The 56,112-nt window shown below is 52.8% G+C and carries 58 protein-coding genes (2 of these 58 running past the window's edge); 27 read left to right on the forward strand and 31 right to left on the reverse strand.

Annotated elements, in window-relative coordinates; all coding sequences use genetic code 11:
* The 4 genes in view from potD to potA are tightly spaced (at most 1 nt apart) and all read right to left on the reverse strand, a layout consistent with a single transcriptional unit that may run on beyond the window.
* A protein-coding gene (potD, locus tag H7R58_RS09265; protein ID WP_182929086.1) for a spermidine/putrescine ABC transporter substrate-binding protein PotD crosses the window boundary here: on the reverse strand, positions 1–693 show its 5' portion. The gene continues 354 nt to the left of window position 1, outside the view; the window shows 693 of its 1,047 coding nt (coding positions 1–693); the start codon lies at positions 691–693; its stop codon lies off the left edge, out of view.
* Position 694: 1 nt separating this feature from the next.
* Positions 695–1,501, reverse strand: a complete 807-nt coding sequence (potC, locus tag H7R58_RS09270; protein WP_106926382.1) for a spermidine/putrescine ABC transporter permease PotC — start codon at positions 1,499–1,501, stop codon at positions 695–697.
* A complete protein-coding gene (gene potB / locus H7R58_RS09275) occupies positions 1,498–2,355 on the reverse strand; it encodes a spermidine/putrescine ABC transporter permease PotB (protein ID WP_106926384.1) in 858 nt (285 codons plus the stop codon). Before potB ends, potC begins: the two co-directional genes overlap by 4 nt.
* Positions 2,339–3,475, reverse strand: coding sequence for a spermidine/putrescine ABC transporter ATP-binding protein PotA (gene potA, locus H7R58_RS09280; protein ID WP_106926386.1), 1,137 nt, complete (start codon positions 3,473–3,475; stop codon positions 2,339–2,341). The genes potB and potA overlap by 17 nt, the downstream gene beginning before the upstream one ends.
* Before the next feature lie 294 nt (positions 3,476–3,769).
* On the opposite strand from potA, the gene pepT reads away from it, so the two are divergent.
* Complete coding sequence (gene pepT / locus H7R58_RS09285; RefSeq protein WP_181357988.1) at positions 3,770–4,996, forward strand: peptidase T; 1,227 nt, start codon at positions 3,770–3,772, stop codon at positions 4,994–4,996.
* A 102-nt stretch (positions 4,997–5,098) separates the two neighbouring features.
* On the opposite strand, the gene H7R58_RS09290 is transcribed toward pepT, so the two are convergent.
* The 4 genes from H7R58_RS09290 to H7R58_RS09305 all read right to left on the reverse strand — a co-directional run bounded on the left by H7R58_RS09290 (position 5,099) and on the right by H7R58_RS09305 (position 9,918).
* On the reverse strand, positions 5,099–6,220 hold the full coding sequence (locus H7R58_RS09290; RefSeq protein ID WP_106926390.1) for a ribosomal protein uL16 3-hydroxylase: 1,122 nt from the start codon (positions 6,218–6,220) through the stop codon (positions 5,099–5,101).
* 77 nt (positions 6,221–6,297) lie between these two features.
* Complete coding sequence (phoQ, locus tag H7R58_RS09295) at positions 6,298–7,761, reverse strand: two-component system sensor histidine kinase PhoQ (RefSeq protein ID WP_182929085.1); 1,464 nt, start codon at positions 7,759–7,761, stop codon at positions 6,298–6,300.
* Complete coding sequence (gene phoP, locus H7R58_RS09300) at positions 7,758–8,432, reverse strand: two-component system response regulator PhoP (RefSeq protein ID WP_106926394.1); 675 nt, start codon at positions 8,430–8,432, stop codon at positions 7,758–7,760. The genes phoQ and phoP overlap by 4 nt, the downstream gene beginning before the upstream one ends.
* Before the next feature lie 517 nt (positions 8,433–8,949).
* A complete protein-coding gene (locus H7R58_RS09305) occupies positions 8,950–9,918 on the reverse strand; it encodes an IS5-like element IS903B family transposase (protein ID WP_077255787.1) in 969 nt (322 codons plus the stop codon).
* A gap of 405 nt (positions 9,919–10,323) precedes the next feature.
* Between H7R58_RS09305 and H7R58_RS09310 the strand changes: the two genes are divergently transcribed.
* A complete protein-coding gene (locus H7R58_RS09310) occupies positions 10,324–10,566 on the forward strand; it encodes a DinI-like family protein (protein WP_106926421.1) in 243 nt (80 codons plus the stop codon).
* A 68-nt stretch (positions 10,567–10,634) separates the two neighbouring features.
* On the opposite strand, the gene icd is transcribed toward H7R58_RS09310, so the two are convergent.
* Positions 10,635–11,885 carry an NADP-dependent isocitrate dehydrogenase gene (gene icd / locus H7R58_RS09315; RefSeq protein WP_106926419.1) on the reverse strand — a complete coding sequence of 417 codons (1,251 nt, stop codon included), beginning with the start codon at positions 11,883–11,885 and terminating at the stop codon, positions 10,635–10,637.
* 215 nt (positions 11,886–12,100) lie between these two features.
* Here icd and rluE point away from each other — a divergent pair, with 215 nt between their 5' ends.
* On the forward strand, positions 12,101–12,763 hold the full coding sequence (rluE, locus tag H7R58_RS09320; RefSeq protein WP_106926417.1) for a 23S rRNA pseudouridine(2457) synthase RluE: 663 nt from the start codon (positions 12,101–12,103) through the stop codon (positions 12,761–12,763).
* A 20-nt stretch (positions 12,764–12,783) separates the two neighbouring features.
* Here rluE and csgG read toward each other — a convergent pair whose 3' ends face one another.
* Both csgG and csgF read right to left on the reverse strand, forming a co-directional pair.
* Positions 12,784–13,629, reverse strand: coding sequence for a curli production assembly/transport protein CsgG (gene csgG / locus H7R58_RS09325; RefSeq protein ID WP_106926415.1), 846 nt, complete (start codon positions 13,627–13,629; stop codon positions 12,784–12,786).
* Between the two features lie 19 nt (positions 13,630–13,648).
* Positions 13,649–14,062 carry a curli production assembly/transport protein CsgF gene (gene csgF / locus H7R58_RS09330; RefSeq protein WP_106926413.1) on the reverse strand — a complete coding sequence of 138 codons (414 nt, stop codon included), beginning with the start codon at positions 14,060–14,062 and terminating at the stop codon, positions 13,649–13,651.
* Between the two features lie 113 nt (positions 14,063–14,175).
* Here csgF and H7R58_RS09335 point away from each other — a divergent pair, with 113 nt between their 5' ends.
* Complete coding sequence (locus H7R58_RS09335) at positions 14,176–15,207, forward strand: IS630-like element ISEc33 family transposase (protein ID WP_001395480.1); 1,032 nt, start codon at positions 14,176–14,178, stop codon at positions 15,205–15,207.
* Positions 15,208–15,226: 19 nt separating this feature from the next.
* Here the strand turns inward: H7R58_RS09335 and csgE are convergent, their stop codons facing one another.
* A complete protein-coding gene (gene csgE / locus H7R58_RS09340) occupies positions 15,227–15,616 on the reverse strand; it encodes a curli production assembly/transport protein CsgE (protein ID WP_106926411.1) in 390 nt (129 codons plus the stop codon).
* A 2-nt stretch (positions 15,617–15,618) separates the two neighbouring features.
* Entirely contained in the window at positions 15,619–16,269 is a 651-nt protein-coding gene (gene csgD, locus H7R58_RS09345; protein WP_106926409.1) for a biofilm master transcriptional regulator CsgD, read from the reverse strand.
* Between the two features lie 719 nt (positions 16,270–16,988).
* Here csgD and H7R58_RS09350 point away from each other — a divergent pair.
* From H7R58_RS09350 to H7R58_RS09390, 9 genes are all read left to right on the forward strand, one after another.
* Positions 16,989–17,495, forward strand: coding sequence for a curlin (locus tag H7R58_RS09350; protein ID WP_182934702.1), 507 nt, complete (start codon positions 16,989–16,991; stop codon positions 17,493–17,495).
* 44 nt (positions 17,496–17,539) lie between these two features.
* On the forward strand, positions 17,540–18,331 hold the full coding sequence (locus H7R58_RS09355) for a hypothetical protein (RefSeq protein WP_106926405.1): 792 nt from the start codon (positions 17,540–17,542) through the stop codon (positions 18,329–18,331).
* Between the two features lie 59 nt (positions 18,332–18,390).
* On the forward strand, positions 18,391–18,720 hold the full coding sequence (gene csgC, locus H7R58_RS09360) for a curli assembly chaperone CsgC (RefSeq protein WP_181357989.1): 330 nt from the start codon (positions 18,391–18,393) through the stop codon (positions 18,718–18,720).
* 57 nt (positions 18,721–18,777) lie between these two features.
* The gene (locus tag H7R58_RS09365) at positions 18,778–19,239 is read left to right on the forward strand and encodes an NUDIX hydrolase (RefSeq protein ID WP_182929082.1); all 462 of its coding nucleotides are present in this window, start codon (positions 18,778–18,780) and stop codon (positions 19,237–19,239) included.
* Positions 19,240–19,292: 53 nt separating this feature from the next.
* The gene (gene mnmA, locus H7R58_RS09370; protein ID WP_146145712.1) at positions 19,293–20,402 is read left to right on the forward strand and encodes a tRNA 2-thiouridine(34) synthase MnmA; all 1,110 of its coding nucleotides are present in this window, start codon (positions 19,293–19,295) and stop codon (positions 20,400–20,402) included.
* Between the two features lie 72 nt (positions 20,403–20,474).
* Entirely contained in the window at positions 20,475–21,116 is a 642-nt protein-coding gene (gene hflD, locus H7R58_RS09375; RefSeq protein ID WP_106926398.1) for a high frequency lysogenization protein HflD, read from the forward strand.
* A gap of 3 nt (positions 21,117–21,119) precedes the next feature.
* Positions 21,120–22,490 carry an adenylosuccinate lyase gene (gene purB, locus H7R58_RS09380; RefSeq protein WP_182929083.1) on the forward strand — a complete coding sequence of 457 codons (1,371 nt, stop codon included), beginning with the start codon at positions 21,120–21,122 and terminating at the stop codon, positions 22,488–22,490.
* 1,357 nt (positions 22,491–23,847) lie between these two features.
* Entirely contained in the window at positions 23,848–24,879 is a 1,032-nt protein-coding gene (locus H7R58_RS09385) for an IS630-like element ISEc33 family transposase (RefSeq protein WP_001395480.1), read from the forward strand.
* Between the two features lie 108 nt (positions 24,880–24,987).
* Positions 24,988–25,956 carry an IS5-like element IS903B family transposase gene (locus H7R58_RS09390; RefSeq protein WP_077255787.1) on the forward strand — a complete coding sequence of 323 codons (969 nt, stop codon included), beginning with the start codon at positions 24,988–24,990 and terminating at the stop codon, positions 25,954–25,956.
* A 25-nt stretch (positions 25,957–25,981) separates the two neighbouring features.
* Here the strand turns inward: H7R58_RS09390 and H7R58_RS09395 are convergent, their stop codons facing one another.
* Complete coding sequence (locus H7R58_RS09395) at positions 25,982–26,533, reverse strand: thioredoxin fold domain-containing protein (protein ID WP_413774308.1); 552 nt, start codon at positions 26,531–26,533, stop codon at positions 25,982–25,984.
* A 199-nt stretch (positions 26,534–26,732) separates the two neighbouring features.
* On the opposite strand from H7R58_RS09395, the gene H7R58_RS09400 reads away from it, so the two are divergent.
* The gene (locus H7R58_RS09400; RefSeq protein WP_182929080.1) at positions 26,733–27,272 is read left to right on the forward strand and encodes a DUF2058 domain-containing protein; all 540 of its coding nucleotides are present in this window, start codon (positions 26,733–26,735) and stop codon (positions 27,270–27,272) included.
* 11 nt (positions 27,273–27,283) lie between these two features.
* Here H7R58_RS09400 and H7R58_RS09405 read toward each other — a convergent pair whose 3' ends face one another.
* Entirely contained in the window at positions 27,284–27,982 is a 699-nt protein-coding gene (locus tag H7R58_RS09405; RefSeq protein WP_182930649.1) for an RluA family pseudouridine synthase, read from the reverse strand.
* A gap of 189 nt (positions 27,983–28,171) precedes the next feature.
* Between H7R58_RS09405 and H7R58_RS09410 the strand changes: the two genes are divergently transcribed.
* Positions 28,172–28,648 (forward strand): cold-shock protein, encoded by a 477-nt coding sequence (locus H7R58_RS09410; RefSeq protein ID WP_106926427.1) that lies wholly within the window; start codon positions 28,172–28,174, stop codon positions 28,646–28,648.
* Between the two features lie 68 nt (positions 28,649–28,716).
* On the opposite strand, the gene H7R58_RS09415 is transcribed toward H7R58_RS09410, so the two are convergent.
* Positions 28,717–29,112 carry a DUF1398 family protein gene (locus H7R58_RS09415; RefSeq protein WP_106926429.1) on the reverse strand — a complete coding sequence of 132 codons (396 nt, stop codon included), beginning with the start codon at positions 29,110–29,112 and terminating at the stop codon, positions 28,717–28,719.
* A gap of 228 nt (positions 29,113–29,340) precedes the next feature.
* Between H7R58_RS09415 and H7R58_RS09420 the strand changes: the two genes are divergently transcribed.
* The 5 genes from H7R58_RS09420 to H7R58_RS09440 all read left to right on the forward strand — a co-directional run bounded on the left by H7R58_RS09420 (position 29,341) and on the right by H7R58_RS09440 (position 32,734).
* On the forward strand, positions 29,341–29,565 hold the full coding sequence (locus H7R58_RS09420) for a hypothetical protein (protein ID WP_106926431.1): 225 nt from the start codon (positions 29,341–29,343) through the stop codon (positions 29,563–29,565).
* Positions 29,566–29,851: 286 nt separating this feature from the next.
* Complete coding sequence (locus H7R58_RS09425; protein ID WP_182934703.1) at positions 29,852–30,004, forward strand: hypothetical protein; 153 nt, start codon at positions 29,852–29,854, stop codon at positions 30,002–30,004.
* 26 nt (positions 30,005–30,030) lie between these two features.
* Positions 30,031–30,728 (forward strand): IS1 family transposase gene (locus H7R58_RS09430; protein ID WP_182929052.1). Its coding sequence is split into 2 segments (ribosomal slippage): positions 30,031–30,280 and positions 30,280–30,728, totalling 699 coding nucleotides; the frame shifts between segments, so codons are not numbered across the junction.
* A 65-nt stretch (positions 30,729–30,793) separates the two neighbouring features.
* A complete protein-coding gene (locus tag H7R58_RS09435; RefSeq protein WP_227674978.1) occupies positions 30,794–31,993 on the forward strand; it encodes a GGDEF domain-containing protein in 1,200 nt (399 codons plus the stop codon).
* Between the two features lie 105 nt (positions 31,994–32,098).
* The gene (locus H7R58_RS09440) at positions 32,099–32,734 is read left to right on the forward strand and encodes a carbonic anhydrase (protein WP_182929078.1); all 636 of its coding nucleotides are present in this window, start codon (positions 32,099–32,101) and stop codon (positions 32,732–32,734) included.
* Between the two features lie 268 nt (positions 32,735–33,002).
* Here H7R58_RS09440 and H7R58_RS09445 read toward each other — a convergent pair whose 3' ends face one another.
* The 3 genes from H7R58_RS09445 to H7R58_RS09455 are packed head-to-tail and all read right to left on the reverse strand — an operon-like array spanning position 33,003 to position 33,902.
* Positions 33,003–33,185: a DUF1869 domain-containing protein gene (locus H7R58_RS09445; protein ID WP_106926437.1), complete on the reverse strand. Its 183-nt coding sequence runs from the start codon at positions 33,183–33,185 to the stop codon at positions 33,003–33,005.
* A 5-nt stretch (positions 33,186–33,190) separates the two neighbouring features.
* Entirely contained in the window at positions 33,191–33,544 is a 354-nt protein-coding gene (locus H7R58_RS09450; RefSeq protein ID WP_106926439.1) for a TehB family protein, read from the reverse strand.
* Between the two features lie 31 nt (positions 33,545–33,575).
* Positions 33,576–33,902: a TehB family protein gene (locus H7R58_RS09455; RefSeq protein ID WP_106926441.1), complete on the reverse strand. Its 327-nt coding sequence runs from the start codon at positions 33,900–33,902 to the stop codon at positions 33,576–33,578.
* A gap of 212 nt (positions 33,903–34,114) precedes the next feature.
* Here H7R58_RS09455 and H7R58_RS09460 point away from each other — a divergent pair, with 212 nt between their 5' ends.
* Both H7R58_RS09460 and H7R58_RS09465 read left to right on the forward strand, forming a co-directional pair.
* Positions 34,115–34,375 (forward strand): DUF2534 family protein, encoded by a 261-nt coding sequence (locus H7R58_RS09460; RefSeq protein WP_106926443.1) that lies wholly within the window; start codon positions 34,115–34,117, stop codon positions 34,373–34,375.
* 195 nt (positions 34,376–34,570) lie between these two features.
* Positions 34,571–36,046, forward strand: a complete 1,476-nt coding sequence (locus H7R58_RS09465) for a GGDEF domain-containing protein (protein WP_182929077.1) — start codon at positions 34,571–34,573, stop codon at positions 36,044–36,046.
* Between the two features lie 102 nt (positions 36,047–36,148).
* Here H7R58_RS09465 and H7R58_RS09470 read toward each other — a convergent pair whose 3' ends face one another.
* The gene (locus tag H7R58_RS09470) at positions 36,149–36,253 is read right to left on the reverse strand and encodes a YoaK family small membrane protein (protein ID WP_106926447.1); all 105 of its coding nucleotides are present in this window, start codon (positions 36,251–36,253) and stop codon (positions 36,149–36,151) included.
* A gap of 46 nt (positions 36,254–36,299) precedes the next feature.
* Entirely contained in the window at positions 36,300–37,319 is a 1,020-nt protein-coding gene (locus H7R58_RS09475; RefSeq protein ID WP_106926449.1) for a sensor domain-containing diguanylate cyclase, read from the reverse strand.
* Between the two features lie 324 nt (positions 37,320–37,643).
* Between H7R58_RS09475 and H7R58_RS09480 the strand changes: the two genes are divergently transcribed.
* Both H7R58_RS09480 and H7R58_RS09485 read left to right on the forward strand, forming a co-directional pair.
* Entirely contained in the window at positions 37,644–37,892 is a 249-nt protein-coding gene (locus H7R58_RS09480) for a putative hemolysin (RefSeq protein ID WP_182929076.1), read from the forward strand.
* Positions 37,893–37,952: 60 nt separating this feature from the next.
* Positions 37,953–38,258, forward strand: a complete 306-nt coding sequence (locus tag H7R58_RS09485; protein ID WP_182929075.1) for a hypothetical protein — start codon at positions 37,953–37,955, stop codon at positions 38,256–38,258.
* A 30-nt stretch (positions 38,259–38,288) separates the two neighbouring features.
* Here the strand turns inward: H7R58_RS09485 and H7R58_RS09490 are convergent, their stop codons facing one another.
* Positions 38,289–38,633, reverse strand: a complete 345-nt coding sequence (locus H7R58_RS09490; protein WP_106926456.1) for a DUF488 domain-containing protein — start codon at positions 38,631–38,633, stop codon at positions 38,289–38,291.
* 139 nt (positions 38,634–38,772) lie between these two features.
* Between H7R58_RS09490 and H7R58_RS09495 the strand changes: the two genes are divergently transcribed.
* Positions 38,773–39,480, forward strand: a complete 708-nt coding sequence (locus H7R58_RS09495; RefSeq protein WP_106926458.1) for a CTP synthase C-terminal region-related (seleno)protein — start codon at positions 38,773–38,775, stop codon at positions 39,478–39,480.
* A gap of 62 nt (positions 39,481–39,542) precedes the next feature.
* Here the strand turns inward: H7R58_RS09495 and H7R58_RS09500 are convergent, their stop codons facing one another.
* Complete coding sequence (locus H7R58_RS09500) at positions 39,543–40,730, reverse strand: CynX/NimT family MFS transporter (protein ID WP_182929074.1); 1,188 nt, start codon at positions 40,728–40,730, stop codon at positions 39,543–39,545.
* A 99-nt stretch (positions 40,731–40,829) separates the two neighbouring features.
* On the opposite strand from H7R58_RS09500, the gene H7R58_RS09505 reads away from it, so the two are divergent.
* A complete protein-coding gene (locus H7R58_RS09505) occupies positions 40,830–41,621 on the forward strand; it encodes an AraC family transcriptional regulator (RefSeq protein ID WP_182929073.1) in 792 nt (263 codons plus the stop codon).
* On the opposite strand, the gene H7R58_RS09510 is transcribed toward H7R58_RS09505, so the two are convergent.
* The 7 genes from H7R58_RS09510 to yeaG all read right to left on the reverse strand — a co-directional run bounded on the left by H7R58_RS09510 (position 41,605) and on the right by yeaG (position 50,829).
* Positions 41,605–42,051: a DUF441 domain-containing protein gene (locus tag H7R58_RS09510; protein WP_106926464.1), complete on the reverse strand. Its 447-nt coding sequence runs from the start codon at positions 42,049–42,051 to the stop codon at positions 41,605–41,607. The two genes, H7R58_RS09505 and H7R58_RS09510, sit on opposite strands and share 17 nt — an antisense overlap.
* Before the next feature lie 350 nt (positions 42,052–42,401).
* Positions 42,402–42,902 (reverse strand): YbaK/prolyl-tRNA synthetase associated domain-containing protein, encoded by a 501-nt coding sequence (locus H7R58_RS09515; protein ID WP_106926466.1) that lies wholly within the window; start codon positions 42,900–42,902, stop codon positions 42,402–42,404.
* A gap of 11 nt (positions 42,903–42,913) precedes the next feature.
* Positions 42,914–44,392, reverse strand: a complete 1,479-nt coding sequence (gene dgcJ, locus H7R58_RS09520) for a diguanylate cyclase DgcJ (RefSeq protein WP_182929072.1) — start codon at positions 44,390–44,392, stop codon at positions 42,914–42,916.
* A gap of 570 nt (positions 44,393–44,962) precedes the next feature.
* On the reverse strand, positions 44,963–45,808 hold the full coding sequence (locus H7R58_RS09525; protein WP_227674965.1) for an acyltransferase family protein: 846 nt from the start codon (positions 45,806–45,808) through the stop codon (positions 44,963–44,965).
* 122 nt (positions 45,809–45,930) lie between these two features.
* Positions 45,931–46,962 carry an IS630-like element ISEc33 family transposase gene (locus H7R58_RS09530; protein WP_001395480.1) on the reverse strand — a complete coding sequence of 344 codons (1,032 nt, stop codon included), beginning with the start codon at positions 46,960–46,962 and terminating at the stop codon, positions 45,931–45,933.
* Positions 46,963–47,533: 571 nt separating this feature from the next.
* Positions 47,534–48,817, reverse strand: a complete 1,284-nt coding sequence (locus H7R58_RS09535; RefSeq protein ID WP_182929070.1) for a YeaH/YhbH family protein — start codon at positions 48,815–48,817, stop codon at positions 47,534–47,536.
* A 77-nt stretch (positions 48,818–48,894) separates the two neighbouring features.
* Positions 48,895–50,829, reverse strand: a complete 1,935-nt coding sequence (yeaG, locus tag H7R58_RS09540; protein WP_106926473.1) for a protein kinase YeaG — start codon at positions 50,827–50,829, stop codon at positions 48,895–48,897.
* Positions 50,830–51,265: 436 nt separating this feature from the next.
* Between yeaG and H7R58_RS09545 the strand changes: the two genes are divergently transcribed.
* Positions 51,266–52,012, forward strand: a complete 747-nt coding sequence (locus H7R58_RS09545; protein WP_106926615.1) for a MipA/OmpV family protein — start codon at positions 51,266–51,268, stop codon at positions 52,010–52,012.
* 78 nt (positions 52,013–52,090) lie between these two features.
* Here H7R58_RS09545 and H7R58_RS25450 read toward each other — a convergent pair whose 3' ends face one another.
* Positions 52,091–56,112: the 3' portion of an autotransporter outer membrane beta-barrel domain-containing protein gene (locus H7R58_RS25450; protein ID WP_182929069.1), read on the reverse strand. It continues 7 nt past the right edge of the window; only the last 4,022 of its 4,029 coding nucleotides appear in the window; its start codon lies off the right edge, out of view; the stop codon is at positions 52,091–52,093.

Consider the following 56,112-nt stretch of genomic DNA (forward strand, 5'->3'; position numbering starts at 1 on the left):
ACCGTTCCAGACCATACCGAGGTTAACTTCGCCTTCCATATACGGGTTCGCCGGGTTGTCGGAGTTGAACGCGGCAACGTTCGGCATCAGTTTTTTCAGCTCGTTATAGGCGGCTTCAATCTCTTTCGGATCCGTCGTGTTGCCAGAGTAGCCGAGCTTGCGCAGAGCAACCTGGAACACTTCGCGCGCATCGTCGGTCAGCAGCAGGCTGCTTTTGTATTCCGGCTTCCACAGGTCGGCCCAGCTGGTGACGCTTTTCGGATCGATGGCATCGCTGTTGACGCCGATCGCCGTTGCGCCCCAGATGTACGGAATAGAGTAGTCGTTGTTCGGGTCAAACGGCTTGTTGAGCATCTCTGGGTCAAGATTGCTGAAGTTGCTCAGTTGGGTTTTATCGATCTTCTGAATCATCCCTTCTTTGCGCATTTTGTCGACAAAGTAGGTGGACGGCACCACCAGATCATAGGCACCGTCTTTATAGGTTTTAAGCTTGGCGTACATGGTTTCATTCGACTCGTAGGTCGAATAGATAACCTTGATGCCGGTCTCTTTGGTGAACTGTTCCAGCAGTCCGGGCGGAACGTATTCCGTCCAGTTATAGAAATACAGCGTTTTGCTATCGTCCGCGTGGGCTGCGCTCATGCCGAGCGCTAAAGCACCTGCCGCGAGCAGGTGGCGTGACCATTTCATCATTTTACGTCCCCTGAGTTGTGCGCCTGACCTTCAGGCCCTTGGTTTTATCACGAGCAATCAGCTGGCTGGCAATCACCATGACCAGCGACAGAACCAGCAGAATCGTTGCCAGCGCGTTCACTTCCGGCGACACGCCGACTTTCACCATTGAATAAATCTTCAGCGGCAGAATTTCGTAGCTGGGCCCGGTAACGAACGACGAGACCACGACATCATCCATCGACAGGGTGAAGCTCAGCAGCCAGCCCGCCGCCACCGCCGGCATCGCCAGCGGCAGAATAATTTTCCACAGGATAGTCAGCTCGCTGGCCCCCAGATCTTTTGCCGCCTCCAGCATGCGTACGTCAAAGCCCTTCAGACGGGAGAAGACGGTGACCACCACGAACGGCAGGCAGAAGGTGATGTGGGAGAACAGCAGCGACCAGAAGCCGAGCTGGATCCCAAGCAGCATAAACAGCACCAGCAGCGAGATAGCCATGACGATATCTGGCGACATCATCACCACGAACAGCATGCCGCTGACGAACGGTTTACCGCGGAAGCGATAGCGATACAGCGCCACGGCGGTTAACGAGCCGATGAGCGTGGCGGCGGTCGCGGAGAAAATCGCCATCGTCAGCGAGTGCTGGGCCGCCTGCAGCAGGCTATCGTTGTTCATCAACAGGCTGTACCACTGGGTGGTAAAACCCTGCCAGTTGATCCCGAAACGCGAACTGTTAAACGAGTTCACGATCAAAATGATAATCGGAATATAAAGATACGCATAAATGGCGGTCATAAAGCCGCCGCGCAGCAGTCGACCTATCATTCCAGCTCCACCTTTTTATTGAGCAGGCGCGACGCGCGCCAGTACACCAGCAGCATCAGCCCCATCACCACCGTCAGCGTTATGCTGGTGGCCGCGCCGAACGGCCAGTCGCGAATGTTGAGGAACTGGCTCTTAATGACGTTACCAATCAGCAGGTTTTTCGCCCCGCCCATGAGATCGGAGACGTAGAAGAGGCCCATCGCCGGCAGCATCACCAGCAGACAGCCCGCAATAATACCCGGCATGGTAAGCGGAATAATAATGCGAATGAAGGTTTGCAGCTTGCTGGCGCCAAGGTCTTTAGCGGCTTCCAGCAGCGGTTTATCGAGCTTTTCGATGCTGGAATAGAGCGGCATCACCATAAACGGCAGCAGGATGTACACCAGGCCGATGATCACGGCGCTGGGGGTGAACATAATCCGCATTGGCGTATCAATGATGCCAAGCCACAGCAGAAATTCGTTGAGGTAGCCTTTGGTGCTGAGGAAGATTTTCAGCCCGTAGATGCGAATCAGCGAGTTGGTCCAGAAAGGCACGATCAGCAGAAACAGCAGCAGCGGACGCACTTTCTGTGGCAGCCGGGCCAGGAACCAGGCAAACGGATAGCCCAGTACCAGGCACGCCAGCGTGGCGATGGCCGCCATGTTCAGCGAGTGCAGTAGCACCTGCGCGTAGAGCGGATCGAGCAGACGCGTATAGTTGTCCAGCGTGAACACCATCTGAACAAAGTTGGCATCGTCACGGGTCAGGAAGCTGGTGACGATGATCATCAGGTTGGGCAGGAACACGAACAGCACAAGCCAACCGACAATTGTGGCAATCACCACATTCTGGAATTTACTTGTGCTCTTCATCAGCCAGTACGACCTCCCAGCTTTCGACCCAGTTAATCGCCATTTTCTGGTCCAGCGAGTGGTCAAAGTCCGGATCGTCTTCGTTAAAGAACTCGCTGACCATCACCATCTTGCCGTTTTCCAGCTCAACGACCGACTCCAGCGTCATCCCTTTATAGTTACGTTCACGGATGTAGCCAATCAGTCCTTCCAGTTCATTGCCGTCGTGGATCTCCTCGACGCGCAGATCTTCCGGGCGCAACAGAACGTTGAGCTTTTGTCCCGGAACAACCGGGAAGTTGACGTAGATATTGCATTCACGGCCTTCGACGTTGGCGCGTACCCGCAGATCGTCAAGACGCGCGATCACGGTCGCATCGAACAGGTTGATCTCGCCAATAAAGCCGGCGACAAACAGGTTTTTCGGCTCTTCGTAGATTTCACGCGGCGTACCGTCCTGCTCGATTTTGCCGTCGCGCATGACCACGATACGGTCGGACATCGTCAGCGCTTCTTCCTGATCGTGGGTAACGAACACGAAGGTGATACCGAGCTTACGCTGCAACGCCTTCAGTTCGTTTTGCATCTGTTTGCGCAGCTTGTAGTCAAGCGCAGAGAGCGATTCGTCGAGCAGCAGCAGGCTTGGCTTATTGACTACCGCACGGGCGATGGCGACGCGCTGCTGCTGGCCGCCGGAGAGCTGGTGTGGCTTGCGCTGGGCAAACTCTTCCAGCTGTACCATCCGCAGGGCGTCGTGCACGCGTGGCGCAATTTCGCTCGCCGGCGTTTTCTGCATACGCAGGCCAAACGCGACGTTATCGAAAACGGTCATATGCGGAAACAGCGCGTAGCTCTGAAATACGGTATTAACGTGGCGATCTTCGGCCGGAACGCGGGTGATATCCTGGTTTTCCAGGTGGATCTGCCCTGCGTCAACGCTTTCAAGCCCGGCGATCAGGCGTAGTACGGTCGTTTTGCCGCAGCCAGAAGGGCCAAGCAGCGTGAGGAACTCACCGTTATTGATGGTCAAATCGAGATCCGAAATGACCGTTTTACCATCGAAGTCCTTGCGAATCCCCACCAGTTCGACCAGCGGCGACAGCGAACGCGATTTTGTGTTCAATTTATTACTCTGTCCCATGTAAACGCACCGTGGATACACATCATCTTCGATCGACGGTATCGCTTCCCGATGCGGGGTTTGTGGTTAACCACCTTTAGACGTTTAGAGGTCTGATTCGTATTAATAAGGGCTGGCATTCTACGGCAAACGTACTCAATCGCCAATCCTTGTTAAACTTCCTATAGGAATATCTGACGATTAGATGCCGTTCGGGGAAAAAAAGTCGCCTTTGACGGGCTAAAAGTGACCTGACGCAATATTTGTCTTTTATGGCTTATTGATAATGTTGTCACAAAAAGTGAGGGTGGCTACATGGATAAATTGCTTGAGCGTTTTTTGCAGTACGTTTCTCTGGACACGCAATCGAAGCCCGGCGTGCGTCAGGTGCCGAGTACCGAAGGGCAGTGGAAACTGTTACATCTGCTCAAAGAGCAATTGGAAACGATGGGGCTGGTTAACGTCACGTTGAGCGAAAAGGGCACCGTCATGGGGACTCTGCCGGCCAACGTCAGCGGCGACATTCCGGCGATTGGTTTTATCTCCCATGTGGATACCGCCCCGGACTTTAGCGGTAAAAACGTTAACCCGCAGATCGTGGAAAACTACCGCGGCGGCGATATCGCGCTGGGTATCGGCGACGAAGTGCTGTCACCGGTGATGTTCCCGGTGCTGCACCAGTTGCTGGGGCAGACGCTGATCACCACCGATGGTAAAACGCTGCTCGGCGCCGATGATAAAGCAGGGATCGCCGAAATCATGACCGCGCTGGCGGTGCTGAAAGAGAAAAATATCCCGCACGGCGACATTCGCGTGGCCTTCACGCCGGACGAAGAAGTGGGCAAAGGGGCAAAACATTTCGACGTTGAGGCTTTTAACGCTCAGTGGGCCTACACCATTGACGGCGGCGGCGTGGGCGAGCTGGAGTACGAAAACTTTAATGCCGCATCGGTGACGATCAAGATTGTCGGTAATAACGTCCACCCGGGAACCGCGAAAGGAGTGATGGTCAACGCGCTGTCGCTGGCGGCGCGCATTCATGCGGAAGTGCCCGCCGATGAAAGCCCGGAAAAAACCGAAGGCTATGAAGGTTTTTACCATCTGACCAGCATCAAAGGTTCGGTAGATCGCGCCGAGATGCACTACATTGTGCGCGACTTTGAACGTAAGCAGTTTGAAGCCCGTAAGCGCAAGATGATGGAAATCGCCAAAAAGGTCGGCAAAGGCCTGCACCCGGATTGCTATATTGAACTGATCATTGAAGACAGCTATTACAATATGCGCGAGAAGGTGGCGGAGCATCCGCATATCGTCGAGATTGCTCAGCAGGCGATGCGCGACTGCGATATTGAGCCGGATCTCAAGCCGATTCGCGGCGGCACCGACGGCGCGCAGCTCTCCTTTATGGGGCTACCGTGTCCGAACATTTTCACCGGCGGCTATAACTACCACGGCAAGCATGAATTTGTGACCCTGGAAGGGATGGAGAAAGCGGTGCAGGTGATTGTGCGTATCGCTGAGCTGACGGCCCAGCGCGGCTAACCGTCAAAGAAAACCCGGCGTAGATTCGCGCTGGGTTTTTATGTAGGCCGGATGGCGGCGTAAACGCCTTATCCGGCCTACTATCGGTATAGATTCGGTGGTTTATTCTGCAAAGAACCAGTAGCCGCTGTTGACCAGCGCAGCCAGCAGCGCCAGGAACGATGGATCGTCCAGCGCTTCACCAAAATGCTGGCTTTCCAGCATGATGCTGCCCGCCATCGCATCCAGCGCCTGATGGTGCGGAGAATCCACCTTCTCGCCGTTGACGAAGAAATCATCGCCGATACGGATCACCCGCAGCCCGCCCAGACGCTGAAGCATGTCGCCTTGCTGCAAGGCATCGTAGATTTCATCCGGCTGGTACGGCGGCTCCGGCGGCGCAATATCCAGCTCGTGGCGCGACTGGCTGATAAATTCGCCCAGCCACTGCTGGAAGTGCTCCGGCTGCTGAATTAATCCCAGCATCATCTCGCGAAGGCTGTCGACTTCCTGTGGCAGTAAGTCTGCCGGATGATCGCGCGAGGGCACGTCCGGATCGCTGTAGTGCTGGTTGCCCAAGTCGCGCTGCAGAATGTAGTCGGCAAAGCCGCTGATCAGCTCACGGCTGTTCGGCGAACGGAAGCCTACAGAGTAGTTAAGCGAGTTTTCCAGCGCGTAGCCTTCATGCGGGAATCCTGGCGGGATGTAAAGAATGTCACCCGGCTCCATCTCTTCATCAATGATGGCGTCAAACGGCTGCACCTGCAGCAGGTCAGGGTGCGGGCAGTGCTGTTTAAGGGCGGTTTTCTCGCCTACGCGCCAGCGGCGGCGGCCGGTCCCCTGGATAATAAAGACATCGTACTGATCGACATGCGGGCCAACGCCGCCGCCGGGTACCGAGAAAGAGATCATCAGATCGTCAATACGCCAATCGGGCAGGGCGCGGAATGGACGCATCAGCGCGCTGGACGGTTCGTGCCAGTGATCGACGGCCTGCACCAGCAGCGACCAGTTGCTCTCGCCGAGGTGGTCGAAGCTTTCGAACGGGCCGTGGCTCACCTGCCAGTCGCCGTCGAGATGGCTAACCAGGCGGCTATCGACCTCATTTTCCATCGCCAGACCCGCCAGTTCATCCGGTGAAATGGGGTCAATAAAGTTGGCGAAGCCGCGTTTAAGAACGACCGGGCGCTTTTGCCAGTAGCGAGCCAGAAAATCGGCCCAGTTTAACGTTAAGTGGTATTCCATATGACTATTTCCGCAGCAGAGATATGTCCTGGATTATACATCTTATTCACAAAACTACCTTGCTGCGGAAACAGAATTTACCCTTCGTGACTGTCCAGGTTCTGGTGGCCGAAGATAACCTCCATTTTCGCCCCGCCGAGCAGGCTATCGTGGGCAGCGATATGGCCGTCATACTGTTCAACAATATCGCGAGCGACGGCGAGGCCAACGCCCTGACCTGGACGCATGGTATCGGCGCGCTGACCGCGGTCGAAGACGATATCACGCTTGCTCTGTGGAATACCGGGGCCGTCATCCTCAACGATAATGTGCAGGTAATCGTCGGTCTGGCGGGCGGACACTTCCACAAACTCCAGGCAGTATTTACAGGCGTTATCCAGCAGGTTGCCCATGACTTCCATAAAGTCATTTTGTTCACCGGCAAAGGTTATCTCCGGCGAAATATCCAGCGTGATGTTCACCCCTTTACGCTGATAGACTTTATTCAGCGCCGAGGTCAGGCTGTCTAGCAGCGGCGCAACCGGGTGCAGCTCGCGGCTGACCAGGGTGCTGTCGGTACGCATGCTGGCACGGTGCAGGTAGTAGCCGATTTGCTGCGAGATACGGCTGATTTGCTCCAGCATAACCGGCTCGGCTTCACTGACGGTGATTTTCTCGCTGCGCAGCGAACGTAGCGAGCTTTGCAGCACCGCCAGCGGCGTTTTCAGACTGTGCGTCAGGTCGGTTAGGGTGGTGCGATATTTGTCATAGCGCTCGCGTTCGCTTTTCAGCAGTCGGTTCAGGTTGCGTACCAGGCTGGTGAGCTCGCGGGTGGTATCGGGATTAAGATGCTCACGGTGGTGCTCTTCCAGTTCGCGCACTTCGCGGGTGAGGTCGGCAATCGGGCGCAGGCTCCAGTGAGCGGCTATCCACAGCAGCGGAATGACCAGCAGCAGGTTGGCGGCAACCACGTAGGAGAACCAACTCCAGACCATATAGGAGCGTTTCAGCTCTATCGGAATGGTGTCGATGACCACGATCACCAGCGCGGGCATCAGGCTGGTGGCCGGGTAGCTGTTGACCGCCACCGAGTGGGTCATTTCTGAGTCGTCCCCCTGTTCACGCATCTCGGTGAGCTCTTTTTGCATCTCATGATCGTTGCGCAGCAGCGTGCTGGTAGAGTTGACGTCGGCTTCAATTTCATAAAAACCGTTGCCCCGCAGCCACTCCGGCTGAATACGTTTGGTCAACCACGGCAGGTCTTTTTGCTGCCACAGCAGCTGGCCTTTGTCGTTGTAGATCAACGCTACCGTAGGGCTTTGCATATTGATATTGTCGGGAATATCAACGCTCAGCGCATTGTTTTCCCATTTTGCCAGGGTATAGAACAGGTTGCTCTCGCCGCGCAGCAGACGAAAAGTGGTTTTATCAAAACTGACGCTGTAGCCGACCAGCGCCACCATGCCGTAGGCCAGCGACAGCACGATAACCACGGCAGCCGTCGCCAGCAGAAAACGCATCCGCAGCGACAGCGGCAGAATATGCCGACGAATATGCTTCATTCGCGTAGTTCGAACAGGTAGCCCTGACCGCGCACGGTAATAATCACGTCGTGCGGATACTGGGCCTGAATTTTCTTACGCAGACGCCCCATCAGCACATCAATCGTGTGGCTTTCGCGCAGTTCGGCGTCAGGGTAGAGCTGAAGCATGAGAGAATCTTTACTGACCACCTTGCCATTGTTGCGGATCAGCGTTTCCATAATGGTGTATTCGAAGGCGGTGAGTTTGATCACTTCTTCATTAATGGACAGCTCGCGGCGCGACAGGTCAACCTGGAACGGCGGCAGAGATATCACCTGCGACGCGTGGCCGCTATTACGGCGCATCAGCGCCTGCATGCGGGCGGCGACCTCTTCAATATGGAACGGTTTGGTCACGTAATCATCAGCACCGGCGCTCAGAACTTCCACCTTATCCTGCCAGCTCTCACGGGCCGTCAGCACCAGAATCGGCAGTGAGATATCGTGGCTGCGCCAGCGGCGAATCAGCGACAGGCCATCTTCATCCGGCAGGCCCAGATCGACAATCGCAATATCGGGGAGGTGCTCGCCTAAATAATAATCTGCTTCCTTCGCGTCTTCTGCGGCATCCACCTGATGGCCCATTTCCTGGAGCTGAACTTTCAGATGGTGACGTAACAGAGCGTTGTCCTCTACGACGAGTACGCGCATGCTGTTTCTCCATTAAATTAGTGACATGAATAGTTTAACGCTAAATATTGTTCCGAACCACATGATGCTGAAATCAAATGGTTTTTTGTTTCTAAAAACAAACGGTAGTGTCTATTGTTCCGCTTTTCCATGTTTGCGATGCTGAATGTTGCCCCGATCAGCATCTTACACGTAAAGGTGCGTTTCTCTTCGAGCCGGGGTGGGGCCTCTTTCCGAGAATGTTACTCCGGCCGCGCTTTCCTGGTGAGCATGAACTATAAGCTGACTTTGATTCGCCAGCTTAAGCATTTTTGATAAATCAGACATTTGTTTATTGGCGGTTGAGGGCGCACGGCTGGATTTTGAGCGGATTCGCGATCGCCATTGATTCTGCGTAATGTGTTGGCTATGGCTGCTATTGACAACCCGTGAAGAGCCGTAAGCCGCGAGAGCCATTGCCTGCAGAAAAACGTACCAATATTGGCTTTGTTGAATAAATCAGATTTCGGGTAAGTCTCCCCCGTAGCGGGTTGTGTTTTCAGGCAATACGCACGCTTTCAGGCATACCTGCTTTCGTCATTTTGTTCAGCGCTCGTACCAGGGCCATAGCCTCCGCAACCTGACCATCGTAGTCACGCAGCGTCAGTGAACCCCCGAACAGCTGTTTTACCCGGTACATCGCCGTTTCCGCTATCGAGCGACGGTTGTAGTCTGTTGTCCATTTCCACCGCGCATTACTCCCGGTCAGCCGCTGATTCGCAACAGCACGGTTACGGTCTGCATATTCACCGGGCCAGTAACCCGCGCCTTTTCGGGGCGGGATAAGCGCGCTGATTTTTTTGCGGCGCAGTTCATCGTGACAGAGCCGGGTGTCGTAAGCGCCGTCTGCCGATGCTGCCCTGATTTTTCTGTGAGTCTGCCGGATAAGACCCGGGAAGGCCTCTGAGTCCGTCACATTGTTCAGCGACAGGTCAGCGCAGATGATTTCATGTGTTTTACTGTCAACGGCGAGATGCAGCTTACGCCAGATACGGCGGCGTTCCTGGCCATGCTTTTTGACTTTCCACTCGCCTTCACCGAAGACCTTCAGCCCGGTGGAATCAATTACCAGGTGTGCGATTTCACCCCGGGTGGGCGTTTTGAAACTGACATTAACCGACTTTGCCCGCCTGCTGACACAGCTGTAATCCGGGCAGCGTAGCGGAACGTTCATCAGAGAAAAAATGGAATCAATAAAGCCCTGCGCAGCGCGCAGGGTCAGCCTGAATACGCGTTTAATGACCAGCACAGTCGTGATGGCAAGGTCAGAATAGCGCTGAGGTCTGCCTCGTGAAGAAGGTGTTGCTGACTCATACCAGGCCTGAATAGCTTCATCATCCAGCCAGAAAGTTATGGAGCCACGGTTGATGAGGGCTTTATTGTAGGTGGGCCAGTTGGTGATTTTGAACTTTTGCTTTGCCACGGAACGGTCTGCGTTGTCGGGAAGATGCGTGATCTGATCCTTCAACTCAGCAAAAGTTCGATTTATTCAACAAAGCCCCCGCCAAAGGTCATTCTGGGCAGCGCCAAGCCGGATGCCATTCTGGATAAAATAGCCGGCAAAGCCCTGTAACCCGCAGGCGCCTGAGATAACCCCGCACTGCGGTAATCCCGCGAGGTTAAGCATTATGGCGCCGATAGATTCATCATAATCGCGCGGTAGGCCGGCCGGATAAGGCGTTGACGCCGCCATCCGGCAATCAAGTACAGGCTGCCGGATGGCGCTTCGCTTATCCGGCCTACCACCCGCTAAAACCTGCATTGCCGTACAGCGTTTTTTGCGCAAACCCTGGCCGATACGCTCGCTGATATTGACACCACCACGCCTCCGATATATATACTGTTATTATATACAGTAAAGTGGAGTGTTAGCATGTTTGTGGAACTGGTGTATGACAAACGGAATTTTGAAGGGTTGCCCGGCGCAAAAGAGATTATCCTGTCAGAGCTCAGCAAAAGAGTTCATAACCTCTTTCCCGATGCCGACGTTCGCGTAAAGCCGATGATGACGCTGCCTGCCATTAACACTGACGCCAGCAAGCACGAAAAAGAACAAATCAGCCGGGTCGTCACGGAAATGTTTGAGGAAGCTGAATTCTGGTTGGTCAGCGAGTAAGCGCGTTATTCACCGATAAAAAAACGGGAACCATCAGGCTCCCGTTTCACACTAACCCAGAATCTGGATTACATGTTTGAGATGATCGCATCACCAAACTCTGAACATTTCAGCAGTTTAGCGCCTTCCATCAGACGTTCGAAGTCATAGGTCACGGTCTTGTTGTTGATCGCGCCTTCCATACCTTTAACAATCAGGTCAGCCGCTTCGAACCATTCCATATGACGCAGCATCATTTCTGCGGACAGGATGATAGAACCTGGGTTCACTTTGTCCTGGCCTGCGTACTTCGGTGCTGTACCGTGGGTTGCTTCGAACAGTGCGCATTCGTCACCGATGTTCGCGCCCGGTGCAATACCAATACCGCCAACCTGCGCCGCCAGGGCGTCAGAGATGTAGTCGCCGTTCAGGTTCATACAGGCGATCACGTCGTATTCTGCCGGACGCAGCAGAATCTGCTGCAGGAACGCATCGGCAATCACATCTTTAATGATGATTTCTTTACCGGTGTTCGGGTTCTTGATTTTCTGCCACGGGCCGCCGTCGATGAGTTCGCCGCCGAATTCATCGCGAATCAGCTGGTAGCCCCAGTCTTTGAACGCGCCTTCGGTGAACTTCATGATGTTGCCTTTGTGTACCAGGGTCAGGGAGTCACGGTCGTTGGTGATCGCGTATTCGATCGCCGCACGTACCAGACGCTTGGTCCCTTCTTCGGAACACGGTTTAATGCCGATACCGCAATGTTCCGGGAAACGAATTTTCTTCACGCCCATCTCTTCGCGCAGGAATTTAATCACTTTCTCAGCGTCTGCGGAGTCAGCTTTCCATTCGATACCCGCGTAGATGTCTTCGGAGTTTTCACGGAAGATAACCATATCGGTCAGTTCTGGGTGTTTCACCGGGCTAGGCGTGCCCTGGTAGTAACGCACCGGGCGCAGACACACGTACAGGTCGAGTTCCTGACGCAGCGCAACGTTCAGAGAACGGATGCCGCCGCCAACTGGCGTGGTCAGAGGGCCTTTGATAGCAACGCGGTAATCGCGGATGAGATCCAGCGTTTCTGCTGGCAGCCATACGTCCTGGCCGTAGATCTGAGTGGATTTTTCCCCGGTGTAAATTTCCATCCAGGAAATTTTACGCTCGCCTTTGTAGGCTTTCTCAACAGCGGCATCAACCACTTTCAGCATTGCCGGAGTCACGTCAACGCCGATACCGTCGCCTTCAATAAATGGGATAATCGGATTGTGTGGCACATTCAGCTTGCCGTCTTTCAGGGTGATTTTTTGACCTTCCGCCGGAACAACTACTTTGCTTTCCATTCACCTCTCCTTCGAGCGCTACTGGTGTGCTCGTCATCCTTTACGCCACAGGTTCTTGCCGCTACTACGCCCACTCCACTTAGTCTGGAGATGCACTGTCTTACCGTCTTCCTGCAACACAAAGAGTTAGAGCATTTTTGTTAATGTTTTGTAATAAGCCTGTCAATACTACCTGATTGTTTGGCGCCATGAAAGACTCTCGTTCTTAGGCTATAATGCGCGAATCTATAAAGCCTGAAAATACTATGATTAAAACTTCTTTTAGAAAACACCGGGTTGAGCGATTCAGCTCAAAACAAGCCGCTAAGCCGCGCCGGGATAACCAACCAAAACGCGTCATACTGTTCAATAAACCCTATGATGTTTTGCCGCAATTTACCGATGAAGCGGGCCGCAGCACGCTGAAAGATTTTATTCCCGTGCAGAATGTGTACGCCGCCGGACGCCTTGACCGCGACAGTGAAGGGTTGCTGGTGTTAACAAATGACGGCGCGCTGCAGGCCAGGCTCACCCAGCCGGGTAAGCGGACGGGCAAAATTTACTATGTACAGGTAGAAGGCGAGCCTGGCGAAGAGGCGATGCAGGCGCTGCGCGACGGCGTCACGCTCAACGACGGCCCGACGCTGCCGGCCGGTATCGAACGCGTTGAGGCTCCGGAGTGGCTGTGGCCGCGTAACCCGCCGATCCGCGAGCGGAAGTCTATTCCCACTGCCTGGCTCAAAGTGACGCTCTATGAAGGCCGTAATCGTCAGGTAAGGCGGATGACCGCTCACGTGGGCTACCCGACGCTGCGGTTAATTCGTTACGCGATGGGTGGCTACACGCTGGACAACCTCGGCAATGGCGAATGGCGTGATGCCAGCGGCGAGCGCGAATAGCGCTCGCCTGGCGTGAGCGGTCAGGAAATATCAGGAACGATGATACTTTTGTATTTTTCGAGTACCGGCGAATTGATATCCGAGGCGTTCTTCAACTGCCACAGGTTGCGGGTGATCCCGTCATTGACCAGATAAATGACGCCGGTTTCAATGGCCGACATCAGGCACAGCATGACCGGTTCATTCACCGTGTAGCCCACTTCCCCTTCCAGCAGACGCTGATAGTCGATATAGCGGAAGACGCCCGCCTGGAACTCGTAGGACAGAATCGTTTTACTGGTATTTACCGAGGAAAGTACTTCGCCGGTGCTCACGTTGACGACCCTCAGGTTGACGGCAATCTGATCGAGCTGGTACTGCGTGCTGGCGCCAATACCAAAGTAACGCGCCCCCGCCCCGCCCGATTTCACATTACTTTCATAACCGATGATCGAACCTTCAATCAGGATATTAGCCGCCACCAGCGACGGCAGCTGACCGCGGTTATTTTCTGCGACGGTACCGTTTTCCTGCGCGGCGCGAATAATTTTGCGCTCATTGAGCAGGTTTTGCAGCCCCTGACGTTCCAGCGGCGTAAACCAGTTGGAATCTTTCAGCGCCGAAACCAGCATCGCGGTGGCGCTCTGCGGGACAGAGGTTGAAAAGTTACTCGCCGGGTAAGGTTTAAACTGCCCGGTTTCATCCTGGATATTATAAACTGAGACAAACAGTTTACCCTGCGGTGGCGGCAGATGCGTTAAGTCCTGATAGCTCTGCGAGCGCGGCAACAGCGTTGGTTTTGCAGCCTGTTTAGGGGGAGAGGTAATGCAGCCCGTAAGCATCGACAGGCTAATTAAAATGACCACTACGCCGGTTATATTTTTCATCTCAGCATCCCGCCACTGATTAATTTGTTGAAACACTGCTCAGGCCGCTGACCTGAATAGAGGACGATTTCCCGGTAGAGCGGTCAAGGATGTTCATCATCAGCTGACCGTCGGTATTGGTGATATCAACAATAAAGTCTTTAGTGACCAGCCGCCCCGGTTTACCGGTAGAGAGGTTGCCCATCAGGCTACCGAGCAGCTGCGACTGGATAGCTGAAGTGAAATTATCAAGTGTTGAACTTGATGACGAAGTACTCCAGTCGTAAGCATTGGGATCTTTATAGGAGTTTTGCGCATTCGCCTCCGAGAGCAGAAAAGAACCATTATTGGGGTTGCCGCCAAAATTAGGGTTAACAAACTGGAAGGTCAGGTTCCCCGCCTGGGCTGTGGTAGATAAAAAACCAATACCAAGAATTAAAGAAAGCACTTTCATCGTACGCTCCTAAATAGCTGCGCGGAATAGTAGATCACTGAAAGGGAACTCAGCCCGGATTGTGCGATCTGATCAATCGCCAAACCAACCAAAATCACCAACCGGACTGAGCGATGCCGATCATAGTACCAATACCCCGTGGCGAACGACGCCTGATGCAGAAAGCTATTCATAAAACGCGTGATAAAAATCATGCCCGCAGACTCACGGCCATGCTGATGCTTCATCGGGGTGAACGGGTCAGCGATGTTGCCAGAACTCTCTGTTGTGCCCGTTCATCCGTTGGTCGCTGGATTAACTGGTTTACGCACTCAGGTATTGAAGGCCTGAAATCCTTACCCGCAGGGCGCTCCCGACGCTGGCCTTTTGAACATATCTGCACCCTGTTACGTGAGCTGATAAAGCATTCTCCCGGCGATTTTGGTTATCAACGTTCACGCTGGAGCACCGAATTACTGGCAATAAAAATCAATGAGATAACCGGTTGCCAGTTACATGCAGGAACCGTTCGCCGCTGGTTGCCATCTGCGGGGCTTGTATGGCGCAGGGCCGCGCCAACTCTGCGTATCCGTGACCCACATAAAGATGAAAAGATGGCGGTAATCCACAAAGCGCTGGATGAATGCAGCGCAGAGCATCCGGTATTTTATGAAGATGAAGTGGATATCCACCTTAATCCTAAAATCGGTGCGGACTGGCAGTTGCGCGGACAGCAGAAACGGGTAGTGACGCCGGGGCAGAACGAAAAATACTATCTGGCCGGCGCACTGCACAGTGGCACGGGTAAAGTCAGCTACGTGGGCGGCAACAGCAAAAGTTCAGCGCTGTTTATCGCTCTGCTGAAGCACCTGAAAGCCACTTACCGGCGGGCGAAAACAATCACGCTGATCGTTGATAACTACATTATCCATAAAAGCCGCGAAACACAGCGCTGGTTGAAAGCAAATCCCAAGTTCAGGGTAATTTACCAGCCGGTTTACTCGCCGTGGGTGAATCATGTGGAACGGCTATGGCAGGCACTTCATGACACGATAACCCGTAATCATCAGTGCCGCTCAATGTGGCAGTTACTGAAAAAGGTCCGCCATTTTATGGAAACCGCCAGCCCATTCCCCGGAGGAAAACATGGTCAGGCAAAAGTGTAGCGGTATTAGGCGCAGCTATTTAGAACTCATCTTTGGTTAAGTCGCCAGTATTTAATAAAGCTTTATTAATGGCGCGCTTCTGCAAAGCCTCATACACGGAAGCTAATGCGACATTAACTTGTTTATCAAAGTCATTTTTACTTGGAAATAAAAACGTCTGATACAGCAAATCTTGATCGACCTTGATCGTTATCCAGCTGCCCCAGCGGGCACTGGGGCGTTCATTAATCGTAATCGAACCCGGGTACTCTTCCTCCCAATGGTCGGTAAACTCCCGATAAAAATCGTGGCCCACACGGGTGATCGTATTATCCGTCACCAGCCCCGGCACCTCTATTTCTGCTGCAGCGGTGACGCGTACTGCCAGCAGCATTATTAATGTTACCGTTATCACTATCAGTTTTTTCATGATTAGCGTCTAAGGTTTTCGTTAGCCCAGGTAACAGCCTGCGTTCTATTTTTTACAGATATCTTGCGAAAAAGATTATATAAATGTGTCTTCACGGTATTCTCGCTAATAAATAGCAGGCGGGCAATTTCAACATTCGAGGCACCCATTCGCAGCTTATTAAGAATATCCTTTTCGCGCTGCGTCAACCCGCTGGTATCGTCATGGTACCGGTAACTGCCCGACTGATTAATAAGATAGCTGGTGAGATCGTGAGGAAAATGGCAACCACCGTTCATCACGTTGCGAATGCCACCCACTAAGGTTTGTTCATCGACGGAAAGGTGAAACACTGCGCTAATACCAAACCATGACTCTACTTCATGAAAGTGATAGTCCTCTGGCATATTAATGAGCAAAACTTTCACTTTTTCACGTAATCGTCGTAGTTCACTTTGCCAGAGTAAGGTCCTTTTTTTATCCGACTCACTAAGATCAAAAAGAACCAGAACGCGCTCGGCGTCAGTCTGCTCGAGCATTTTTTGAATATTCTGAATTCTGACATTAATTGGTAATGATGTTTTGAGTTGATGAACCAGGGCAGTGGCCTGCAATGACGGCCTGGTTATTAACAGCAAAATATCGTTATGTACCGGTTCAGTTTCTTTCGGCATTATGAAACCCCATCCCGCTTGCTGCTCGGAACGCGATCTCTTTCTGCTATGCACACAATATGCATACGCAGAAAGAGTCGCCGTTCTGTGTAGTTGCTGATTTAATAAGTATGACAATTAATAAGTATGACAATAAAGGGTATTAAGCACAGAATGTGCGCTTGTTTCCTAAGTGCTGCAATACTGTTCAATCTAGACATTGGCATTTTAATCGCAAGGGTTATTTGTGTTTCAAAATGTAACAATAACATGTCAGGTTATTACGAAGAAATACACTATTGGTTATGATTTATATAAAGAAAATAATTTTATCTTTTCCCATAGCGCCTGAGCCAACATGCGTATTTACACTTCAGTCTATTCAAGGTATGCCATCTTCTGCCGACAATGCCGCTAGCTGTAAACTTTCTATTCCATCATTTAGCTTATGGAAGAATAATTTAGCTTAGGCCGTAAAGCGCTAAATACTGTTGTGCTATCGCGGCAGCCCGCTCCGTTTGCATCCGCCTGGTGACGCCGCTGCCAGCCTGTCTCATTCCTGAATCCTCATACTATCGACTGACGCTCATTTTCAAAATACGTAATCCAGGCGAAAACAATGATTATTTCTGTCGAACATACTCAATCCATAAATCAGCGACTGCCGCACTCCGTAAGCGGACGAAGCTATCGCTGGTTTAACTCCTGACTTTAACCGTCGGTTAAATCAAGGTGCCATTATGAAACAGTGGTTCTTATTAATACCCTTATTGGGCTGTTCATATCTGGCTACTGCGGGAGGCGATCTGGCGGGCTCTGAGTTTTCAGGGTTAAGTCAATATCGTCAGAACTACGATATGGTAGCAATTACTGGCCAACATGGCAGCGGTAATAACGCGTCTATTAACCAGTCAGGCTCGCATATTTATGGTTCTATTTCTCAGGTGGGTGGGTATAACAACGCGATATTAAATCAAAATGGTTTTAATAATCGCGCTGCAATAGCGCAATACGGTAATGGTAATAACGCTACGGTAAGCCAATCAGGGACGAATAATTCTGCAGAGGTCGTGCAGGCAGGATCGGCGAACCAGGCGGATATTACGCAAACTGGTTTTGATAACTCTGCAAAAATTGTCAGCAAAGACGTTGGCAATATTACGCAGATTAATCAAACAGGCACAAGCCGCGGCGCGGCCGTTGTGCAAAATTCGGCAGGAATGGCAATTCGCATTACCCAAAATTAGCGTTTTAACTGATTGACCAATCTCTAAACCTATGGGGTATCTTAATGAAAACGTGGAAAATTGTTATTTTGTCAACACTGTTAGCATCGGGTGTCGCTGTGGCAAGTGAAGATGGCAAAGGCGGTGGTAGTTGGCCTGGTAATGGTAATGGCGGCGGCGGTGGCAGCGGCGTCACGCTTCCGGATATCCCGACAATTACGGGCAAAGCCCCTATCGTCCCGCAAAGCGGCAAATGGGATCAGGCCATTCATATTTACCAGCCGGGAAACGGTAACTTCTCCCAGGCCGATCAGGCGAGCTCATCCGGCTCCGTCATTGATGTCCATCAGTACGGCAGTTATGGCAGTTCTATCGTCAACCAGGCTGCGACCAAAAGCGCTGTCTTCGTAAACCAATATGGTTCGGGTAACCAATCTTCGGCGACGCAGAAAGGTACCACTAGTTCTATCAGCGTCACTCAAAAAGGCGCAAACAACATCTCTTCTGCGACACAGCAATCGGGTGGTCAGGGTAACGCCATTGTGGTGTCACAAGATGGCACTGGCAATAATTCCGGCGTTAAACAATCTGGCACCAGTAACTCAAGCTCTGTAGTACAGAGCGGCAACTACAACCTCTCTGATATTGTCCAGGCGGGCAGCAAAAGTATTGTTGATGTACAGCAGTCTGTCGGCAACAACAAGTCTTACGTGAATCAGAGCGCTAATGATTCGGCTATTTTAGTGTCTCAGACCAACGCGGGTAACTTCAGCAGCGTCGGTCAGACGCATAACAATGCGGTGACCTACGTTCAGCAATCCGGTTCAGGTAACATTTCGTACGTTAATCAGAACTAACCCCTACAGCCGGATGAATTTTTCATCCGGCTGTCTTTCGCTCAATGACGAGGACTTCTATGCACCTCCTGCTTATCGCCGCCGCGCTCAGCAACCAACTGTGGTTTGAAACCCAACAGCAGGATAACGCGCTGGTTGTCACACCGATGGCGACGCTGACAAACGATTGCAGCTGCCAGATGACGATTAACGTGATTCATCAGGGGCAGTCCGGGCAAAGCAACAGCAGCCAAAGCGGCAGCGTCGTGATAAAAGGTCAGCATCCGCAGCCGCTGGCCAGCATGATGCTGGATATTCCCCACGGCGAATGGACACAAATCACCGTCACCCTCAGCGACAGTAAAGGCGTTATTTTGCAGCAAAGCTGGAGTTCGCCGACGAAGGTTTGATTTTCCCCTCCCCTTCTTTATATCCTTATCCTCTTTCTTGCCCGATAAGGATGCCGCATGTTTAAACCTCACGTTACCGTCGCCTGCGTGGTTCACGCCGAAGGCAAATTTTTGCTGGTAGAAGAAACCATCAATGGCAAAGTGCTGTGGAATCAGCCTGCCGGCCATCTGGAAGCCGACGAAACCCTGATACAGGCCGCCGAGCGCGAGCTGTGGGAAGAGACCGGCATTCGCGCAACGCCGCAGCATTTTGTGCGTCTGCATCAGTGGCTGGCACCCGACCACACGCCGTTTCTGCGCTTTCTTTTCGTCATTGAACTTGCCGAAATGTGCGCCACTGAACCGCACGATAGCGATATCGATTGCTGCCTGTGGCTCAGCGCCGAAGAGATCCTCAATGCCAAAAACCTCCGGTCTGCGCTGGTTGCCGAAAGCATCCGCTGCTATCAGCAGGGCGAGCGCTATCCGCTGTCGTTGATCGGTGCATTTAACTGGCCGTTTACCGAGGGTGCCAAGTAACAGGCTGCGTGCTAGAATATGCCGCCTTGAAGTCCAATGTCGTGAGTATTCCAATGTCAGAAAGCCAGAAAAAAGTGATCGTCGGCATGTCCGGCGGTGTTGATTCCTCCGTTTCCGCCTACCTGTTGCAACAACAGGGCTATAAGGTGGAGGGCCTGTTCATGAAGAACTGGGAGGAAGACGACGGCGAGGAATACTGCACTGCCGCCGCCGACCTTGCCGATGCGCAAGCGGTATGCGATAAGCTCGGCATTGAGCTGCACACCGTTAACTTTGCCGCCGAATACTGGGACAACGTATTTGAGCTCTTCCTGGAAGAGTACAAAGCGGGCCGCACGCCCAACCCGGATATCCTGTGCAACAAAGAGATCAAATTCAAAGCCTTCCTCGAGTTTGCCGCAGAAGATCTCGGCGCCGACTACATTGCCACCGGCCACTACGTGCGCCGCGCCGATGTTAACGGCAAGAGCCAGCTGCTGCGCGGCCTCGATGGCAACAAAGACCAGAGCTACTTCCTTTATACGCTGAGCCACGAACAGATCGCGCAAAGCCTGTTCCCGGTCGGCGAACTGGAAAAGCCGCAGGTGCGTAAAATCGCCGAAGAGCTGGATCTCATCACCGCGAAGAAAAAAGACTCCACCGGTATCTGCTTTATCGGCGAGCGTAAATTCCGCGAGTTCCTCGGCCGCTACCTGCCCGCACAGCCGGGTAAAATTATCACCGTCGATGGCGAAGAGATCGGTACTCATCAGGGGCTGATGTATCACACGCTGGGCCAGCGCAAAGGTTTGGGCATCGGAGGCACCAAAGAAGGCAGCGAAGATCCGTGGTACGTGGTGGATAAAGACGTTGAGAACAACATTCTGGTTGTCGCTCAGGGTCACGATCATCCGCGCCTGATGTCCGTGGGGCTGATTGCCCAGCAGCTGCATTGGGTGGATCGCGAACCGGTCACCGGCACCTTCCGCTGCACCGTGAAGACCCGCTACCGCCAGACGGATATCCCGTGCACCGTCACCGCTCTGGATGCAGAACGTATTGAGGTTCGCTTTGATGAACCTGTTGCCGCTGTTACCCCTGGCCAGTCCGCCGTGTTCTATCGCGGTGAAGTCTGCCTCGGCGGCGGCGTGATTGAGCAGCGCCTGCCGCTGCCTGTGGAATAAAGCCCTCCCCGAGCAGGGCATAACGTAGTCTGCCTGGCGTCGCGCCGTCGGGCAGCGCAACAAGGAGTTAGCGTGGCGAAGAATTACTATGACATCACCCTGGCGCTGGCGGGAATTTGCCAGTCCGCCCGTCTGGTGCAGCAGTTGGCCCATCAGGGGCACTGCGAAGGCGACGCGTTACACGTTTCGCTCAACAGCGTCATCGACCTTAACCCAGACTCCGCGCTGGGTGTGTTTGGTGGCAGCGAAGCCAATCTTCGTCTCGGCCTTGAAACCTTACTCGGCGTGCTGAACGCCAGCAGCCGCCAGGGGCTGAACGCCGAGCTGACTCGCTATACGCTCAGCCTGATGGTGCTCGAGCGCAAGCTTGCCGCCGCCAAAGGCGCAATGGACACGCTGGGCAACCGCATCAGCGGCCTGCAGCGTCAGCTCGACCATTTTGATTTGCAGTCCGATACGCTGCTCAGCGCCATGGCAGGTATCTATGTGGACGTCATCAGCCCACTCGGCCCGCGTATTCAGGTGACTGGCTCCCCTGCAGTGCTGCAAAGCCCGCAGGTGCAGGCCAAAGTCCGTGCTTCGCTGCTGGCGGGGATCCGCTCGGCGGTGCTGTGGCACCAGGTCGGCGGCGGACGTCTGCAGCTCATGTTTTCTCGTAATCGCCTGACCACTCAGGCAAAACAAATTCTCGCTCATTTAACCCCGGAGTTGTGATCTATGGAATTATCCTCACTGACCGCCGTTTCCCCTGTCGATGGACGCTACGGCGATAAAGTCAGCGCGCTGCGCGGGATTTTCAGCGAATATGGTTTGCTGAAATTCCGTGTACAAGTCGAAGTACGCTGGCTGCAGAAGCTGGCCGCACACGCAGCCGTCAAGGAAGTTCCTGCTTTTGCTGCCGACGCAAACGGTTACCTTGATAGCATCGTGGCTAACTTCTCTGAAGAAGACGCCGCGCGCATTAAAACTATCGAGCGCACCACCAACCACGACGTCAAGGCGGTTGAGTATTTCCTGAAAGAGAAAGTCGCGTCGGTGCCTGAGCTGCACGCCGTGTCTGAGTTTATTCACTTTGCCTGCACCTCCGAAGACATCAACAACCTGTCCCACGCGCTGATGCTGAAAACCGCGCGCGAAGAAGTGGTGCTGCCGTACTGGCGTAAAATTATTGATGCCATTAAAGACCTGGCGGTGCAGTATCGTGATATCCCGCTTCTCTCCCGTACCCACGGTCAGCCCGCTACGCCGTCCACCATCGGCAAAGAAATGGCCAACGTCGCGTACCGTATGGAGCGTCAGTTCCGTCAGCTGGGCCAGGTAGAAATTCTGGGCAAAATCAACGGGGCGGTAGGTAACTACAATGCCCACATCGCCGCATACCCGGACGTTGACTGGCACCAGTTCAGCGAAGAGTTCGTGACCTCGCTGGGCATTCAGTGGAACCCGTACACCACCCAGATTGAGCCACACGACTATATTGCCGAGCTGTTTGACTGCATCGCGCGCTTCAACACCATCCTGATCGACTTCGATCGCGACGTGTGGGGCTACATTGCGCTGAACCACTTCAAGCAGAAAACCATCGCTGGCGAGATTGGTTCTTCCACCATGCCGCATAAGGTCAACCCAATCGACTTCGAAAACTCCGAAGGCAACCTGGGCCTGTCGAACGCGGTGCTGCAGCATCTGGCGAGCAAACTGCCGGTATCTCGCTGGCAGCGCGATCTGACCGACTCCACCGTGCTGCGTAACCTGGGCGTGGGTATCGGCTACGCGCTGATCGCCTACCAGTCTACGCTGAAGGGCGTGAGCAAGCTGGAAGTGAACCGCGACCGTCTGCTCGACGAGCTGGATCACAACTGGGAAGTACTGGCCGAGCCTATCCAGACCGTTATGCGTCGCTACGGCATCGAGAAGCCGTACGAGAAGCTGAAAGAACTGACCCGCGGCAAACGCGTTGACGCTGAAGGCATGAAACAGTTCATCGACGGCCTTGCGCTGCCGGAAGAAGAGAAAACCCGCCTCAAGGCGATGACACCGGCTAACTATATCGGCCGCGCCATCACCATGGTCGACGAGCTGAAATAATCCCGTCTCCTCCTCTCCTTCTTTCCGAAGGAGAGGACATCTACTGCCATTTCAGAAATATCCATTTCCATCTCGACATAATCAGCGCGAAGCAAAGTCAATACCAAAAAAATCGTTTAAAATCAAATAGATATAAATAAACTATATGCCTATTACAGCGGGCAGAATAAGGCCGGATATTTATTACCCTTTACCCTCCCCCTGAATGGCCTTTTGTCCTCGTAATGTTCAAATATATGTTTACATCGCAGATGTTTTCTGGGAAGGAGAGATACGCTGATACCAAAGGATCTGGCCCATTAATATCCTGTAACAGAAGCATCGATAGTTTCCGCATGAAAATAGCCAATAAACCTATAAATAATAAGGATATCACAATACAATCTTATTTTTACGGTGCCCATGGTGTTGTACCGAACAAACTCAGAGGACTTATCTGAATGAACCTTACTACACTAGCTACAATATATTTAATTTGTGCCATTTGCTTTTTTTTCACACTCCAATTGACCTTATCAAAAGCAACTATATTGGAGGAGCGAACGACTAATCTTGAAATGGCATGTTATGTATTGATTGCCTTACTCTGGCCAATAGAGTCTGTTATCATTTTTATTGCTTTTTTGTTACTTGGCCCGCTCATTTACCTATTCAGGCATGCGCGCCGAACTACCCGACAATACCATTAGAACACGACTGTTTCCCTGAATAACGCAGGGTGGCGGCGCTATTAGCTAGCAGTACCGTCACCCATCAAAATATTTATTCAACCATCTGATTACAATGCACTTTGTTGCACCCCATTAGACTTCACGTTATAGAAATAAATGTAAAGTGTATTGCTTTCATCAATAGCTACGGACAGTTATTGCGGACATGAAAATACGACTAAAATGCATTCCCTATCATTTGTTAATGTAGCGTAAATCATAATGATGCTGGCTATGTTTTGACAACAGAGTCGTTAGGATTTATGCCGTAATAAATAGTGTGAGAGGGACTATCGTCAGCACCTCAGATTTACCGCTCCCAGAACAGTATTGCTAATGTATCCGCCAACATAAGCAATCTCGTACGACTTGTGCCAGTTCCTGCATCAATAATTAAACCATCGACTGTCGCCATTGCATATAATGCTGCATAGCCACTCATATTTTTCCATTTTGAGACAATTCTAGAAAAAGATAAATATGTCAGCGTCGTTATTCAGGAAGCTGGAATCTATCCCCACTTGTCAGGCAAGCGCAGTCGCGCTAAATAGCTGCGCGGAATAGTAGATCACTGAAAGGGAACTCAGCCCGGATTGTGCGATCTGATCAATCGCCAAACCAACCAAAATCACCAACCGGACTGAGCGATGCCGATCATAGTACCAATACCCCGTGGCGAACGACGCCTGATGCAGAAAGCTATTCATAAAACGCGTGATAAAAATCATGCCCGCAGACTCACGGCCATGCTGATGCTTCATCGGGGTGAACGGGTCAGCGATGTTGCCAGAACTCTCTGTTGTGCCCGTTCATCCGTTGGTCGCTGGATTAACTGGTTTACGCACTCAGGTATTGAAGGCCTGAAATCCTTACCCGCAGGGCGCTCCCGACGCTGGCCTTTTGAACATATCTGCACCCTGTTACGTGAGCTGATAAAGCATTCTCCCGGCGATTTTGGTTATCAACGTTCACGCTGGAGCACCGAATTACTGGCAATAAAAATCAATGAGATAACCGGTTGCCAGTTACATGCAGGAACCGTTCGCCGCTGGTTGCCATCTGCGGGGCTTGTATGGCGCAGGGCCGCGCCAACTCTGCGTATCCGTGACCCACATAAAGATGAAAAGATGGCGGTAATCCACAAAGCGCTGGATGAATGCAGCGCAGAGCATCCGGTATTTTATGAAGATGAAGTGGATATCCACCTTAATCCTAAAATCGGTGCGGACTGGCAGTTGCGCGGACAGCAGAAACGGGTAGTGACGCCGGGGCAGAACGAAAAATACTATCTGGCCGGCGCACTGCACAGTGGCACGGGTAAAGTCAGCTACGTGGGCGGCAACAGCAAAAGTTCAGCGCTGTTTATCGCTCTGCTGAAGCACCTGAAAGCCACTTACCGGCGGGCGAAAACAATCACGCTGATCGTTGATAACTACATTATCCATAAAAGCCGCGAAACACAGCGCTGGTTGAAAGCAAATCCCAAGTTCAGGGTAATTTACCAGCCGGTTTACTCGCCGTGGGTGAATCATGTGGAACGGCTATGGCAGGCACTTCATGACACGATAACCCGTAATCATCAGTGCCGCTCAATGTGGCAGTTACTGAAAAAGGTCCGCCATTTTATGGAAACCGCCAGCCCATTCCCCGGAGGAAAACATGGTCAGGCAAAAGTGTAGCGGTATTAGGCGCAGCTATTTAGCTACGTAGCATGAACGCTACGGCGACTATGGTCGCAGCAAGATGAATATTGGTGGCTTTGTTGAATAAATCGAACTTTTGCTGAGTTGAAGGATCAGATCACGCATCTTCCCGACAACGCAGACCGTTCCGTGGCAAAGCAAAAGTTCAAAATCACCAACTGGCCCACCTACAATAAAGCCCTCATCAACCGTGGCTCCATAACTTTCTGGCTGGATGATGAAGCTATTCAGGCCTGGTATGAGTCAGCAACACCTTCTTCACGAGGCAGACCTCAGCGCTATTCTGACCTTGCCATCACGACTGTGCTGGTCATTAAACGCGTATTCAGGCTGACCCTGCGCGCTGCGCAGGGCTTTATTGATTCCATTTTTTCTCTGATGAACGTTCCGCTACGCTGCCCGGATTACAGCTGTGTCAGCAGGCGGGCAAAGTCGGTTAATGTCAGTTTCAAAACGCCCACCCGGGGTGAAATCGCACACCTGGTAATTGATTCCACCGGGCTGAAGGTCTTCGGTGAAGGCGAGTGGAAAGTCAAAAAGCATGGCCAGGAACGCCGCCGTATCTGGCGTAAGCTGCATCTCGCCGTTGACAGTAAAACACATGAAATCATCTGCGCTGACCTGTCGCTGAACAATGTGACGGACTCAGAGGCCTTCCCGGGTCTTATCCGGCAGACTCACAGAAAAATCAGGGCAGCATCGGCAGACGGCGCTTACGACACCCGGCTCTGTCACGATGAACTGCGCCGCAAAAAAATCAGCGCGCTTATCCCGCCCCGAAAAGGCGCGGGTTACTGGCCCGGTGAATATGCAGACCGTAACCGTGCTGTTGCGAATCAGCGGCTGACCGGGAGTAATGCGCGGTGGAAATGGACAACAGACTACAACCGTCGCTCGATAGCGGAAACGGCGATGTACCGGGTAAAACAGCTGTTCGGGGGTTCACTGACGCTGCGTGACTACGATGGTCAGGTTGCGGAGGCTATGGCCCTGGTACGAGCGCTGAACAAAATGACGAAAGCAGGTATGCCTGAAAGCGTGCGTATTGCCTGAAAACACAACCCGCTACGGGGGAGACTTACCCGAAATCTGATTTATTCAACAAAGCCTTTGGCGGGTTATCCAGCACGATCATCGTTGGGGTCAACTGAATCCCCAGGCGTTCGGCTAAGGCCGACTGTTGCGCCACTTCGTCCGAGCAGGAGGTACTGGTGCCATTATTGGGCAAAAAGCCCGCCATTGCGCCTTGCAGGCTTTTTTTACGGTCATCGGCACACCACACTCGTCCCATATCTTCAATCACGGAATCACGGATGGAAGGCGGTGCGACGGTCAGGAATGACATTGTCAGCCCGGCGTCGTTGTAGCTCTTGATGTTTTTTACAACCTGCGAGCAGAAAGAACACTGATTATCGATGAACACCAGAACCTTGTGTTTTTCATCAGCGGCGGTGAAGGTCACGGGGGCTAACTTAGGCAGAGTGCGGTCGAGATCCTTTAATGCTTCTGCGGTGCTCTCATCGGCGCTGGCCGGGGCATCAGCGGAAAAAACGCTAAAACTCATTGCCCAGACAACTGGCAGGGCAATCAGCGGAAATACTTTCACGGTATACCTCATTTCAACAAACATCGGATCGTCAACGGCGTCTTCGGATGATGTTATGGGCATCAACCGTAAAACGCAGTGACTTTAGCGGATCGAAGCATATTTGAGCAATGATTATTTTTTATACATCTCGCGATACGCGCTTAGCGGCTCCGCCAACTGGCTTCGCGGTGGTCATTGCGGCTATAATCGGACTAAATTTTTCAATGAGTTTAAAACAACGATGACCAAACTGACCTTACAAGAGCAGATGCTAAAAGCCGGGCTCGTCACCAGCAAGAAAATGGCCAAAGTACAAAGAACGGCTAAAAAGTCGCGCGTTCAGGCTCGTGAGGCCAGAGAAGCGGTGGAAGAGAATAAAAAGGCCCAACTGGAGCGCGATAAGCTGCTGAGCGAACAGCAAAAGCAGGCGACGCTGTCTAAAGAGTATAAAGCGCAGGTGAAGCAGCTGATTGAGATGAACCGCATCACTATTGCCAGGGGGGATATCAACTTTAACTTCACCGATAATAACGTGATCAAAAAGCTGGTAGTGGATAAACCGACGCAGACCCAGCTGATTAACGGGCGTCTGGCGATTGCACGCCTGGCGACGAATGCGGCTGGGGAAAGTGAGTACGCGATCATTCCGGCGATTGTCGCGGATAAAATTGCCCAGCGTGATACCAGCAGCATCGTACTGCACAGTGCGCTAAGTCAGGATGTACAGGATGAAGACGATCCGTACGCAGATTTTAAAATCCCTGACGATCTGATGTGGTAACACATTGCCCATCAAAACGGGCTCGCGCAGTGGGCGTTGATATGTTCCAAAGTGATGGGATGGACAAAACGCAGCTCGCTGGCGTGTAGCATCAGCCGCGGCGTCCGTTCGGTGCCCGGTAGCAGAAGGCCGCCATACAGATCGCAGCCTAGTATCGGGTGGCCCAGCAGCTGGCAGTGGATACGGAGCTGATGGGTACGCCCGGTTTCCGGCAGCAGATGTACCCGGGTGAGCGGCAGCGCGCTGCCGTTTTCCTGCTCCTGGCAGAAACGCGACAGCACGCGATAGCGCGAGCGCGCGGGCTTACCGTTGGCGGTGGAAATCGACATCAGGGGAAAACGTGCCGGGTCTTTGGCGATGGGCGCGTCAATCAGCCCCTCGTCATGGCTCAGGTGCCCGCAGAGCAGAGCGCTGTAGGCCTTGCTGACCGTCCGCTGGCTGAACTGCTGGCTGAGCGCCGCGTTGATGGCCTTATTTCGCGCCACCACCATCAGCCCGGAGGTCCCGAAATCCAGGCGATGCACCAGGGTACAGCCCGGAAAGCGCTGCGTCAGACGGTAGTGCACGGAATCAAAATTTAACGGATTCTTCCCCGACAGGCTGAGCAGCCCGCTGGGTTTATTGATAATCACCAGGTATTCGTCCTGATAGCGTATTTCAATCTGCTTATCGCAGGGTGGCGCAATAAAGGTATCGAGAATGGTAGACATCAGGCTGCACGGCTGGAGAGTGGAAGCGGATGATACCCAATTTTCCCTCGGCTGGCGAATTACACGCTCGCCCGTCAGAAAATTATCATCCACACTTAACCCAAAGACATAGTCTGCGCGCGCATTGTGCATTACACTGCGCGCTGCAAAAAATTGAGTTGATTAACGATTAACCAGGCGGTAACGGCGATGAACGGAACAATCACAACGTGGTTTAAAGATAAAGGTTTTGGATTTATCAAAGATGAAAATGGCGACAACCGCTATTTTCACGTGATTAAGGTTGCCAACCCTGAGCTGATAAAAAAAGATGCAGCCGTCACTTTTGAACCGACCACCAATAATAAAGGTCTGTCGGCCTATGCGGTGAAGGTGATACCGGATAGTAAGTACATCTACATTGCAGGCGAAAAGCTGAAGCTGACGTCAATCAAATCTTTCGTGGTCTACAGCGAAGAGGTGCCCGCTGAGACGCGTGTCGATAAAGAGAATGCGGTGCTGTCGGTTGGCCTGCTGATGAACAGTATCCGCCCGAAATCAGAAGCGAAGCCCGGCGAAATGCGCTCTCTGAAAAAGCTGGCGATCACGACCTTCCAGGGGACGACGCTGATTTTCTCGGAAGATGAGATCGATATTGACGCCACGATAAAGCTGCTTAAAATCTAACCATTGCTGCGATGGCGGAAACGGGAGACGATCGTAACCGGCGTTCTCCCGTTTTTTATGGGTCATTATCAGGTGGGACTAATAATATTCTCGGTATGTAATAGCTGATTGTCTTTCGACCAGTAAGAGCGGTTGACTTCATTCACATCCACTACCCACTTAAAGACGCCTGCTCTGGCTAATTCGCGGCAATATTGTTCAAACGGGGTGATGCCGGTAAAATGTCGCTTTGCGGCCATTCTGGCCAAATGGCTGCTGCCGCCCGCGCTGACTTTAATTAAGCTACGGTCACTCTTCATGGATACGTAAGAGTCAGAGGTCGTGACAATTTTGACATTGCCCGTGGCGACAAAATAAATGTAATACGAAATATCATTTTGTTTTAACTGTGTTAAGAACTGCGGGAAATCTGATTTATACCTGACTTGCTCAAAAAGTTCGCACAGCGTGTCGCTCAATTCCATTTTTATCTCCCCTGTATCCCTGTTTCTTATATTAATTTTATTGATTCACCATCCCTGTATTCCCTGAAATGAGTGTAGACGATTAATTGCAAAACTAATAGTTTGTAATGGTTATTTTGTCTGTTTGCGCAGGTTACGCCGCGCTTATGTGGCTGACGGTGGGCGATTTTGGTGGCCTGCGCGCGGCTATCCCCCTACACTAGGCAAGCACTTATAAAGGAGATAACCATGTTAGAAGGGTACTTTGATCTTGATGATGCAACCGGCGTTGATGCCGCTGAGAACCGCAAGCGTCTGCTGGCCGTTCAGGCTGCGCTAGAGATAGCTAAAGCGGCCGTGTCTGCCACCACTGCGAATGCCGGGATTCGTTCGCAGATGGACCTGCGTAACGTCTCACAAGAGGTTGCTACCCTGGCTGATGCAATCCAGGATGCGCTGGAGTCAGACGTGTAGTATCGCAATACCGCCTTCGGGCGGTTATTTCCGACGTGAAGCGTATCAGGCGGTTTATCTATTAATGCGGGTATTTATTTGGAACGCTTTTTGCCAATATAAATACATTTTATTAATGATGGTGATTAAAGTATTCATCGCGTGAATGATTTTTCTCTTCATATAAATGGCTGATAAAACATTAGCAAAGAAATAGCAAGTGGATGTCCTGTTATTTATAAAGTTAAATATTGATTAAGCGCAATATGCATTGGCGTGACGACAGACTATAACATGAGAAGTTGTCATGGAGGACTCATTGATGAGCCTGTGCTGTTCCTGCGTCAGTAAACGAATTATTTTTAGCCTCACCGCCGTCAGCCTGCTTATCGTGGCGATGTTTATGCTGGCGGGCCATCTGGCTACCGGTCATGTATTCAATCCGTTGATCACCCTGTAGAATGACTGATTTACGGGTGAGAATTTATGGCTCAGGTTGACGTGAAATGTCCCTTCTGTGGACGCATTGATGCGGTTAAAAAGCATGGTCTGGGCACTGCCGGGCACCAGCGCTATCGTTGTCAGTCATGTAGCCGAACTTTCCAGCTTGATTACGCTTATCGTGCCTGCCAGCACGGCATGAAAGAGCAAATTGTTGACCTTGCGATGAACAACTCGGGGATCCGCGATACTGCAAGAGCGCTACATATCAGCATTAATGCTGTTGTGCGCACCTTAAAAAACTCTCGCCGCGACGGGTAACTACGCTTCCACTGGACAACCTGCAAATCCAGCTGATTTGTGAAATTGATGAAATGTGGTCATTTGTGGGCAACAAGAAGCAGCAGCGTTGGTTGTGGTATGCATGGGAGCCTCGCCTCAAACGTATTATTGCCCATGCTTTTGGCCGTCGAAGCAAAAAGACTTTGCGTAAGTTATTGAAGCTGTTAGTGGGCTTTAATGTTGTCTTCTGGTGCACAGATAACTTCAGCGTTTACGACATGTTACCGAATGAAAAGCACATCACAGGCAAGCTTTATACACAACGGATAGAGCGTGAAAACCTGAACCTTCGCAACCGGCTAAAGCGGCTTAATCGTAAGACCCTCGGATACTCGAAATCAGTAGAAATGCATGACAAAATTATCGGTACATTCATTGAGCGTGAGCACTACTTGCAATGAGCCGATCTACACATTGAATACGTGACCTGGCTACCTATACCATTTTTATTGCCGATATTTATTACCTGGTTTTTTCCGGGCTACTGCTGTTGCTTGATGCAATTATCTTTTTCTTTATGTTTTTCCAGTTTATCTGTAATAGAAAACTGCTTTTTGTCGCCATCCTTGGGCTGGGATTTCTCGGTGCGGATATTTATTGGGTCGAGGTTCTGGTTCTTATCCAGGAAATGATTGCGCTGTGTATTCCATTGAAAGCTATCACCAATGATTTAGCGATTTTTTATCTGTTTCGCCAGCTAACGCTGATGTCGTCATTTCTGATTGCGCTGTTTTATGCCCGTCGAATGAACCAGAATATTGCGCCTGTGGGTAAAGATGAAGCGCTGGTGCTGCTCCTTGCCTGCATATTCCTGGTGATGGCGATCTCTGCGCATAATTTGTCCAGCTATAATCCGCAGATTTCACTTAATCTTATGGGGACGCGCTTTGCGAATGGCCGCAATGCCTGGAATTCCTACTACGGCGTTGCCGTTGTGGCCGCCTGGCTTATGACCCTGGTGCTGACTATTGTGATTACCCAACTGCGCAGCTTGCTGTGGTGCAGCATCGCCGCGTTCTGTGTTTCCAGCCTGTTCAGCAATATTATTTTGCTTAACCTGAACGAGTACAATTTCCCCGTCTGGTACCTTAGCCGCGGCGTGGAGGTCGTTTGTACCTTCTTTGTGATTGTCGTGCTGCTGTACGATATTTTCAAAATGCATAAAAAATCGACGATGTTGTCGATTCACGATCCGCTTACCGGGATCTATAACCGCGCCTATTTCTACCAGGAGCTGCAGCAGTTGATGGTTTCCAGGAGGCCAATCAGCCTGATGATTATGGACATTGATCATTTTAAACGTATCAACGACCGCTATGGGCACCCGGCGGGCGATGCGGTGATTAAGACGGTGGTTGCGCTGGCGAAAAACGCGGTGCGCGAGGAGGATATTCTGGCACGCATCGGCGGGGAAGAGTTCGCGGTGCTACTGCACGACACGCCCCCGACGGTGGCGGCGCGGATTGCCGAAAGAATACGCGTTGAAATAGAGCGGGAAACGGCGCAGGGCTTGGCGTATCGGACTCCGGAGCCAATGACGATTAGCATAGGTTTGTTTTGTTCGTCGGACAAAGTGTTCTCCGCCGATGAATGTATTTCTTTCGCCGACAGCGCGCTGTACGCCGCCAAGCGCGCCGGGCGTAACCGGGTTATGACGAGTACGTAACTTGCATGTTAATGCCAGAAGGGTCTTTTCCTTCTGCGCGCAGGTGGTACACTGAAAATGTGATGTTAATCATGACCTGCGTAAAAACGAAAAAGAGATACTGCTATGCAACATATCATTGAAGGGTTCCTCAACTTTCAGAAAGAAGTTTTCCCTCAGCGTAAGGAACTCTTCCGCAGCCTGGCGTCTAGCCAGAATCCAAAAGCACTGTTCATCTCCTGCTCAGACAGCCGTCTGGTGCCTGAACTGGTGACACAGCAAGAGCCGGGGCAGCTGTTTGTTATCCGCAACGCCGGGAACATCGTGCCGTCATTTGGCCCGGAGCCGGGCGGCGTATCAGCGACGATCGAATATGCTGTTGTCGCGTTAGGCGTCACGGATATCGTTATCTGCGGTCACTCTAACTGCGGTGCCATGAAAGCCATTGCGACCTGCCAGTGCCTGGAGCCTATGCCCGCGGTATCCCATTGGCTGCGTTACTCCGATGCGGCGAAAGCGGTCGTTGAGAAGAAAACCTTCGACAACGAAACCGATAAAGTGAACGCCATGGTTGAAGAGAACGTGATTGCTCAGCTGAATAATATTAAAACCCATCCGTCGGTGGCGGTAGGCCTGCGCGATAACGCGCTGCGTTTGCATGGCTGGGTATACGACATTGAGAGCGGTGAAATTCGTGCGCTGGAAAAAAACAGCAAGCGCTTCGTGTCGTTGGCCGATAACCCAGACGTTTTCTTCGAGTAATCGACAAACCTGCGCCGCTATACGCTGCTGACCAGCCTGAGCTTGCCGCGTCCTGGCGTAAGGTGTGGTGTTTTGTTGATGATCAAATAAAGAAAAGGTCGCCAGGCCATTGCGTTTTCCTCCGCCAGTGATTGTTTTAAACCTGGCAAAACGCGGGCGCTAGGGCGCTGCAACCAAAGTATGAATCTGCATTGATGGCCTACGCCATCCGGGCGAGAGCAAAAAAAAAGGAGCCGTTTCAGGCTCCTTTTTTCATTTCATGCGAACGCTACCAGCCGCAAACATCATGCTCGTTTTCGGTATCATAAGCGCGCACGGTATTGACCAGCTCTTTAACCACGTCAGCGGCAACATCTGGGACCAACAGCTCCATCGGCGTCTCTGTTTCATAATCGACGGAAACGCCGTTGCTATTGTTGGTGACGGTCACCGTATAGGTTGCCTTACCCATTGCTGTTACCCCTTATGTGAATTAACCACTTTGCCCAGGCCAATACCCTCAAGCGTAGCATCAGGATCGGCAAAGAAGTCGATATTAAAATAGGTGTCGTCAGTGAGCAGCTCAATGCGATGCCACTTCTGCGGCGGTGAAATGCCAAAGGAGCCCGCTTCTATCACCACCTCAACGTCTGGTTCGGTTGCGTCGCCGTCGGGGAAGCCAAAGTAGCGCACTGCCCCTTGCATCACGGATAACCGTCCGTAAACGTGGGCTTTAGTGTTGTGATGGGTGAACAGGGCTTTCGGCGCGGTGTCTTTATTCCAGAACGGGGTCGAACGCGAATGAACAAAGTTTTCGGGAATACGTAACATGGATGGCTCCTTACTACATCACCATAGTGTTCTATAGGGATTTCAGCACATCAGCTTCGACAAAGAAGTCGATGTTAAAGACGGTATCGTCGGTCATCGTTTCGATGTAATGCCACTTCTCCGGCGGGAACACGCCAAAATGGCCGGCGTTGATAACCAGTTCGCTCTCCGGCTCCGGTGAGGTTTCGCTGGCAAAACCCAGATAACGAACGGCCCCCTGATGGACCGACAGTCGCGGATAAACGCCCGGTCGCGTACCTTTATCCAGGTGACGTTGAAAAATACCGGCCGGCGCGGTGTCTTTGTTCCAGAACGGGGTGGAACGGGTATGAATACAAGTTTGCGGAATGCGTAGCATGTTTTCCCCCTATACGTTGAATGTATTAAAGCACATTTTTTCCAGCCTGTTCACAATAAAATGTATTTTAAATGCATCTTTCGTGTGGTGTTAAATTCTTGTTCTTTTTTGCCGTTAATTGTTCACTTGTTGCAATGATAAATATTCAATTTATGCTTCATTAGTGTTACAAATACGGTGAAATATCGTGAAGTCAGCGTCGGGAGGATGCAATGATTCTGGAGAAACTGCGGACGTCAAACGGCAAAAAATTCCTGTTGTCCGCTTTTGTGGTGTTTGCGATTGCCGTTGTGGTGGTGGGACGAGCGACCTTCGGTGGGGTGGTGAGTGAATACAACCTGCCGTATTCCGAATGGACCACAAGCATGTTTGTGCTGCAGGGGGCAATGGTGCTGGTTTACAGCTCTATTTTTACCTTACTGTTTTCAATTCCATTGGGTTTTTTCTTTTTAGGCTCTGATAACCAGCGTTAATTCTTTCCGGCGAGCGTTCTGCTCGCCTTACCGTATTCTGATTGCCATTTTGATAAAGACCTGACACGATCAAATTCACGCGTGCGCACTTCGTTATCCAGAATGATCCTGCTTCGTAATGCAAATTTATCGCAATACGAAAAATGCTAACGTAGAGCGTGTTTCAGGAAGAAAGCCCATTCATTCGGGGTGCCAGTGAGAATTATCCAGGACAGTTTACGTAAGAAACAGGCGCTGCTGGCATCGGCATTGATGACCTTGGGTTTGATCTGCGTAACGCTTTTCATTCTTTATTCCCGCGCCATGTCGCAGGTTAACGAAGGCATTAACGCTCTGCAAAATCAGATGACGGAGATGTTTAATGATAATGAGCTGATTGCCGATGCGACGGGCGTGCGCTTTCAGCAGATAAGCTCTCATGCGATGTGTGGCGAGGCCGATATTTTCGAGGCGCGAGGTAGCGCATGGGGGATTAACGCTAACCCGCAGGCGCTTGACCTTCAGCGCGGCGCGATGGTTGCCCGCACCCAGGAGCGTCGTGGCCGCTGCATGTACCTGGCCGCCGAATTCGTGCGTCAGAAAAGCCACGCGCTGAATCCAGCCCTCAAAGACATTCACCGCTATGTTATTGCCAGCGACGCGAGTTGGTTTTACTGGTTTAACGCCTCTGACTCCGTGCCGTTTAATTTTGACACATCACAAATGGCTAATAACCTGCGAAAGTTCTTCTCCGAGCCAGAACCGTTTTACGATCGCGTATTACAGACCAGTGTCCTGAAAAAATCGCGCAGTTCGACGGATTTTTATGATGATAAAATTACGGGCAGTAAAGCCTATAGCGTGGTGAGCTATATTTACGATCTTTCCGAGGGGGAGGCCAGCAATCATATTGTTGCTTACCTGGTTTATGATTTATCTTCACCCCAGCTGATGTCTGCCCTGAAGGAGGCATTCAATAATCGGGTGCAGGACGGATTAATACTGGGTTTTCAGAATCGTCGTACGGGCGAATTGCTGTGTATCGTTAATGACTGTAGCTGGCTGGATAACTATCATACCCATACGGTGTCGTCGCGTTATGAGATCAAATATGCGCTGCCTTTCTGGTCCTTCCTGGGCGAAGATCCTGCGGCGATGACCACCCTGGCACTTGCGCCTGTGCTGCTCATACTGCTGTTTATACTGATTCGCTTCCACCTTAATCGCGCCGATTTGCGCTTTTATCGCGACGCGTTGACCGGTTGCTTTACGCGCAATATTTTCTCTGTGATTCAGCAACGCTCGCTGCCGTATATGACGGTGATCCTCTTCGACTGTAATAAATTTAAGTCAATTAACGATAGCTACGGGCACCAGGTGGGCGACCTTGCGCTACAGGCGATTGCTGGCCGCATGCTGGATTCAGTGCGCGCTAACGGTGACTGGGTCATTCGCAGCGGCGGCGATGAGTTTATTGTGCTGCTCAGCCGTACGGATGTTGCCCACGCGCATATGGTGGCTGAACGGATAGCTTCCGGTATTGCCATGCTGCCATTTAGCGTCCAGGGGACGCCGGTGCCGCTGTCGGTATCATGGGGCGTGGCATCGTGCCGGGATAGCCTGGACGAGGCGATTCAGCAGGCGGATGCGGAAATGTATCAGATGAAAAAGCGGCGCGGGGAAAGGGGATAAGCCGGCGGGGGCGCGGCTTATCTTTGGCGAGCTACCACCAGCCGAGCTGGACGCCAACGACGGTGACGATGGCGACGATCAGCATGATAATCGTGGTCTTTCTCATTGTGCTCCTCCCGGCAGCGCGTAGCCGCCAATAAAAAACCAGCCCAGAAAGATCACGGCAATAACAAAGATAACGATAGGGAAAGCGATACCCAATCTCATGGTGACATCCTGATTCCTGTTATAAACAGCGCGTATGATACTGTAATTAGCCTACCCGCTGGGCGCTAATTTGCGGCCGATGGCGAAATTTTTTGTCCTCGTACATTGCGCTATCGGCGGCGCGAAGGGCGCTGTCCGGGTCCATGTGCGATGGGTCGACGCGCACTGCGCCGATGCTGGCGCCAGGATAGTGGATCAACACCTCACCCAGCAGATAATCGCCGATCAGCAACTGGCGCAGCGTTTCGGTAAACTGCGCAAGCTGAGTGGTCGAACGCTCAAGCGTGGCGACCATAAATTCGTCGCCGCCTAGTCTGCCGAGCTGATCGTCGACAGAAATGCCGTGCCTAAGACGTTGCCCCACCAGCTGTAAAAATTCATCGCCCGCCTGGTGACCGTAGACATCGTTAATTTCCTTGAAGCGATCGAGGTCGATAAACGCGAGAATGACCGCGTGGTTCAGATGACGCGCCAGTGAAAACAGCGTCTCCAGGTTTTCAAAAACCGCCCGGCGGTTAGGCAGGCCGGTCAGCGCATCGGTATAGGAGTGATAGACCAGCGCCGCGTTGGCCTCCTGCAGCTGGGTGACCAGCGACTCCTTTTCGATATAGCGCGCGATAATGCTGGCAAACAGCTGCAGCACCTGTTCGCTGTTAAAGCTGAGCGGCTTTTGCTGCGTGCTGGTGGCGCACAGCGTGCCATAGAGCGAACCATCGGTAAGGTGAATCGGTGTACTGAGGAAGGTGGTGATACCCAGCGCTTTTGCCGCTTCGCAGTCGGCCCAGCGTTCTGGCACGTTGTCGCTATAGAAACAGCGATCGTCCATTGCGCGCTTACATAGCGTATCGCCCCACGGCACCGTCAGGTTTTCGGGGATGGTCATATCGCCGCTGTTGCGCGAATAAACAATGTGCTGCAGGTCGGCCTGCGTATCAATTTTTGTCAGATAGGTCGATTCCATATTAGTAACTAACTCAAGCATTTCAAGCAGTTGCCGGACAAGGCTTTCCAGCGACTGTTCCGTAGCAAGCGTTTGTGACACTCTGGCGAGAATAATATCTGACATGAAAACAACGGTCCCCTGGAATGGTATGAGCGATCATAGTGTATGATCCTCAAACGAAATCGTATCTCCTGAATTTTATACATTCTGTATCAGAAAGGTAAGCATAGTGCTGGCAAAACGGGGGGGTTTACCGAGAAGCACCGTGAATGACGGGTAAAAAAAAGCCCCATCGGGGGAGATGGGGCAAAGTAACTCATTGATTATGGAATGTTCTGTTCTCTGGTCAGTTGAGAACGAGAATGACTTTACCTATCAAAAGTGTAGTTAAAATGAAGAAATTATGGAGTTTAAAGCTAAACTCCGGCGTAAAAATAAGGAAAAATTATGGCATCCCGCTATCTTTTACTGCTGCCGCTGTTCCTTGCTGGCTGCGCAAAACAGGCTCAACCGGAGGCGCCATTACCGCCGCAGATCGGTATGGCAAATCCTGCTGCCGTCTACTGCCAGCAGAAGGGCGGAGAAAGCATTCCGCAGATTAATGAGAAGGGACAATTCAGCCTGTGTAAACTGCCAGATGGGGAAACGATCGAAGAATGGGCGCTGTGGCGTCGCGATCATCCGCAGAAAAAATGACAGCGAAGGTGACATCCAGTACACTTCGTAACCAGGATTATTCTGACTAACGAGTGATGTATGTTTTCGCTAAAACCGGGCACTACCGCCATGATCATCGGTGCCCGTACGGTTGCTGGCCGTGCCAATATAGGCAAGAGCGTTGAGCTTTTCGCTCTCATCCAACCCGGTGAACGCTGCCTGAATCCTGTCAACGGCGTGATGACTGAACTGGCTGCCGACGCGCCGCGCGCGCTGTGGCTGGTGACCGGTGACGTCAGCGCCGGCGACGGTCTGCACGGTTTTGCCTTTGTGCGATCGGAATATTTAATGCCGCTGACGCCCGATATGCTGCCGGCGCGTGAGCGTGAGGTGCGGGTAGCGTAAACGCGACGTCGGCTGACGTCGCGCGGTAGGTCAGAGATTTTTCAGCCAGTCGGCGAGCACGCGCGCGTGGTTTTGCGCGGTGTTTGCGGCGGCGTAAACCAACGTAACGCCCTGATTATGCGCAATGTCGGCCAGCCTGCGACCGTCCTCCAGATGGTGTGAAAGCTCTTCGCGATAGTGCTGGCAGAAGCTGGCAAAATCGATCACTTCTCCGTGAAAGGCCTTACGCAGCTCTGCCGACGGGGCCAGGGTTTTACACCACTCATCGTAGATGAGGTCTTCCTTTTTGATGCCGCGCGGCCACAGCCTATCAACCAGAACACGGTAGCCATCATCAGGTGCAGCGTCTTCGTATACGCGTTTACACTGGATCATATCCTTCCTCCCTTTGTCCTTTTTGACCATACCACAAACTTTGGTTGGGTTCTCTGGTCAGCTATTGCTATTGTGCGCAGACATCGCTAGTCTGAGGCTCCTTATGCCGTACGTTAACGTCAGCCCATAAGGACTCATCATGGAAAACTCCGCCGTTACTCCTCTTCTCCGTATTGCCCTCGTTGGCGACTACAATGCGGATGTCATTGCGCATCAGGCGATCCCGTTGGCGATCGACGATGCTGCCGCGGTGCTGGAACTGCCCGTTGAATATTGCTGGTTGGCCACGCGCGACGTGAAAAGCGCTGACGATCTGGCCGGTTTTGATGCCCTCTGGCTGGTGCCTGCCAGCCCGTACCAGAATACCGAAGGCGCGCTGACTGCCGTGCGCTATGCGCGTGAAAACAGCCTGCCGTTTCTGGGTACCTGCGGGGGTTTTCAGCATGCGATCGTTGAATACGCGCGTAATGTGATGGGCTGGGAAGATGCCGCGCACGCGGAAACTGACCGCGAGGGGCGGATGGTCATCGCGCCGCTCACCTGCTCGCTGGTGGAAAAAAGTGATGCCATTGAACTGCGCGCCAACACGCTGATTGCCCGCGCCTACGGCCGCGACACTATCGAAGAAGGGTATCACTGCAACTACGGGATTGCCGCCGACTTCGCCGCCGAGCTTGATGCGCAGCCGCTGCGCGTGACGGGTTGGGATGATAATGGTGATATTCGCGCGGTAGAACTGGTCACTCACCCGTTCTTTGTCGCGACGCTGTTCCAGCATGAGCGCAATGCGCTGGCGGGCCGGCCGGCACCGCTGGTGCAGGCCTTCCTGCACGCCGCCGCGCAGTAAAAATAGACTCACAGTCGATTGGATGGCGGCTACGCCTTGCCCGGCCGACTGTGACTCTCTCTCTACTGGCCGACGTGAATCTCTTTGTCGCGCCCGGCCAATCCGCCAAATACGGCCATCACCAGCGCCAGCCCGGCGACCGCCATCAGTGACAGCTGCCATGCTCCGGTGGCGTCATGCATTTTCCCCATCAGCGGCGGGCCACAGGCGGCGAGCAGATAGCCCACCGCCTGAGCCATACCGGACAGCGCCGCCGCCTGATGTGCCGAACTGGCGCGCAGGCCGATAAACGTCAGCCCGAGAATCATCGTCGCGCCGGAACCGAAACCAAAAATAACCGTCCACAGCGCTGCCTGTGCCGGCAGCAGCCAGTAGCCCAGCGCGCCGATCGCGCACATTAACGCCACGGCAATGGCGATCCCGCGCTGATCCTTTAGCCGATGGAGGATCAGCGGGATGGCGAAACCGGGTGCGGCCGTGGCCAGCTGAAGCAGGCCATGCAGAGAACCCGCCTGCGCTTCGCTGTAGCCCCGGCTAATCAAAATTGCCGGTAGCCAGCCAATAATGACGTAGTAGACCAGCGAGTTCAGCCCGAGGAAAAGCGTGACCTGCCAGGCCAGCGCCGAACGCCAGATCCCCCGGTTATGCATCGCGCCACTACTGGAGATTGCGCTAGCGCGCGATGAACGCCACTGCGGCAGCCAGCACGCCAGTGCCAGCAGCGGGAATACCATTAACATCAGTAGCGCACCGCGCCAGCCCAGGCCGCTGAGCGCAATCGGTACTACCAGCGCGGAGCCCAGCGCGGCGGCGGCCCCCATCGTTACCGAATAAGCACCGGTCATTTTCGCGACCTGGCCAGAAAAATCCCGTTTGATAAGCCCTGGCAGCAGCACGTTGCCCAGCGCAATGCCGCAGCCAATCACCGCGGTACCGATAAACATCAGTGCGATCGAGGGCAGTGAGCGTACGGCGATGCCGGCGCAAATCAGTAACATCGCGGCAAACAGGCTGCGTTCCATACCAAAACGGCGAGCGACGCCGGCGGCCAGCGGCGAGACCAGCCCAAACGCCAGCAGCGGCAGGGTGGTTAACAGGCCTGTTTGCGCGGTGGTGAGCGCGTATTCGGCGCGAATGGCGTCAAGCAGCGGTGCCGCGCCGGTAAAGGTGACGCGTAGCGTCGAAGCAATCAGTAAAATACCGACAATCAGCAGCCAGCGGCGGCTGGAAGAAGTCACAGCGTCAGACATAGTGTTCTCAGGTCAACAGTAGAGACGCTACGATACCTGCTTTAGCCTTCGTTTAAATCAAGCTAAAATGACAAATTATCGCTAAATTCGGACAAAATAATGCTGGGGTTGGGTTTAGGTGGCTATCATCCTGACAGCCATGAGGATGCTGCAGTAGCCTTTGGTGTGCAGGTATCAGAAGGGGAACAGCATATTCCGCTGCATCAGCACCGAAAAGGACAGCTGATTCTGGCGCTGCACGGTGCGATTACCTGCGAAGTTGAAAACGCTATGTGGATGGTGCCGCCGCAGTTTGCGGTGTGGATCCCCGGAGAAGTACCGCACAGCAATCGCGCGACGCCACAGGCGGAGCTATGCTTTCTGTTTATTGAACCGGGCGCCGCGAAGATGCCCGCGCACTGCTGCACGCTAAAAATTTCGCCGCTGGTACGTGAGCTGATTCTGACGCTGGCCCGGCGGGATAAGGACGCGCGTCTGACGGTGGCAAGCCAGCGGCTGATACAGGTTCTCTTTGATGAACTGCCGCAGCAGCCGGAGCAACAGCTACAGCTGCCGGTTTCCGCGCACCCGAAAATCCGCCTGATGGTCGACACGATGGCATCGGCACCGGCGCATTGGCAGACGCTGACGCAGTGGGCCAGCCGCTTTGCGATGAGCGAACGCAACCTTGCCCGGCTGGTGGTTAAAGAGACCGGCCTCAATTTTCGCCGCTGGCGGCATCAGCTGCAGCTGATCCTCGCGCTACAGATGCTGGTACGTGGCCTGAGCGTTCAGCAGGTGGCGCTATCGTTAGGCTATGACTCGACGACCGCGTTTATCACCATGTTCCGTAAGGGGCTCGGGCAAACGCCGGGGCGCTATCTGACGGCGCTGACTACGACTTCCCAATAAGCAGCGACACCAGCCCAGCGGCAATCAACGGCCCTACCGGCACGCCGCGAAACAGCGCTACGCCGAGCACGGTACCTATCAGCAGACCCGCTACCAGGTGCGGCTGGCTGCCCATCAGCGTCACGCCGCGCCCGCCAAGCCAGGAGACAAAGACCCCGACGGCGATAGCAACCAGTGATTTCCAGTGACCGAAAGAGTGAATCAGCGTGCTGGCGGGCAGGGTGCCGCTGGCGATAGGCGCCATGACGCTGATGGTCAGAATAATGATACCCATGCTGAGCCCCTGTTTTTCCACCCACGGGAAAAAGGCGCTCAGCGGCGTAACGCGGATAATAATCAGAACCAGGATAGACACGGCAACGGTGGTGTTATGGCTTACAAAGCCAAGCGCCGCCAGACCCAGGAGGATCAGCAGAGTGGTATCGAGCATAGAGCGGTAATCCTTGCCAAAAAGAGAAAAAGACAGCGTTGCCGTAGCCCTGGCGAGGCATTTATTGTCCCCCGGGTCGTGCCCCGGCGTTGTTATGCTCGGCCGGGCTACGTATTTCCGTTTCCCTACTGTACGCAAGAAGCGGCGCGCTGGCAGGTGTTTTTCAATCTTTGCGCAGGATTTCAGGCATTTGCCTGATTATTTGACCAATACCGTCATTAATGGGCTGCCTTCGCGCATAAACAGTGGAATCGTCTTCAGCCATATTTTGCGCAGCGCCGTTCGGCAATGGGTGTCAGGGTGCCGGCTGGCGCTTTGCTTATCCGGCCTACGATCGACCAGGGGTATCATCAGGATTGGCGGCGGAAGGCAACCAGCTCCGGCTGGGCAATGCGCAGGTAATCAGCGGTATTGAGGATCACGGATTTTTCGAGACTGCCTGCGTTAAAGGCAATTTCATCAAAGCGTTCAAACAGCAGCGGATCGGCAATAAGCCGCAGCGCGCGGTGGAAGCTGAACGGCGGGATAGCGCCGAACACGCAGGCCGTGAGCGCTTCAACTTCCGCCGGGCTTGCCAGCGATGCCTTCAGCCCGCCAATATGCTGTGCCAGGCGCGACAGATCGGCCTGCTGGTCGGCCGCCAGAATCGCCAGCACATGCTGGTTCACGCCATTGCCTTTTACTTTGCATACCAGCGCCTTTGCGCCCTGGCCAAGCGCGGTACCGCGAAGGGCGGAAACGGCTTCACACTTACCCACTGCGTCGTGCTCCATCACCCGATAGCGCGCCTGTTGGTTATCCAATAATGCCAGCAGCCGCTGGTGGATATTCGGTGATACGGGCTCAATCATGCTTCCCCCCATTAATTGCCATTTCGCTGATGTTTATGTTGATAAAGGCGCTGGTCGGCAATGTCCATCGCCGTATCCAGGTTATCGCCTACCTGCATTTTATACGCGCCCCACGAGAAGCTAACGCGATTTTCATCGTCAAGCAGCGCCAACTGCGCTTTGATGCGCTGCGGGATCAACCGGGCATCTTCTTCGTCATAGTCGACCAGAATAATGCAGAACTCGTCGCCGCCGAGACGCACCGCATAATCGCTCTTGCGCACGGTAGCGGAAATCGCCTGGGCAAGCAGGATAATGGCGCGGTCGCCCTCGTTATGCCCCCAGGTGTCGTTGATTTTCTTTAACTTGTCGAGATCGAGCGCGATGATCACGATGCTGGCACCTTGCTCGGTCAGGCGCTGAAGGCGCATGCTTTGCACCGGCGAGAGGATCTTCCGGTTATACAGCCCCGTGAGTGAATCGCTGATGTTTTCTTTGCTGACCATCTGGTAAAGACGGAAGTGGGTGCGCACCAGGTGCATTAAGGTCGCGGTTGTCAGCAGATAAAACAGGAACAGTTTCCACGAGCTGAGCAGGAAGTACATCACGTCCAGCGACAGCTCGATGCGCATATTTTCTGCTAGCGGGCGTGAGTAGTTCACATAGCTCAGTAGATGCGCTGCGCTGCGATGGACTTCAATATGCGCATTATTGTCGGAGTCGGTGAACGAGATATCCAGGTAGCGCCAGACCAGCGGCCGATCGTGGGTATAAAAGATATCGCGCATATCCTGATGAGAAAGATCGACCATCACGATCCCTTTCAGCAGTTCATGCTGAAAGACAGGGGTCAGGAAAGTTAAGATATTCTTACGGGTAAAGGTATCGGCATAGATGCTTGATACCACCGTTCTACCCAGAAAGAGGTTTTCCAGACTGGCGGGAGAAATACCCAAACGCCCACCGTAGAGGAAATTCCAGCCGGTTAACGCCGTATTTGTAATTTTAACCGGGGAATTAAAATAAATATATTGATTCATTAAATCAATATAATAACGAAAACGTTTTTGTGGCTGCGGTTCATTCGGCAGAATAGATTTCCACGCTGTATTATTGGCGATGGCAGAATCAAAGGCTTCCAGCGCGGGCAGATCGTTCACCCACGTCTGGCAGGGAGAATGACCCGCGGTCAACGTGCCCTGCAGCGGCGTATAGGTGTAGTCGTCGACGTTCAGGCCGCTGATGTCACCGCGGTGCTGAACGCTGGCGCAGGCGCGCGCCGCCGCCTGGGCAGTAGGTCGGTCGCCCATTTTGCGGGTGAATTGCGATATAATTAGCTGGTTCTGATATTTATCATAGAGAAAAGCGGCTTCTCCTTTGTCTATGATATATCGCATATATTCTGTCATATCCCGGTGGCTGGCCACCAATTCATAGATCAGAAATGATGATGTCAGTATTACCACACCGGAGGAGATGACGAAACGTAATATTTTGTTCTGCAGTTTCATGGTGAAATTAAATCTTCTTCCGTGTAATTCGGAATTTTACCATGCTATGGTGTGGATCACTAGTGAAGCATGAGATGTGAGATTGTTTCTGGGGATGTCTATGCTTGCCAGATAGGACTCAGTTTATCTATCTGACCGCAATGAGAGGTTGATTTATCTCGTGTAAAGAGATAATGACAAATGAAGCGGGTAACTGGAAGCAAACACGAAGAGCGTATTTGATATTTCAATAATGCTTTCTTGCGCTCATCATCATAATAATGTCGTTTTATAGTAATGACATGGTTCTACACGCAGCGTGGCTTTTCCATATTCATACAAAAATGGAAAAGCCTGCTTCTTTTTATTTTCTATCTGGATAATAACGTTCTTAATTTTCTCTGTAGAGGTGACTCAATTAGCTTAAATGATGTATAGCTTATAATGACAAGAGTGACCATAAAGATTATCATCACATATGGCTTATAGAAAACATTGCGGCCATACCCGCTGAAATCATAATAAAGTACAAAAATAATTTGTAGCGGAAAGTGAAGAAGATATGACGAGTAGCTAATATCGCCAATCCATTCAATTTTTTTTTCCTAAATTTTTGTTCACGGCATTTAACATGGCAAGAACACATGTGAGTGATGTAAATCCAAAAATAACTATTAAGAACACATTGTCAATTTTTAATTTTAAAATAAAAAACCATGCAATGATAAATGCTAATGAGGCAATCAGAAGGGATTTTTGTGCGCCAAATTTATATATGCTTTGTTCTGTTATTTTAAAACAAATACCACCAAGGAAAAAACAAAATGCACCAATCATGATTGCATTATTTACGTTATATAACATGAATGCCATTAAAACTATTAATATCGATGATGTTATCCGTTTCTGCACAAGGGCGCATAACATAAAGAAAAACAGATACATGAGCATTTCAATAGATACAGACCAGGTAGGCGCATTATATGACCATCCTTTTTCAAATCCCCATGACTGTACCATAAATATATTTAATATCGCATGATAAATGTCATTCATCGGGTAAACAAAAAAAGTATTATGAGAGTGGAAGTATAATATTTGCAATAATGCAACGAATACAAAGCTGATAATATAAAGGGGGTACAACCGGCTTAGTCTTTTAACGAAAAAGGATTTAAAAGAAACTTTTTTTAAATATATACCATCAGAATACAAATAGAAGAAGATAAAACCAGAAATTACAAAGAAAAGCTCTACAGCATAAAGACCATGGGTGTAAAAAATAGACAGATATTTATAAAATGGCTGACTGGTAGTTACAAAAACATTTTTATCGTTCATGAAAAAATGTTGCCAATGCCATAGAACAACGGAAAGCGCTGCTATTCCTCTCAATATATCAAGAGTATAAATTCTTGTCCCAAAAAGCTTTTGCAAAACATACCTCTAGTTATTTGTGTGTTGAAATAATGCGCGGGTAATATTTATTAAGTATAGAGTTATAAAGTGCGCACTATATGAATGAGAATAATCTGACTAAATAGCTGCGCCTAATACCGCTACACTTTTGCCTGACCATGTTTTCCTCCGGGGAATGGGCTGGCGGTTTCCATAAAATGGCGGACCTTTTTCAGTAACTGCCACATTGAGCGGCACTGATGATTACGGGTTATCGTGTCATGAAGTGCCTGCCATAGCCGTTCCACATGATTCACCCACGGCGAGTAAACCGGCTGGTAAATTACCCTGAACTTGGGATTTGCTTTCAACCAGCGCTGTGTTTCGCGGCTTTTATGGATAATGTAGTTATCAACGATCAGCGTGATTGTTTTCGCCCGCCGGTAAGTGGCTTTCAGGTGCTTCAGCAGAGCGATAAACAGCGCTGAACTTTTGCTGTTGCCGCCCACGTAGCTGACTTTACCCGTGCCACTGTGCAGTGCGCCGGCCAGATAGTATTTTTCGTTCTGCCCCGGCGTCACTACCCGTTTCTGCTGTCCGCGCAACTGCCAGTCCGCACCGATTTTAGGATTAAGGTGGATATCCACTTCATCTTCATAAAATACCGGATGCTCTGCGCTGCATTCATCCAGCGCTTTGTGGATTACCGCCATCTTTTCATCTTTATGTGGGTCACGGATACGCAGAGTTGGCGCGGCCCTGCGCCATACAAGCCCCGCAGATGGCAACCAGCGGCGAACGGTTCCTGCATGTAACTGGCAACCGGTTATCTCATTGATTTTTATTGCCAGTAATTCGGTGCTCCAGCGTGAACGTTGATAACCAAAATCGCCGGGAGAATGCTTTATCAGCTCACGTAACAGGGTGCAGATATGTTCAAAAGGCCAGCGTCGGGAGCGCCCTGCGGGTAAGGATTTCAGGCCTTCAATACCTGAGTGCGTAAACCAGTTAATCCAGCGACCAACGGATGAACGGGCACAACAGAGAGTTCTGGCAACATCGCTGACCCGTTCACCCCGATGAAGCATCAGCATGGCCGTGAGTCTGCGGGCATGATTTTTATCACGCGTTTTATGAATAGCTTTCTGCATCAGGCGTCGTTCGCCACGGGGTATTGGTACTATGATCGGCATCGCTCAGTCCGGTTGGTGATTTTGGTTGGTTTGGCGATTGATCAGATCGCACAATCCGGGCTGAGTTCCCTTTCAGTGATCTACTATTCCGCGCAGCTATTTAGTAATGTTATGTGAGGAAACATACCAGCTTTCTTCAATGATTGCATGTAAAAGTCAAGGCCTGTTGGTTATCCATTTGATTTTAAAGTGTTTTTAATGTTTTTTATCCATTTGCCGAATGATGAGCATACTTGATACAAACAATATATTCGCTCTTTTTTTCATCAACTTATATGTTAAAACTCGTTATTATAAAAATCAAACATGTAAAAATTAAGTAATTTCATCAGGAATTAACATTCGTATAGTGATTATAGAACTCATCATCATTTGCTATTCAGCATTGAATAACGTTTGAATAATACGGCATAAATTGTGAATTTATTGATTAAAATAGGGGCGTGATTTAAATTTATGTCTGTTTATGGTATATCGATTGGGTGAAAATCAACCCATTTGAAATAAAACCATCCCGGATGAGCATTAAAAATCAGCCAGTTATCACGGTCAACTGGCTGATTGATATGACTTAGTCCTTAACGGTACTGCCTTGCTTATGAAACAGTTCTCGGAACACCGGATAGATATCATCCTGATCGCGAATATGCTGAATGGCAAAATTATCAAACGTCTGCTGCAGGTGTTCATACTCGCGCCACAGGGTTTGATGTGCCCGGCGGGTGATTTCGATATAGCTGTAGTAGCGCACCACCGGCAGAATCTTCTTCGCCAGAATCTCATGGCACAGCGGCGAATCGTCCGCCCAGTTATCGCCATCCGACGCCTGCGCGGCATAGATATTCCATTGTGCCGGGTCGTAGCGGGCCTTCACCACTTCGTCCATTAACTTCAGCGCGCTGGACACGATGGTGCCGCCGGTTTCCTGCGAGTAGAAGAACTCATGTTCATCCACCTCTTTGGCCTGGGTATGGTGGCGGATATACACCACCTCGACGTTTTTATAGGTCCGGCTCAGGAACAGATAGAGCAGGATATAAAAGCGCTTGGCCATGTCCTTGGTGGACTGATCCATCGAGCCGGAAACGTCCATCAGGCAGAACATTACCGCCTGGCTGGAGGGTTCTGGCCGCTTCTCATAGTTTTTGTAGCGCAGGTCAAAGGTATCGATAAACGGAACTCGGTCAATTTTGGCCCGCAGCTCGGCTATCTCTTTGCGTAAGCGCTCTTCTTCCAGCAGCTGTGCGGGCTCACTTTTGGCCACCTCGTCAAGCGTGGCCTCCAGCGCGTGCAGCTCGCGGCGCTTCCCGGCCGTCATGGCGGTACGGCGAGCAAGGGAGTTTTGCAGCGACCGTACTACGCTGATATTGGCGGGCACGCCGTTAGACGTGAAGCCCGCGCGATGGGTTTTGTACTCGGTGAGCTGGCGCTGCTGATTGCGCTTGAGGTTCGGTAGGGCTAAATCCTCAAACAGCAGATCCAGGTACTCGTCTTTGGAAATCTGGAAGACAAACTCATCCTGACCTTCGCCATCGGCGCTGGCCTGTCCTTGACCACTGCCGCCGCCGCCGCCGCCGCCCTGTGGGCGCTCGATGCGATCGTTTTGCACAAAGTGATCGTTACCGGGATGTACCCGGTGGCGTAATCCGCCGCGCCCCTGATGGAACATCGGCTCGCTGATATCATCCGTCGGTATAGAGACAGATTCGCCGCTGTCGATGTCGGTCACCGAACGTGTATTGATAGCCTCGGAGATCGACTGTTTGATTTGCGCTTTATAACGGCGCAAGAAGCGCTGGCGGTTAACCGCACTCTTGTTTTTGCCGTTCAGACGCCGGTCAATGAACCAGGTCATAGCCCCTCCTGAACTGCGTTGCCAACTTATGCATGCCTTGGCCCGGTAAGCGTAAGCTTCCGGGCCGTATGTGGCTGTTATGATGATTTACGTACGCGCAAATACCATTCACATAACAGGCGAACCTGTTTACGGGTATAGCCTTTTTCCATCATCCGATCGACAAAATCATCGTGCTTTTTCTGTTCGTCAGTTGAGGTCTTGGCGTTAAACGAAATCACCGGCAGCAGCTCCTCGGTATTGGAGAACATTTTCTTCTCAATGACCGTGCGCAGCTTCTCGTAGCTTGTCCAGTTCGGGTTGCGGCCGTTGTTGTTGGCGCGGGCGCGCAGCACAAAGTTGACAATTTCGTTGCGGAAGTCTTTCGGGTTGCTGATCCCGGCTGGCTTCTCAATTTTCTCCAGTTCGGCGTTCAGCGATTCGCGATCGAACAGCTGTCCGGTGTCCGGATCGCGATATTCCTGGTCCTGAATCCAGAAGTCCGCATAGGTGACATAACGGTCGAAAATGTTCTGTCCATATTCAGAATAGGATTCAAGGTACGCCGTCTGGATCTCTTTACCGATAAACTCGGCGTATTTCGGAATCAGGTAGCCTTTCAGGAACTCCAGGTAACGCTCCGACTGCTCCTGAGGGAACTGTTCGCGCTCAATCTGCTGCTCCAGCACGTAGAAAAGATGTACCGGGTTAGCCGCCACTTCGGCGTGATCGAAGTTAAACACCCGCGAGAGGATCTTAAAGGCGAAGCGGGTCGACAGACCGTTCATTCCCTCGTCGACGCCAGCATAGTCGCGATACTCCTGGTATGACTTGGCTTTCGGGTCGGTATCCTTCAGGCTTTCCCCGTCGTAGACGCGCATTTTTGAGTAAATGCTGGAGTTTTCCGGTTCTTTCAGACGCGAAAGAATCGAGAAGCGCGACAGCGTTTCCAGCGTACCCGGCGCACACGGCGCGTGGGTCAGCTCACTGTGGTTGAGCAGTTTTTCGTAAATTTTGATCTCTTCGGAGATCCGCAGGCAGTAAGGCACTTTGACGATGTAAACACGGTCAAGGAACGCCTCGTTATTTTTGTTGTTACGGAAAGTCACCCACTCCGATTCGTTCGAGTGCGCGAGGATAATACCGTTAAACGGCAGGGCAGAGATCCCCTCAGTACCGTTATAGTTCCCTTCCTGGGTGGCGGTCAGCAGCGGATGCAGCACCTTGATAGGCGCTTTAAACATCTCAACGAACTCCATAATCCCCTGGTTGGCGCGGCACAGTGCGCCGGAATAACCATAGGCATCCGGATCGTTTTGTGCGTAGTGTTCAAGCTTACGGATATCGACCTTACCGACCAGTGCCGAAATATCCTGGTTGTTTTCATCGCCGGGTTCAGTTTTGGCAATCGCAATCTGTTCAAGAATGGATGGCCACACTTTGACTACGCGGAATTTGGTGATGTCGCCGCCAAATTCATGCAGCCGTTTCGCCGCCCACGGCGACATGATCGTGCCGAGGTAGCGGGAAGGGACGCCGTACTCTTTTTCCAGAATCTGCGCATCTTCCTGCGGGTTAAACAGACACAGCGGATGATCGTTTACCGGGCTGCGCTCGCCGTTGGCGCTCAGCACATAAATGGGCACGCGCTGCATTAAGGATTTCAGACGTTCAGCCAGCGATGATTTACCGCCGCCGACCGGTCCCAATAAGTAGAGAATTTGCTTTTTCTCTTCCAGTCCCTGGGCGGCGTGTTTCAGGTAGGAAACAATCTGTTCGATGGCTTCTTCCATGCCGTAAAACTCTTCGAACGCCGGGTAGCGCCCGATGACTCGGTTCGAAAAGAGACGGGAAAGCCGCGGTTCCTGGGCGGTATCAACCATTATCGGCTCGCCAATAGCCGTTAATAGCCGTTCTGCCGCGTTAGCATAGGCACTGCGATCCTGCTTACATACAGCAAGAAACTCCTGCAGTGTGAACTCTTCGTCCTTGGCAGCTTCATAGCGCTGGCGATAGTGATCGAATATATTCATGGCATGCCGTCCTTTCGTTTTTTAGCACAGGTTAAGAGCCGTTGGTATGAATAATGGGGGCTCCCGGAAGAGGTAAGCCGAACGCCGTTCAACCTTGACCCAGCAACCTGTATGCCAGGTCTGCGGACAATTAACGGTTACGCGTGTGGCGATTACGCCTTCTAAAAATAAGCGTAGATGGCATTTGCAAAACTTGCATGGCGATAAAATCGATTTTCAATGACATATCAATAACTCATCAAAAAATACGAGCATTAAATCTTTTCAACTTTTTTGTGCTTTCATATAGCCGTCATGCATTTGTAAGGGCATTGCCATCAATAGGCGAGATAATGACAAGTCACATTATGTAATTACAGGTAAAAAATTTGTCGTCCGGCTAAGTGGAAGGTAAACTTTCGCCGCTGATACGTTGAAAAAAAAGGAATTACAGATTGTGAATCGAATCAAACTTCTAGCCCTAGGGGTGCTGATTGCCACTTCTGCTACCGCTGCTCAAGCGGAAAGTAAGTTCACGCTGGGTGCGGGCGTCGGCGTCGTTGAGCATGCATACAAACAGTATGACCACGATGTGTACCCGGTACCGGTAATCACCTATGAAGGCGATAACTTCTGGTTCCGTGGTTTTGGTGGTGGTTACTACCTGTGGAATGACGGTACTGACCAGCTGTCTCTGACGGCGTACTGGTCACCCATGTATTTCAAACCGGGCGACAGCGATAACAGCCAGTTGCGTAAACTGGATCGTCGTCAGTCCACGATGATGGGCGGGCTGTCCTGGTTCCACCATACTCAGTACGGTTCTCTGCGTACCACCCTGGCGGGCGATATGCTGGATGAAAGCAACGGTCTGGTCTGGGATCTGGGCTGGGTTTACCGTTACACCAACGGTGGCCTGACCTTAACGCCGGGCATCGGCGTACAGTGGAACAGCGATAACCAGAACGACTACTACTACGGCGTTTCCCGTCGTGAAGCGGCGCGCAGCGGCCTGCGTAGCTACAGCGCAGACAGCAGTTGGAACCCGTATCTGGAAATGACCGCGAATTATCGTTTCGCTGGAAACTGGAGCGTGTACGGTACCGCGCGTTATACCCGTCTGTCTGACGAAATCACCGATAGCCCGATGGTTGATAAGAGCTGGTCCGGACTGCTGTCTACCGGTATCACCTACACCTTCTAAGGCGTGAGCATTCGGTGCGACATGTCGCACCGAATTCAGGCCCCATGACGGTGCGTCGCACCGTCATGATCCCTCCCGCTAAAACGCGTATTTCATCCCAACCATCACCGAGACATCGCTGTAGCGATTGTTGCCTGCCTGTAGTGCGGTTCCGCCCCAGACGTTCAACGCCGACGTCAGTTGCCCCTGAACGCCAAGCTTAAGCTGCGCCACGTTTTGCGCGCCTTGCTGGGTAATGCGTACGGTATTCATGCGAATATCTGCAGCGTGCGTATTGTGCAACCAGTCGAGCTCAACATAAGGTTTGAATTCACGGTTTTTACCGTCATCCTCTGCACGATGGCCGCGCAGATAGAGACGAAGCCCCAGCCGCGACTGCATATTCCCGTGTCCGTTGTCCTGAATTCGGGTCCCGTTATCCTCGGTATGCGCTGCGCTTTTTACGCCCATCCACGTCAGCTGAGCCTGAGGTTCAAGATAGACCGCCTGGCGCCGCGATTCATGCAGCAGAATGTTGTATCCACTCTCAATCGAGGCCGTCATTCCCTTACTGCGGTAATGCTCGCTGGCCAGACTCTCGCCTTTAATCTGGTTATTGAACCAGCTGTAGTTGAGCCAGCTGTCCAGATACATGCCCCGACGGTTCTGCGCATTCTGATACCAGGTGCCGTAAGCCCCGACGCTGTAACCGTCCATGCTGTTGCGCGAGCGATAGCCCGTCGTGGCGGCGCGGGTTGAACCTTGTATGTCGCCGTAGCCCGCCATTAAACCAGCCCCCCAGCGATCGTCACCGTTGCGGCTGCCGTGGAGGAACTCATTGCCCATTTGGGCAACGTAGCGATTGGCCCGCGAACGAAGCTGCCCGTCGGCAGCGCTAACGCGATTCTGCCCCCCTTCCTGGCGCAGCCAGAATGACCCGGCGAGAGCAGGGCGGTGATCTCCCTGAACGCCGTATTCAGTGGCCCCTTCACGATCGTCGAGCGAGAGATTGAACAGCGTGTTGGCGGCGGCAAGGTTCATCAGATAGCTGCCAGCTTCCGGGCGATACTGTGGCACCGGCGATGGCGGTGAAACTGGCGTTACCGGGGTGGTATTGATCGACGTCAGGTACCAGTTTTTCCCTTTTTGCACCAGGCTGTAATCCCATGGCCCGGCAACCACGCGCCCCGTCTGGCGAAATGCGCCCGTAGCGGAGGCCCCGCTAACGCTAATGACCTCAATCCCTTGCTGGGTTTGCGCTCCCAGCCCGCCGACGTTGCGAAAACTGACCGCCGTGGTTCCGGCGGTACTGCCGGCAATGCTGACGCGATCGGTCAGCGAATGATCGCCGCCAAGTACGGTGTTGATCGCCAGCAGGGCGCTGCCCTGGCCGCGGTAATCGCCGCTAATATTAAGCTGATTACCGGCATGCTCGGCGCTGCGTGAGAGGGTGACGGTTCCGCTATTATCCAGCGCTCCGGTAATGCTAAAGACGGCATCAGCGCTCGTAGCCTGGGCGAGCGAGCCGACGGTCAACGAACTGCCGTCATCGAGAGTGGTGCTGCCAACGCTGCCGTTACCTGAAAGCGCCGTGCCGGTTTGCGCACGCACGGCTCCTGCAAGTGAGCCGGTAACATCAAGACGCCCGGCGGCAAGCTTCGTCTCGCCGCTAAAGCGATTGTCGCCGCTCAGCGTTAAGGTACCCGCCCCCTGTTTAGTCAGGCCCCCGGGGCCGGTGATCCCTTGCTTAATCGTCGTATTGTAGCCTTGGGTATCGAGCGTGCCGCCCGCGTCGTTAAGCGCGATCGGACGCGCGCTGTTTAAATCCAGATTATCCAGCAGCTGCAGCGTACCGCCGTCAAACGTCAGCGTACCGCTGGCGTTGCCGAGGTTGGCATCTTTAGCGATTTGCAGTATGCCGCCGGAGAGCGTCCACGGCGTCGTGGCCGTCGTGGTGTTTTGCAAAAGCCAGGTGCTCGCGTCTTTTTTCGTAAAATGGTCAAAGCCCTGATACTGGGCGTCGTTGCCGATGCTGGAAACATCAAAACGGGCATTTTGCGACCCGCCGAGCATAAGGGTATCGTCACCGCTATCGCCGCTTACCGTGCCGATCACCTGATACCCCGCGTGCAGCGTAAGTGAGTTCGTGCCGTCGGTAAACTCGACCGCCCGGGCTCGCGTCTTGCCGTCCTGGCTCATCCCGCCTTCAAGTGTGCCGCTATTAATAATCGTCATATTGCTGCCGTAGACGCCGATACCGCCCGTGCCGGAGGTGCCGCTGGCCGTTCCGGCATTGCCGCCGCTGCCACCGGCAATGGTCCCGGTATTATTGAGCGTTCCGCCGCCGCTGGCGATGTGTACGCCGTCGCCGCCGCTACCGCCATCCGCTTTACCGCTGCCACCGCCGCGATTACCGGTACCGCCGAGGATCGTGCCGTCGTTGGTCACCGTTCCCCCCGCGCCAATCAGCACGCCGTTACCGCCTTTCCCGCCAGCGCCACCGTTGCCGGTATTGCTCCCGCCGCCGCCGGTACCGCCCATCCCGCCGCGCACCGAGGCGCCAGCGGCATTGGTGACGGTGCCCTGGCCGTCAATGGCGAGCCCGTTGCCGCCCTGCGCGCCGGTACCGCCGTTCGCGCTGGTGCCGTTGGCATTGGCTCCCGCGCCGCCGTCACCGCCGATAAACTGCCCTTTATTCAATACCTCGCCCGCGCCGGTAATGCTGACGGCGGTGCCGCCAACGCCGCCGACGCCACCGCCGCCGGCAGAATCATCGCCGCCTTTGCCGCCCGATACCTTACCGGAGGTTTCGTTAGTGACGTTGCCCTGCTGGCTGATTTCGATTCCGGTGCCGCCGGTGCCTGAATCACCGCCGCGCGCAGAGGGGAGGTTACCGCTACCGCCGCCTCGGTTGCCCGTGCCGCCGAGCACGGCGCCAAAGTTATCGACGTTCCCGCCGTTTTGTAACGCAATGCCGCTGCCGCCGTTCCCTCCGTCGCCACCGTCCCCGCCGGTCAGGTTGAGCCCGCTGCTGGTGGAGTTTCCGCCGCCGCCGGTACCGGCGCTACCGCCAACTATCTGTCCTGCGGCTTGGTTGGTGATGATGCCGCTGCCAACGACGGTGATCCCGCTGCCGCCGTCGCCGCCCTCTGCGCCATAGCCGACAACGCCGGATCCCTGACCCACTTCTGCAGCCCCGCCGTTACCGCCGTCGCCACCAATGCCGCCGACGATCTGCCCGCTGTTGGTAAGGGTGCTGGTATCACTCAGCCAGACGCCACTGCCGCCGCTGGCGGCTTCACCACCGGTGCCGCCAACGCCGGTAACGGTACTGTTTTGCGTGCTGTTGGCGTTAGCCGCCAGCCCGCCCGTCGCACCGCGACCGCCGCGAAGGGTACCGGTGTTATTAATGTTGCCGCCCTGGGTGGCGGTCACGCCGTCACCGCCTTTCCCGCCGGATCCGCCGCTTCCCGCATGAAGCGTACTGCCGCTGGTGGTCAGAGCGCTAGCGCTGGCGCTACCGGTATTCCCGCCGGTGCCACCATCGCCACCGCTTATTGTTCCGCTGTTGGTATAGCTGCCGCTTGTGGTTAACAGCACACCGCTACCGCCGCCGCCGCCATCGCCGCCGTTACCTCCGTTGCCGGCATTCGCGATATCCGCAGTGTTTGCGCCGCCGTTGCCGCCGTGGCCCCCACGGCCCCCGACGATCGTACCGGTATTGCTGGTTGATCCGCTGCCGTTAAAGACAACGCCAGCCGAACCGCCGCCGCCGCCCCCGCCTGCGGCCCCGGACCCGCTGTTTGCACTGCTAACGGGCTCCTGATGACGGCCACCTGTTCCTGCGGGGAGCGGCGTGCTGCCGGTGCTGCCAGCATAGCCGTTTTCACCATCGCTGCTGGCCTGGCCACGGCCACCGACGCCGCCGCGGCCACCGTTACCCCCTACGCCGGTGACAAGGTCCATATTGCCGCCGCGTCCGCCCTGGGCGCTGGCATCCGATGTCGCTGGGCTGCCATCCGCACCGTTGGCGGCATAGGCACCCTGGCTGAAGGCGGCGTAAAGCGCCAGGCTTGTGGCAAACGCAATTGCGCTCTGCCTGAAGGGGAGCGCGTGTAAAA

The sequence above is a fragment of the Klebsiella sp. WP4-W18-ESBL-05 genome (genome assembly GCF_014169075.1).
GTDB lineage: Bacteria > Pseudomonadota > Gammaproteobacteria > Enterobacterales > Enterobacteriaceae > Kluyvera > Kluyvera ascorbata_B.

Excerpts from the sequence above, each read along its gene's own strand:
- potC (WP_106926382.1), bottom strand. The coding sequence starts at position 1,501 with ATGATAGGTCGACTGCTGCGCGGCGGCTTTATGACCGCCATTTATGCG.
- potB (WP_106926384.1), bottom strand. The coding sequence starts at position 2,355 with ATGAAGAGCACAAGTAAATTCCAGAATGTGGTGATTGCCACAATTGTC.
- potA (WP_106926386.1), bottom strand. The coding sequence starts at position 3,475 with ATGGGACAGAGTAATAAATTGAACACAAAATCGCGTTCGCTGTCGCCG.
- pepT (WP_181357988.1), top strand. The coding sequence starts at position 3,770 with ATGGATAAATTGCTTGAGCGTTTTTTGCAGTACGTTTCTCTGGACACG.
- H7R58_RS09290 (WP_106926390.1), bottom strand. The coding sequence starts at position 6,220 with ATGGAATACCACTTAACGTTAAACTGGGCCGATTTTCTGGCTCGCTAC.
- phoQ (WP_182929085.1), bottom strand. The coding sequence starts at position 7,761 with ATGAAGCATATTCGTCGGCATATTCTGCCGCTGTCGCTGCGGATGCGT.
- phoP (WP_106926394.1), bottom strand. The coding sequence starts at position 8,432 with ATGCGCGTACTCGTCGTAGAGGACAACGCTCTGTTACGTCACCATCTG.
- H7R58_RS09310 (WP_106926421.1), top strand. The coding sequence starts at position 10,324 with ATGTTTGTGGAACTGGTGTATGACAAACGGAATTTTGAAGGGTTGCCC.
- icd (WP_106926419.1), bottom strand. The coding sequence starts at position 11,885 with ATGGAAAGCAAAGTAGTTGTTCCGGCGGAAGGTCAAAAAATCACCCTG.
- rluE (WP_106926417.1), top strand. The coding sequence starts at position 12,101 with ATGCGCGAATCTATAAAGCCTGAAAATACTATGATTAAAACTTCTTTT.
- csgG (WP_106926415.1), bottom strand. The coding sequence starts at position 13,629 with ATGAAAAATATAACCGGCGTAGTGGTCATTTTAATTAGCCTGTCGATG.
- csgF (WP_106926413.1), bottom strand. The coding sequence starts at position 14,062 with ATGAAAGTGCTTTCTTTAATTCTTGGTATTGGTTTTTTATCTACCACA.
- H7R58_RS09335 (WP_001395480.1), top strand. The coding sequence starts at position 14,176 with ATGCCGATCATAGTACCAATACCCCGTGGCGAACGACGCCTGATGCAG.
- csgE (WP_106926411.1), bottom strand. The coding sequence starts at position 15,616 with ATGAAAAAACTGATAGTGATAACGGTAACATTAATAATGCTGCTGGCA.
- csgD (WP_106926409.1), bottom strand. The coding sequence starts at position 16,269 with ATGCCGAAAGAAACTGAACCGGTACATAACGATATTTTGCTGTTAATA.
- H7R58_RS09350 (WP_182934702.1), top strand. The coding sequence starts at position 16,989 with ATGAAACAGTGGTTCTTATTAATACCCTTATTGGGCTGTTCATATCTG.
- H7R58_RS09355 (WP_106926405.1), top strand. The coding sequence starts at position 17,540 with ATGAAAACGTGGAAAATTGTTATTTTGTCAACACTGTTAGCATCGGGT.
- csgC (WP_181357989.1), top strand. The coding sequence starts at position 18,391 with ATGCACCTCCTGCTTATCGCCGCCGCGCTCAGCAACCAACTGTGGTTT.
- H7R58_RS09365 (WP_182929082.1), top strand. The coding sequence starts at position 18,778 with ATGTTTAAACCTCACGTTACCGTCGCCTGCGTGGTTCACGCCGAAGGC.
- mnmA (WP_146145712.1), top strand. The coding sequence starts at position 19,293 with ATGTCAGAAAGCCAGAAAAAAGTGATCGTCGGCATGTCCGGCGGTGTT.
- purB (WP_182929083.1), top strand. The coding sequence starts at position 21,120 with ATGGAATTATCCTCACTGACCGCCGTTTCCCCTGTCGATGGACGCTAC.
- H7R58_RS09385 (WP_001395480.1), top strand. The coding sequence starts at position 23,848 with ATGCCGATCATAGTACCAATACCCCGTGGCGAACGACGCCTGATGCAG.
- H7R58_RS09395 (WP_413774308.1), bottom strand. The coding sequence starts at position 26,533 with ATGTTTGTTGAAATGAGGTATACCGTGAAAGTATTTCCGCTGATTGCC.
- H7R58_RS09400 (WP_182929080.1), top strand. The coding sequence starts at position 26,733 with ATGACCAAACTGACCTTACAAGAGCAGATGCTAAAAGCCGGGCTCGTC.
- H7R58_RS09405 (WP_182930649.1), bottom strand. The coding sequence starts at position 27,982 with ATGTCTACCATTCTCGATACCTTTATTGCGCCACCCTGCGATAAGCAG.
- H7R58_RS09410 (WP_106926427.1), top strand. The coding sequence starts at position 28,172 with ATGAACGGAACAATCACAACGTGGTTTAAAGATAAAGGTTTTGGATTT.
- H7R58_RS09415 (WP_106926429.1), bottom strand. The coding sequence starts at position 29,112 with ATGGAATTGAGCGACACGCTGTGCGAACTTTTTGAGCAAGTCAGGTAT.
- H7R58_RS09420 (WP_106926431.1), top strand. The coding sequence starts at position 29,341 with ATGTTAGAAGGGTACTTTGATCTTGATGATGCAACCGGCGTTGATGCC.
- H7R58_RS09425 (WP_182934703.1), top strand. The coding sequence starts at position 29,852 with ATGGAGGACTCATTGATGAGCCTGTGCTGTTCCTGCGTCAGTAAACGA.
- H7R58_RS09440 (WP_182929078.1), top strand. The coding sequence starts at position 32,099 with ATGCAACATATCATTGAAGGGTTCCTCAACTTTCAGAAAGAAGTTTTC.
- H7R58_RS09445 (WP_106926437.1), bottom strand. The coding sequence starts at position 33,185 with ATGGGTAAGGCAACCTATACGGTGACCGTCACCAACAATAGCAACGGC.
- H7R58_RS09450 (WP_106926439.1), bottom strand. The coding sequence starts at position 33,544 with ATGTTACGTATTCCCGAAAACTTTGTTCATTCGCGTTCGACCCCGTTC.
- H7R58_RS09455 (WP_106926441.1), bottom strand. The coding sequence starts at position 33,902 with ATGCTACGCATTCCGCAAACTTGTATTCATACCCGTTCCACCCCGTTC.
- H7R58_RS09460 (WP_106926443.1), top strand. The coding sequence starts at position 34,115 with ATGATTCTGGAGAAACTGCGGACGTCAAACGGCAAAAAATTCCTGTTG.
- H7R58_RS09470 (WP_106926447.1), bottom strand. The coding sequence starts at position 36,253 with ATGAGATTGGGTATCGCTTTCCCTATCGTTATCTTTGTTATTGCCGTG.
- H7R58_RS09475 (WP_106926449.1), bottom strand. The coding sequence starts at position 37,319 with ATGTCAGATATTATTCTCGCCAGAGTGTCACAAACGCTTGCTACGGAA.
- H7R58_RS09480 (WP_182929076.1), top strand. The coding sequence starts at position 37,644 with ATGGCATCCCGCTATCTTTTACTGCTGCCGCTGTTCCTTGCTGGCTGC.
- H7R58_RS09485 (WP_182929075.1), top strand. The coding sequence starts at position 37,953 with ATGTTTTCGCTAAAACCGGGCACTACCGCCATGATCATCGGTGCCCGT.
- H7R58_RS09490 (WP_106926456.1), bottom strand. The coding sequence starts at position 38,633 with ATGATCCAGTGTAAACGCGTATACGAAGACGCTGCACCTGATGATGGC.
- H7R58_RS09495 (WP_106926458.1), top strand. The coding sequence starts at position 38,773 with ATGGAAAACTCCGCCGTTACTCCTCTTCTCCGTATTGCCCTCGTTGGC.
- H7R58_RS09500 (WP_182929074.1), bottom strand. The coding sequence starts at position 40,730 with ATGTCTGACGCTGTGACTTCTTCCAGCCGCCGCTGGCTGCTGATTGTC.
- H7R58_RS09505 (WP_182929073.1), top strand. The coding sequence starts at position 40,830 with ATGCTGGGGTTGGGTTTAGGTGGCTATCATCCTGACAGCCATGAGGAT.
- H7R58_RS09510 (WP_106926464.1), bottom strand. The coding sequence starts at position 42,051 with ATGCTCGATACCACTCTGCTGATCCTCCTGGGTCTGGCGGCGCTTGGC.
- H7R58_RS09515 (WP_106926466.1), bottom strand. The coding sequence starts at position 42,902 with ATGATTGAGCCCGTATCACCGAATATCCACCAGCGGCTGCTGGCATTA.
- dgcJ (WP_182929072.1), bottom strand. The coding sequence starts at position 44,392 with ATGAAACTGCAGAACAAAATATTACGTTTCGTCATCTCCTCCGGTGTG.
- H7R58_RS09530 (WP_001395480.1), bottom strand. The coding sequence starts at position 46,962 with ATGCCGATCATAGTACCAATACCCCGTGGCGAACGACGCCTGATGCAG.
- H7R58_RS09535 (WP_182929070.1), bottom strand. The coding sequence starts at position 48,817 with ATGACCTGGTTCATTGACCGGCGTCTGAACGGCAAAAACAAGAGTGCG.
- yeaG (WP_106926473.1), bottom strand. The coding sequence starts at position 50,829 with ATGAATATATTCGATCACTATCGCCAGCGCTATGAAGCTGCCAAGGAC.